This is a genomic window from Neisseria maigaei (assembly GCF_958267405.1).
In the GTDB taxonomy this organism is placed as follows: Bacteria; Pseudomonadota; Gammaproteobacteria; order Burkholderiales; family Neisseriaceae; genus Neisseria; species Neisseria bergeri.
The window spans coordinates 1-53080 of record NZ_CATQFT010000040.1 but is presented as its reverse complement, the minus strand read 5'-3'; the positions used below and the strand labels follow the sequence as shown (position 1 = coordinate 53080).

Below are 53080 nucleotides of genomic sequence, written 5' to 3'. Positions count from 1 at the left end.
GGGGGCTTGGGGACCGGTAGGTGCATTTATCGGAGGAGTCGGAGGCGGAATCGGATATATGATGAACCAGCAACTTAGCGGAAGCAGATTTTCTCCCACAGCATTCACTCTTGCCGTAGGGGCGGGAGCTTTTGGAGGGGCGACAGCAGGTCCGGCAGGGGTTGTATGGGGATTTAACCGATCTTTGGCAACAGGTATGGTTACGGGTGTTGCCCAACGATATGGTAAATAAATATATAAAAACAGCAATCAGCATAACCGCCATATCCATATTTTATCTTCTAACTCAAGAAAGCAGCGGCAAAACTGAAGAACCATCATATTTCTTGATGTTCATGTTTCTCAACTCGCTTTGGTTTGAAGAAAATAAAACAGTTATGGCTGCCGTTACGGCAATGATTGCCGCCCACCTTATATTTGTCACACTATCCGATTAATAAGCAAACAAAAAGGCTGCTTGGAAATTTCAGGCAGCCTTTCAGGAGGACTTTGATGAAACATTATCTCCTCCCTAAGAATTTGTTATGAAAAAACAAATCACCGCAGCCGTGATGATGCTGTCTATGATTGCCCCGCAATGGCAAACGGATTGGACAAAATGAATTAAGGACATTATCTGTTTTTACAGAAATTTTTAAAATGGATGATTTGATTGCAGCTTTTTTGGGCTATTTATCAGGTAAATATAGCGAAGGAAAAATAAGCAGGTTAGAAATATCCCTAACGGCAGGAAGCATTTTCTTTGCAGTATTCTTTATTCATGAACTGATAATTTTTATTGTTGATGGAAATAAGGAAAATCTTTGGAATTTTATTACCGAGATGATAAAAGATTTATTTTTATTTTCATGTTCTGTTTGTTTGTTATTCTACTTCTTATTATTTATTGCAGAAACTATTGGAAAAACAATCAATAAAATTAAATAAGATATTTAAGCCGCTAAAAACCATTTAAGTATTTTATTTTCTATGCGGCATTTATCTTGGATTTGAAATACTGCAATCGGGAGGCTAAGGCTTCCGTCGTAACGTTTACCAATCAAAAGGCTGCTTAAAAATTCCGGGTAGCCTTTCAGGAGGATTTTGATGAAACAAAAAAGGCGGTTTACCGCCTCCCTGCTCCTCGCCGCCGCCCTACCTCTTTATGCGCATTCTTTTCCCTTTGCGGAAGAAAACCCCATAGCCTACGGCAAAGTCAAAATACAGAGTTGGAAAGCGCGGCGGGATTTCAATATTGTAAAGCAGGATTTGGATTTTTCCTGCGGGGCGGCTTCGGTGGCGACGCTTTTGAATAATTTTTACGGGCAAACGCTGACGGAAGAAGAAGTGTTGAAAAAGCTGGATAAGGAGCAGATGCGTGCGTCGTTTGAGGATATGCAGCGCATTATGCCTGATTTGGGTTTTGAAGCGAAAGGCTATGCCCTGTCTTTCGAGCAGCTTGCACAGTTGAAAATCCCCATCATCGTGTATCTGAAATACCGCAAGGATGATCATTTCTCGGTGTTGCGCGGCATAGACGGCAATACGGTTTTGCTTGCCGACCCGTCGCTGAGCCATGTTTCCATGAGTAGGGCGCAGTTTTTAGAGGCTTGGAAAACCCGTGAGGGAAATTTGGCAGGTAAGATTTTGGCGGTTGTGCCGAAAAAAGCGGAGACGATTTCAAATAAATTGTTTTTTACACATCATCCCAAGCGGCAGACGGAATTTGCAGTCAAACAAATCAGGCTAAGGCGTGTAGAGTGAGTCAAAGGCCGTCTGAAAACTGTTTCAGACGGCCTTTTGATTTGTTCCCAACCTCACAAACCCTTAAAAATCAGCTATAATGCCCAACTATTTGATTTTCGCTTATCCCATATTGAAATGGCACAAAAAATTCAATCTGTAAAAGGTATGAACGACCTTTTACCTGTCGAACAAAAAGATTTCAAACTGACGGCTGCGTTTTGGCAGGCGTTTGAAGATACGGTAAACCGCTGGACACGCGCTTACGGCTACCAGCAAATCCGTACGCCGATTGTCGAGCAAACCGGTTTATTTGTCCGCTCCATCGGCGAGGAAACCGATGTGGTCGGCAAGGAAATGTACACCTTCTCCGATTCAAACGATTCTTTGAGTTTGAGCCTGCGTCCTGAAGGTACGGCTTCTTGTCTGCGTGCTGTGGTCGAACACAACCTTTTGTACAACAGCCCGCAAAAGCTGTGGTATATGGGGCCGATGTTCCGCCGCGAGCGTCCGCAAAAAGGCCGTTATCGTCAGTTCCATCAGGTCGGTATCGAGGCTTTGGGTTTTGAAGGGCCGGATATTGATGCGGAAATCATCGCGATGTCTGCCGACTTATGGGAAAAATTGGGTATTCGCGAATACCTGACTTTGGAAATCAACAGCTTGGGCAACCGTGAGGAACGCGCGGCACACCGTGCGGCATTGGTCGAATATCTGACCCGTTATGAAGATAAATTGGATGAAGACAGCAAACGCCGTCTGAAAACCAATCCTTTGCGTGTTTTGGATACGAAAAACCCTGATTTGCAGGAAATCTGCAACGCGGCGCCGCGTCTGGTGGATTACTTGGGCGAGGCTTCGCAAAACCACTATGCACGCTTCAAGGCGATGTTGGACGGTTTGGATATCCAATATATTGAAAATCCGCGCTTGGTTCGCGGTTTGGATTACTACAATCAGACGGTTTTTGAGTGGACGACCGACAAACTCGGCGCGCAGGCGACTGTGTGCGGTGGCGGCCGTTACGATGGTTTGATTGAAGAGCTTGGCGGCAAAACTGCGCCGTCTATCGGCTTTGCAATGGGTATTGAGCGCCTGCTGCTTTTGGTGGGCGAATACGGCTCGCTGGAAGTGAACGCTGCGCCTGATATCTATGCAATGCACCAAGGCGAAGGTGCGGACTTGCAAGTGATGAAATACGCCCAAGCCTTACGCGCTCAAGGTTTCAATGTAATGCAGCATTCCGGCTATCAAAGCCTGAAGGCGCAAATGAAAAAAGCAGACAACAGCGGCGCGCGCTTTGCCCTGATTGTCGCGCAAGACGAACTGGCGAACGGTACGGTTACCCTGAAAGATATGCAGGGCAAACACGGTCAGCAAACCGTTGCCGCCGCCGATTTGACAGACACTTTACAACAATGGAAGAACGCATAAATGGCAGCCCATTTGGAAGAACAACAAGAGTTGGACAACTTTAAATATTTTTGGAAAAAAACCGGCCGTTGGATCTTTGCCTTGCTGATCGTGGCGGCTTTGGGGTATTTAGGTTACACCATTTACCAAGGCCAAAAAGCTTCAAAAGATCAGGAAGCCGCCGCCGTATTGGCGCAAATGGTGGAAAAGGCGCAGCAAAAAACCGACCCTAAAGCCATCAATGCCGATTTGGCTGAATTGCAAAAAAACTATCCTGATTCCATTTCGACAGCCCAAGCCACTTTGATGGTAGCGGCGACCGAGTTTGATGCCGGCCGTTATGATGTAGCGGAAGGACATTTGAATTGGGTGCTGAAAAACCAAAACGCACCGCTGGTTCAAGCTTTGGCGGCGCAGCGTTTGGGCGTTGTCCTGTTGCAGCAGAAAAAATACGATGCCGCCATCAATGCCCTGAATACTCAGGTTGAGGCTGATTTCGAGCCTTTGATGCTGGAAACCAAAGGCGATGTTTACGTTGCTCAAAACAAAACCAAAGAAGCCGTACAAAGTTACGAAGCTGCTTTGAGCAAAATGCCGCAAACCGCAGTAGGCCGCGAATTGCTGCAAATGAAAATCGACAGCTTGAAATAAGTTTGTTTGAAATCAAGGCCGTCTGAAGTTGCAATGACTTTTCAGACGGCCTACACTTATCCTTATCAACCGTGTTTTTAAAACACCTGCTTGTGTTCCGCTCCCGTTTTTAGGCGGCACTTGACACAGAAAGACTCAATCATGAAACCAACCATCGCGCTTGTCGGCCGCCCCAATGTCGGCAAATCTACTTTATTCAACCGTTTGACGCGCACCAAAGACGCGCTCGTACACGACCTGCCCGGCCTGACGCGTGACCGACATTACGGTCATGGCAAAGTCGGCAGCAAACCTTATTTGGTCATCGATACCGGCGGTTTCGAGCCGGTTGTCGATAGCGGCATTTTGCACGAAATGGCAAAACAAACCTTGCAGGCTGTCGATGAAGCCGATGCAGTTGTGTTTTTGGTGGACGGCCGTACCGGTTTGACGCCGCAAGACAAAATCATTGCCGACCGTTTGCGCCAAAGTCCGCGCCCTGTTTATTTGGCCGTGAATAAAGGCGAGGGCGGCAATAGGACCGTGCTTGCTGCCGAGTTCTACGAACTTGCCTTGGGCGACCCTTATGTTATTTCAGGTGCACACGGCGATGGCGTGTATTATCTGATTGAGGATATTTTGGAAACCTTTCCCGAGCCTGAAAAGGAAGAGGAAGAGGCGAAACATCCCGTTTTTGCCGTTATCGGTCGTCCGAACGTCGGTAAATCGACCTTGGTAAACGCCATTCTCGGCGAAGAGCGTGTAATTGCCTTCGATATGGCAGGCACGACGCGCGACAGTATTCACATCGATTTTGAACGTGAAGGCAAACCGTTTACCATCATCGATACCGCAGGTGTGCGCCGTCGCGGCAAAGTGGATGAAGCAGTGGAAAAGTTCTCCGTTATCAAAGCCATGCAGGCGGTTGAGGCGGCAAACGTTGCTGTTTTGGTGTTGGACGCTCAACAAGATATCGCCGACCAAGATGCGACGATTGCAGGTTTTGCTTTGGAAGCAGGCCGTGCCTTGGTGGTAGCGGTCAATAAATGGGACGGCATCAGCGAAGAGCGCCGCGAGCAAGTAAAACGCGATATCAACCGCAAACTGTATTTCCTTGATTTTGCCAAGTTCCACTTTATTTCCGCGTTGAAAGAACGCGGCATAGACGGATTGTTCGACAGCATTCAGGCTGCCTACAACGCGGCGATGATTAAGATGCCGACACCGAAAATCACGCGCGTCCTGCAAAGCGCGATCGAGCGCCAACAACCGCCGCGCGCAGGCTTGGTGCGTCCAAAAATGCGTTATGCCCACCAAGGCGGCATGAATCCGCCGGTGATTGTGGTTCACGGCAATTCGCTGCACGCGATTTCCGACAGCTATACGCGCTATCTGACCCAGACCTTCCGCAAAGCCTTCAACCTGCAAGGCACGCCGTTGCGGATTCAATACAATGTTTCAGAAAACCCGTATGAAAACGCCGACGACAAGCCGAAGAAAAAACCGTTGCGCCGCGTCAGCCTGAGCAACCGCATCGAGAAACGCGAAGGCAGAAAAGAAGAGAAAAACCGTTTCAAGAAAAAAACCAAAGTCAGTGTGAAAAAACAATTCAGCAAATAATTCCCGACATTTCAAACAACAGGAAACATTATGTGGTTCAAGCAGATTAGTTTTTATCCGCTCAACAAAGAAAAGCTGCCTGAGGCGGACGTACTTGCCGACAAACTTGCTGAAGCTGAATTTACCCATTGCCAAGGCTTAGACTGGTTCAGCGAAGGCTTTACCGCGCCGGTTTCTTTTTCGCCCGAACTCGTTTTCCCTGCCGACTTTACCTTGCGCGTCGCTCTGAAAAAAGAGGAAAAAATCCTGCCTGCCGGTGTCATCCGCGACATTTTGGATGAAAAAATCGCCGAAATTCAAGACAACGAGGCGCGTAATGTCGGTCGCAAAGAAAAACAAGAGCTTAAAGAGCAAATTACAGACGACCTGCTACCCCGAGCATTTACCCGCAGCAGCCGTACAGAAGCGGTGTTTAACACTCGCCACGGCTACCTGCTCGTCAATAACGCGGCTTCCGCCAAAGCGGAAAACATCCTGACCAAGCTGCGCGAAGCCTTGGGCGGTTTGGAAGCCTCGCTGCCGAATACCAAGCAATCGCCCTCTTCCTTGATGACCGAGTGGCTGTTGCAAGGGCATTGCGAAGGCGGTTTTGAATTGGACAGCGATTGCGAACTCAAAGGCGTGGGCGATGTTGTTCCCGTCGTCAAAGTGTCCAAACAAGATTTGACCGCCGATGAAGTGGTCCAACACGTCAAAAACGGCAAAACCGTAACCCAGCTCGGCTTGGTGTGGCGCGAACAAATCGCCTTCATCCTCACGCAAGACTTCACGCTCAAGCGCATCCAATACCTCGACATATTGCAGGAAGAAGCCGAAAGCAACGGCGACGATGCCGCCAGCCTTGCCTTCGCCTCGCAAATCCTGATGGCGGAATCCGTCAGCACCATGTTGGAAGAGCTGGTTTCCTATTTGGGCGGCTGGCAAGATTGATCTTTCAGACGGCTTTTATACCGTCAGCCAAAATCCAATGGAATAACCCTTATGCTTAAACATCTCGCATTCCTACTGCCCGCCATTATGTTCGCCCTCCCCACTTCGGCTGCCGTCCTGACTTCCTATCAAGAACCAGGCTGCACCTACGACGGCGATGTCGGCAAAGACGGCAAACCTGCCGGCAAAGGCATATGGCGTTGCCGGGACGGGCGCGGTTATACCGGTTCGTTCAAAAACGGCAAATTCGACGGGCGAGGTGTTTATACCGTTGCCGCAGGCCGCGAAGTATTTCTCGAGCCGTTCAATTCCGACAGTACCAAATTCCGCAATATGGCATTGTCGGGCACATTCAAAAAAGGCCTGGCACACGGCAGGTTCACCGTCTCGCAAAACGGCGAAACCCTCTTCATTATGAAATGCGAAAACGGCATGATTAAAGAAGTGAAACTGCCCAAAAACAAATAACCCCGTCCCGCATTTTCAGACGGCATCCCCGAATGCTTTGTCCGAACATCAAAAGAAACAAGGAAAACATTATGAGCATCAAGTCCGACAAATGGATACGCCGAATGAGCGAAGAATTCGGCATGATCGACCCCTTCGAGCCGAACCAGATCAAAGAAGCCGACGGCAAACGCATCATTTCCTACGGCACGTCCAGCTACGGCTACGACATCCGCTGCGCCAATGAATTTAAAATTTTTACCAACATCAACAGCACCATCGTCGATCCCAAAAACTTCGATCCCAAAAACTTCGTTACCGTCGAAGACGACTGCTGCATCATCCCGCCCAATTCCTTCGCACTGGCGCGCACGGTCGAATATTTCCGCATCCCGCGCAACGTCCTGACCGTATGCTTGGGCAAATCGACCTACGCACGCTGCGGCATTATCGTCAACGTTACCCCGTTCGAACCGGAATGGGAAGGCTACGTTACCCTCGAGTTTTCCAACACCACCCCGCTGCCCGCCAAAATCTACGCAGGCGAAGGCGTGGCGCAAGTCCTGTTTTTCGAGAGCGACGAAGTGTGCGAAACTTCATACAAAGACCGCAACGGCAAATACATGGGACAAACCGGCGTAACCCTGCCCAAAGCCTGAAACACAAAATGCCGTCTGAACCCTTATCTTCGGGTTTCAGACGGCATTTGCTGTTCACCTCAAATCAGAACTGAACCGTCCCATTGACGCTGATGCTGATTTCCTCCACACCAGGTGCAACGGAATCCGCACCCTCCATATTGACGCTTGCCGCCATCGGCATCGCGCGCAGCATTTTTGCCCGCACCGCTCCGCCGCCCACGATATGGCTGCCGATTTGCCCCAAATTCAACTTGACGATTTTATAACCGGACGCACCCAAAACGCCCGCCAGTTTTTCGGCACGCGCCTTGAAACGCAAAACGGCATCCTTGCTGACCTGATCGATGACCTCGTTGCGGCGTTCGCGCGACACATAAAAATCCGTATATTCCAACGCGGCATCTGCCTGAACATCGGCAATAAAACGGTTTAACTCATCAAAATCCCTACCTTCGACCTTAAATTCCGCACGCTCCTCCCAACCTGTTTGAATGCGTCTGCCGTTGGTATATTGATAGCGCGGCATCGCACTTCGGGAAACCAATTCGGTTTTAAAGCTGCCGTTTTTTGATTTTCTGTTAAAACTATTGAATTTTTTAACAAACTCAGCATTGACGGCAGTTTTGTCCCGCCCTTCCGCCGCCACCTGGAAACGCGCGGACATTGTATCCTGAACCGTCTCGATACCCGCCGATTCGGAAAATTCGACAATATTGTAATTCAATGCCTCAGCCGCCGCCGGAAAAGATACCGCCAGCAAGGAAGCCGCCAAAATAGAACGCAACATATCCGTCTCCTTACTTGAAAACCGCCAATCTAGCATATCGGCGCGCCAAATTGCATTAGCGCGGGGCAATTATTTCAAACCGCGTTTTCTCCTGCCGCCAGCAAGGCAAAATAGATTAAAATCACACAATATCCAACCATTCGGATGAACATATGACCCATACCGTCCACCTGCACTTGGAAGAAACCGACAACCCGACGCTGCAACGCCTGTGCGGTTCTTTCGACAGCAACCTCGATTCGCTCGCCAAAGCACTCGGCATCAGCATCAGCCGCCGTTTCGAGCATTTCACTTTCAACGGCGCATTTGCCCATGCCGGAAAACGCGCACTGCTCAAACTTCTAGAAACGGCGCAAACACGCGATTTGGGCGACAACGACATCAGGCTTGCCGCCGTCGAAGCCCAAACCGAAGATGCCGGTCATCAAGAAAAAAACCTTGACCACGCCTATTATTTCCGCACCAAGCGCGGCAGCATAGGCGGCAGAACGCCACGGCAGAACGGCTACATCCGCGCCCTGCTCAACCACGACATCGTATTCGGTCTCGGGCCGGCAGGCACGGGCAAAACCTATCTTGCCGTTGCCGCCGCCGTCGATGCGATGGAAAAACACCAAGTCGAACGCATCATTTTAGTACGCCCCGCCGTTGAAGCCGGCGAGAAACTGGGCTTTCTGCCCGGAGACCTGACCCAAAAAGTCGACCCCTACCTCCGCCCGCTTTATGACGCGCTTTACGACCTGATGGGTTTCGAGCGCGTCAGCAAACTGATTGAAAAAGGCCTGATCGAAATCGCCCCGCTCGCCTATATGCGCGGCAGGACGCTCAACGGCGCATACATCATCCTCGACGAAGCGCAAAATACCACGCCCGAACAAATGAAAATGTTCCTGACCCGCATCGGTTTCGGCGCGAAAGCCGTCATTACCGGCGACACCAGCCAAATCGACCTGCCCAAAAACATCAAATCGGGATTGAAAGACGCGCGTGAGAAACTGCACGGCGTGGAAGGGCTGTATTTCCATACCTTCACCGGCGAAGACGTTGTCCGGCATCCTCTGGTGCAAAAAATCGTCGAAGCCTACGAATCGGCAGAACACGACTGACACTCCAATGCCGTTTGAAACCCGATGCACGGAAAATCGGGCAGAAAAAACGGATACGGAAGCCAAGCTCCGTATCCGTTTCTTTATCCGTCCAACCGATACATCAATCGAATTTTCTGCATCGGATTGCCTCATCTCCGCAAAACATTGCCGAAGTTTCGCGGTTGCACGCCTGACGCACTTTCTGCCGCGCCACGCCTTCATTCCGATCGCTTGCCTCAAACGTCTTTTGAAAAGGCGTAACGCTGCATACATACATGGTGGAATTTGAACCGAAAAGGTCGATTTTGACGGTATTGCCGCCGCTTTCCAATACGGCGACACGGTGTTCCAACTGCGCCAGACGTGCTTCCAAATCGCCGATTCTGTCGGCAAATGCAGGCATGGCGGTACACGCGGTCAAAATGCCCAAAATGTATTTTTTCATCAATTTTCCTTGTTGCTTGAACCCTGCCCACCCGGACATCCTTTTTCCGGGCGGCAGGGGCAGACTTTATTTGCGGAGATAAAGTCCCTTACAAATCAGTGCAATACATGGAACGGTACTTTATGCTTCATCCCATGTGTTGAAACTTCATTGCTCCTTGTCTGTTGACCCTTATTCCCAATCCGTTCCCACAACCTTCGGCTTGGGTTTGCGCCTGCGACGGCGGCGTTTTTTCGCCTGTCCCTCGTTTTTTTCGTGTCGGGCGGCGGCTTCGTTTTTGGTCATCTCCGACCGCTGTTCCGCCGATGCCGTCTGAAACGCCGTCCACCACTCGGCAAGGGCGCGGTCCGCATTGCCGGTTTCGGCGCGCAGGAGCAGGAAATCATAGGCGGCACGGAAACGCGCCTGTGCAAACAGTTTGTGCGGACGTGCGCCTTTGCGGTTCTCAAACTGCGGCTGGAACATCCAAATTTCGCGCATCGTGGCGGAAAAGCGTTGCGGCACGCCCCAACCGCGTTCGACGGTTTCGCGCATCGTATTGATTGCATCGGACAGGGCGGGCGCGGGTTTCAAACCCTGTTGCAGATTGCTTTTCCAATGGCGGTCCAACTCGGGCCACATTAACGCTGCCAACACAAAGCCGACCGAAACCGATTTGTCGGCACGCAGCCGCTCATCGGTATTTTTCAGGGCAAGCACCGTCATTTTTCCGGCGATGCCGTCTGAAACGCGCAAGGCATTGAGCAGCGGATGGATGTCGTCCGGTATGTCAAATCCGTTCAAACGTTTCAGACACTCGCGCGCGTGCCCTGAAAACAGCAGTTTCATGATTTCGTCGAACAGCCTTGCCACAGGTTCGTGCTTCAGACGGCATATCGATTCGTCAATCGGTGCGGCGGTTTCTTCCGACAGTTCAAAGCCCAATTTGCCCGACAGGCGGATGGCGCGCAAAATCCTGACAGGGTCTTCCTGATAGCGTTCGGCGGCATCGCCAATCATAACCAGCCTGCGGGCGGCAACATCGGCAATCCCGTTGTGGAAATCCAAAATCTCTTCTTTTTCAGGATCGTAATACAAGGCATTGCAGGTAAAATCGCGCCGCATCGCATCTTCTTCGATGCTGCCGTAGGTGTTGTCCTTCATGATTCTGCCGCGCGCGTTCTGCTGAACCTTCGCACCGCCGCGAAACGTCGTTACTTCGATAATCTCTGCACCGTTCATCACGTGGACGATTTGAAAACGCCTGCCGATGATGCGGCTGCGGCGGAAGAGTTTGTGCACCTGTTCGGGCGTGGCATCGGTTGCGACATCGAAATCTTTGGGTTCGATGCCGAGCAGCAGGTCCCTGACCGCGCCGCCGACCATATAAGCCTGAAACCCCGCCCCTTTCAGGCGGCGTATGACGTTTTCGGCGGCAAAGCTCAACATTTCGGCACGGATGTTGTGTCTTTCAGCGGGAATGACCGTTTTACTTTCCGCTTTTTTACTGCTCCGACCGGAAGGCAGCATCTTATTCAACCATTTTTTCAGCATAAGTATTCTGACCCGAAGAGCGGCATCTCCACGGGCAACCGTGTTCAGACGGCATCAGGCGGTACGATTCCGCAAGATGCCGAAAACCATAAACAAAAGGCGTAGAAACTACGCCGTCCGAATCACGCCGCCCTCGCGGCGGCAACGCGTCATTATAACAGATTGCCCTTTAAAAAATTCCGCCGGCGGCAATCCGGCCGGCAAAGAAACGTCATCGGCGGACTTTGCCCGACGGACGCGTCCGAATGAATAAGCCCTGACGGCTTCTATTTTTCTCAAAATCGGAAAGGTTTTAACCGATTGGACATTTTCAGCACATTTTTTAGCGCATTTTTATGCGTCGGATTGCACGGACAAGCTGTTTTGCACAGGCTTCAACCGGTTTAAAAACTTCTCCCGTCCGCCTTAAACGCGCGTCAAAATGCCGTCTGAAGCCGTTTTACCCGTTACGCGGAATGATGCGGGCAGGCAGAATCCTACCTTTCCCTTAAGCCGCTTCCCAGTAATCGATATAAAGCTGCAATTCGAGATTGTTGCGCCATTCGTTGGCAACGGGGCGGTAAACCGTGCGGATGTATTCGGGGATGTCTTCGCTGCAACGCCAGAACATCGCTTCAAATTCGCAGCCGTCTTTTTGCAGCCAGACTTTTTTATGTTTGCCTTCCGCGCCCAAAGGCTGCTGGCGGACAACATGAAATTCGTCGGTAAAGCTCGGCGGCGCGAAGCCTTGTCCCCAAACATGGCGGGCGAGGTTTTGCGCCTGTTCCAACGTGATGTCGCAGGCTTTCAGGCTGCCGTCGGTGATGAAGGTTTGCGACAAATCGTCTTCGCACACCATCTCGCGCACGGCTTCTTCAAAGGCCGTCTGAAACGCGGGGATATTGTGTTCGAGTATGCTCAAGCCCGCCGCCATCGCGTGTCCGCCGAATTTCAAAATCAAATCGGGATGGCGTTTGGACACCAAGTCCAAAGCATCGCGCAGGTGCAGATTGGGAATGGAACGCCCCGAACCGCGCACTTCGCCGTTGTCGGCAGGCGCAAACACGATGGTCGGACGATAAAAACGGTCTTTGAGGCGGCTGGCAACGATGCCGACCACGCCTTGATGAAAATCGTCGCGATACGCCACCAAAGTCGTCTGACCTGGAGGCAGGGTTTCAGGAAAAGCATTCAGCGCGTCTTGCAGCATAGACTGCTCGATTTCGCGACGCTCGATATTGAGGTTGTTTAACTGAGCCGCCAGTTCCTGCGCTTCCACATCATCTCGCGCCAACAGACAGGCAATGCCGACCGACATATCGTCCAACCGTCCGGCCGCGTTGATGCGCGGGCCCAACGCAAAGCCCATATCAAACGGCTGAGCCTTGCGCCAGTCGCGCCGCGCCACTTCAAACAAGGCACGGATGCCGGGACGCATTTTGCCCGAACGCATCCGTTTCAAACCTTGCGACACGAGGATGCGGTTGTTGTGGTCGAGGGGGACGACATCGGCAACCGTGCCGAGTGCGACCAAATCCAAAAGGCCGCCCAGATTCGGCTCTTTGATGCCGTCTGAGAAATAATCGCGGCGGCGCAGTTCGGCACGCAACGCCGTCAACACATAAAAAATCACGCCCACGCCCGCCAAGTTTTTGCTTTGGAAACCGCAGCCTTTTTGGTTTGGATTGACGATGATGCAGTCGGGTACGGTCTCGGCAGGCAGATGGTGGTCGGTCACAATCACATCCAAACCCAGAGCCTGCGCCCTCGCCACGCCTGCGATGCTGGCGATACCGTTATCGACCGTAATCAGCAAATCCACGCCCTGCTCTGCTGCGATTTCAGCCAGCTCGGGCGTTAAGCCGTAGCCGTGTTCAAAGCGGTTGGGCACGAGGAAATCCACTTTCGCGCCCATCGCCGCCAAACCGCTCATACCGACGGCACACGCGGTCGCGCCGTCGGCATCGTAGTCGGCGACAATCAGGATTTTTTCCTTGCGCCCAACCGCATCCGCCAAACGGCGGGCGGCGGCTTCGCAGTTTGTCAGCGTTTGATACGGCAAAAGCGCAGCAAGCTTGTCGTCCAATTCGGCAGGACTTTGCACACCGCGCGAGGCACAAAGCCGGGCGATTAAAGGATCGGCACCGGCGGTGAGCAAATGATTAAAAACGTCGGTATTGACGGATCGGGTTTGGATTTTGACGGACATAGCGCGGGGTTTTACAGTGCGGGTGTGCTTGAAATGCCGTCTGAAGGCTTTTCAGACGGCATTGCTGTTCATTTGTCTGAGGAATTCGAGGCTGCAATCAACGCCGCGATAGGCAAGGCAAGCACCGCGCCCGCCGCATCCAATATCAGCAAGGGGGGCGTATATAAAATATTTCCAAACAGCTTGAGTTTGTCGGTATATTTTCCCTCAACCATAAAATAAATCTCGACAGGCACACTTTGCTCAAAATGGTAATCGGCGTTCAGTTTTTGCGGTGTGGCGTAGTATTTGCCTTTGGCGGAGACGCAGCGCGTGTAAATGGTCTGATTGTCGAGTTTGACCGCTTTAAACCCAAGCTGTTTCAGCTTGGCGATGTCGTCAGGCCTGTCGGTATCGTAGCGCAGGCAAAGGCCTCCGGTACTGAAATTCTGGCTGCCGGGCGCTTCGAGTTTGACCGGCAGGGCTTGGTGGCGGGCATAGCTCGGGGTATCCTCAACTATTTGGAAAGGCTTGTCCAACCCGGCCTTCAAAATGCCCGTCAGCTTCGCCGAATCTTCAGGATTGACGACGAACCAGTATTTCCCGCCCATCATCACCAGGCTGCCCTTTTCCAATTGGGCATTGTCTTCGGCAACCACACCGAAGGCGCGGATTTGGTCTTTGTCAACGTGTTTGCGGGTGATTGTTTCGCTGACCGGGTTGTTCATTCCCCACAACATCAACGTACAGCCGTTCAGCATCAAGGTTGCCGCCAAAACGGCGGCGGTCGTTTTACGGAACAACATTTTATCCTCCAATCAGAATGACGGCGGATGCCGTCTGAAAATATGCCTAAATTTCCGCGTCCCCGTTTTCCATCACGGTTTTCAATTCTTGAAACAGGGCGCGGAAATTTTTCGGCGGTTTGTTTTGCTCCTGCTCTTTTTTGGTGTTGCGGACGAGCGTCCGCAGCCTGCCCGCGTCGGCGTTTGGAAAATCCGACATAAACTGCGTCAACGCACCGTCGTCTGCCAGCAGCTCCATCCGCGTCCGCTCCACACGTTGCAAAAAGGCGTTGTGCGCCGCATCGTCGCCGCGCAGCTTGGCAAGAAACGCCTCGATGGGCGCGGGATCGGTGTCGCGCATCAGCCTGCCGATAAATTGCGCCTGCCGCTTGAGCGCGCCGTTGGACGTAATTTTTTTATAGGTAACGACGGCTTCGTACAAATCTTCGTCCAAGCCGATTTTTTTCAGCGTGTCGCTTGAGAGCTTGGTCAGTTCCATACCCAAATCCTGCAAACCGTTCATCTGCTTTTTCATTTGGGTTTTGCTGATCCACTCGTCTTCTTGTTCAAACATCTTGATTCTCGATTTTTTTCCAATAGCGCATTTTAACAGAATGATTCCGCGTTCAGACGGCATTTTGCACCGCCCGCCATGCAAACGGCACGCTTTTGCCCCTGTCGCCCGAAACGGTTAAAATGCCGTAACGCTCCACCAAGAAAGATTTCTATGCTGTTCAACCACACCGCCTCCGAACTGCTCGACCTCTGCCGCCGCACGCTCGACTTGGCAAAAGCGACGGGCGCAACCGCCGCCGAAGCCGATTTCAGCGAATCATTGGGACAAAGCGTCAGCGTGCGGCTGGGCGAAATCGAACAAATCGAGTTTCAGCAGGACAAGTCGCTGGACATTACCGTTTACGTCGACAAACGCAAAGGCCGCGCCAGCACTGCCGACTTCTCCGAAAAAGCCCTGCAAGACACCGTCAAAGCCGCCATCGACATCGCCCGCTACACTGCCGAAGACGATTGCGCAGGTTTGGCAGACGCTTCGCTTATGGCGCAACACGTTGGCGACCTCGACCGTTACCACGAATGGGATTTAAGCACGGAAGCCGCCGTCGAGTTGGCAAAACAATGCGAACAAGCCGCCCTGAACGAGGATGAGCGCGTCGAAAACTCCGAAGGGGCGGCGGTACAAACCGGACATTACCAATACGTTTACGGCAACACCCACGGTTTTGCCGCACACCAGCAAGGCACGCGCCACAGCATTTCATGCAGCGTCGTTGCCGCCGACGAAAACGGCATGCAGCGCGACTACTGGTACGATTCCTCCTGCCGCCATCAAGACATGGATAGCCCGGCGCAAATCGGTCAAACCGCCGCCGAACGTACCTTGCGTCGTCTGAATAGCCGCAGCATTCCGACTGGAAGCTACCCCGTCCTATTCGATGCGACCGTTTCGGGAGGTCTGATAGGACACCTCGTCGGCGCACTGTCCGGCGGCGCGCTCTACCGCCAAAGTAGCTTCCTGATCGACAGCATAGGCAAGCAGGTTCTGCCCGATTTCCTCAGCCTGCGCGAAGAGCCGCATATTCCCCGCGCCTTCGGCAGCACCTATTTTGATTCCGAAGGTGTCGCCACGCGGCCGCGTTTCATCATCCGCGACGGCATTGTCGAAAGCTATTTCCTCAGCAGTTACAGCGCGAGGAAACTCGGTATGCAGACCACGGGCAACGCCGGCGGCGCGCACAACCTTTATTTGAACCATACGCACGAAACGCAATCAGACCTGCTGAAAGAAATGGGCACGGGATTGTTGGTAACCGAGCTCATGGGGCAAGGTGTAAACGCCATTACCGGCGACTACTCGCGCGGTGCGGCGGGTTTTTGGGTGGAAAACGGCATCATTGCCTACCCCGTCCATGAAATCACCGTTGCCGGCCGCCTTCAGGATATGTACCGCAACATCGTCGGCGTGGCGGATGACGCTTTGCGGCGTTCGTCCAACAAAATCGGTTCTATCCTGATTGCGGGGATGACAGTTGCCGGAAGCTGAACGCCCTGCCGATGCCGTCTGAAGACCGAGGCGGCACGTTTTACCCCGTGCCTGTCCGTTTGCCGTTTTATGCCGCACTGCCTTTTGCCGACAACATTGTGTGGGGGACTGTTAGTTTTTGCACAAGGAACAAATAGAGTAAAAAAACGCTGAAATCTTGGAAAGACGTGGATTTCGGCGTTTTTTTGTATCTGGAAAAGTTACACCAGCTTTTTCACGAAACCGCGCCGGAATGCGCGGTTTTCTGTTTAAAGCTGACGAGATTAGGGAATTTTTAAAACTGTTTTAAGAGGTTTTTAAAATGGATTTAATCAATACTCCGGCCATACCACTCAACACGGCCTATGATGGCGATGTCGTCTTGGGCATTGCTCAAATCTATTTCAAACGGTGCGTAACGTGGATTTTCGGGCGTTACAAGCAGTTTGCCCGGTATGCGTTGCACACGTTTGACAAAGAGGTCATTGCCTATACGCAAGACATATAGGCCGTCACGCGGGTCGGTTTCGGCGTGGTTGATGAGGATGTTTATAAAAGGCTTTAACTAGAAACTAAACATGGAACTCGTACAACAGTTCCATGTTTGAAAAAATCTCTTAATATCATACATCTAAAAAACAAAGCATCTGAAGACTATAAGCTAAACATGAAACTTGAATTTAAAGGCGGAGTTTCATGTTTAAGCCTATTTTTTCCGTTTTTTTGTCGATACTGCTGCATATGTTTTTTGCAAATCGTCATCACTTAATTCAGTAAGGCTTTCTACTGAGAAATTTTTTTCGAGGTAACTTTTCAACCAATCTTCAAGCTCAAGTTGTTTTACATTTAATTTGATATAAGCGTATTTCTTTTTTCGCCAGTCGGGATCGTTGTTCTTTGATTTTGCTGTATTACTCAACCTACCCAGCCATTTTCTGAGATAAGTTTCTGCTTTGTCGTAATCACTCAATGCGATTAGTTTGTAACTTGGAACTTTACAGTGAGCATTCAGACTAGCCCAAATTGCACGGATTGATTTTGGCGATCGTTTGGCAATCTCTTCGGCTGCGGCAACTTGTTTAACAAGTTGTTGCAGCTTTGAGGCTTGCTCAAGCGTTATGTGTTCCTTACCGGGTTTTGAATCGACACGGGTTCTGATGACATGATTCTGGGTATTAATTTGATGAACAACAGAACCAGATGAGGCGATAACAGCGTTACTGACGTTGCCGTTAATCTGATTTTCAACGTTTGATTTGCCAATAGCGTCGTCCAGTTTTTTATTAAGGTCGTCTGAAACAGCATTTAAATTTGCCGAATGAATGCCTGTAAAGACAAATTGAATATCCACCCCTAATTGAACAGCAGCAAGTAAAAAGTCCGCAGGAATGTTGACCTGCCCGCTTTCATACAATCTCAAACTTTCTGCACTGCATCCAGTTTGCTCAGCAAAATTCTTTCGAGAGTATCCAAGGCGGCTTCTCTCTTCAACTAAATTCAATGCTAAATCAATGCGTTCCATAAAAACACCGCAAAATAGTGCCAAAAATATTTGGTATACCAAATATTTTTGGCATATCATTCAGGTAACAGTTAAGGCAGGCATTAAAGCCTGTAAGGTAAGTAAGGGATTCTATCATGGAGGCATTATGCGAGCGAACGAAATCTATAAATCCTTAGAAGAAAAAAATATATCGGCAAGAATGTTGGCTTCGGCTTTAGGGGTAACTAACCAATCTGTTTCTGAGGTCATAAGAAATGGGCGAGGAAGCAAAAGAATTGCGGAAGAAATCGCGAAAGTGATTCAAAAAGATTTAGTTGAAGTTTTCCCGCATTACAAAAAAACAGATTGTCGAGACAAAAAGATAGCTGAATTGAAAGAGATGCTCGGAGTGGGTTGAAATGGAATATATGGACCTCAAAAGCCTGCTTGATTTTGGGTTGCCAAATATGCCAAGAACAGTAATAGGGCTGAGAAAAAAGCGCAAAGGGATGGTTGGCAAACGAGAAGGCGTCAAGGTAAGGGTGGTGGTGTTGAATATGCCCTACCTATTGAAATCCGCGCCGCCATCATGAAACGGCAGTCGGACGAGCTGGCGGAGAAGATGCCGAAAATGTTGCCCCAAGTCAGACCGGGTACGGCGATGTCGGCTCAGGCACTGGCTGAAGCGGCTAAGCTGTTGAACGAGAAACAACGGTCGGTGGCGGATGCGCGATGTGCGGTGGTGGCGGCGGTGTTGGGGATTAAATACCAATACGGTTGCTCTGCCAAGGCTGCGGTGGCTCAGTTTTTGGGCTTGCTGGCAGAAGGCAAATTGGACGCGGTTACGCTTGGGAATTTGGAAAAGGCCAATGACCGCAGCCGGTCGGCGAAGGTCGGTGAGCGTACTTTAGACGGCTGGATATCTGCCTACCTTAAGGCGGAAAACGCGACGGAGCGGTTGGTGGCTTTGGCTCCGAAGACGACGAAGGCGGTCAAGCCGATTGAGAGCTACGGGTGGTTGCCGATTTTTATGCAGTTTCACAATATCCCGTCCGCGCCGAAACTGGCACACAGCTACCGCCGTTTTGTGCAGTGGGCTGAAGCGGAAAATATGCCGGTCAATGATGTGCCTAACTTGAGTATGGTGCGGCGCGTTTGGGCCAAGCTGCCGCTGATTATGCAGGAGCGCGGCAGGAAAACGGGGGCAGCTTATAAATCGCTGCTGCCTTATGTGAAACGTGATTGGGGGGCTTTGAAGCCTAACGATGTTTGGATCGGTGACGGCCACAGCTTTAAGGCGAAGGTGGCACATCCGGTACACGGCAGGCCGTTTAAGCCGGAAGTTACGGTGATTATCGACGGATGTACGCGGTTTGTGGTCGGGTTTTCGGTGTCGCTGGCTGAAAGTTGTGTGGCGGTATCGGACGCGCTGCGTATCGGGGTCAAGCACTATGGTTTGCCGATCATTTATTACTCGGATAACGGCGGCGGCCAAACCGGCAAGACGATAGACCATGAAATCACGGGTATTACGTCCCGACTGGGTATCCGGCATGAAACGGGTATCGCGGGCAACCCGCAAGGGCGCGGCATCATTGAGCGATGGTGGAAAGACAATCTGATTGAGATGGCGCGGCAGTATGAGACGTTTGCGGGCGCGGGGATGGACAGCAGTACGAAGAACCTGATGTACCGCAAGATGGAAAGTGCGTTTAACGCTTTGGAAAAAGGCAAGGATTTGACGGAGGAACAACAGAAATATTTGAAAAAACTGCCGAGCTGGTCGCGTTTTATCGCGGATGTGGTCAAGTGTATCGACGAATACAACAACCGCCCGCACGGCGAGCTGCCCCGACATCCGGACGGCGGGCATTATTCGCCGAAAGAATATCGGGAAATAAGGCTGGAACAGGACGGGATTGCGCCGGATATGTTGTCGGCGCAAGAGCTGGCGACGATGTTTATGCCGCAAGAGGTGCGAAAAGTACAGCGCGGTTGGCTGGATTTGTTCAACAACTCTTATTTCTCAACTGAGCTGGCGGAGTATCACAAAGACGAGGTACGGGTCAGCTACGATTTGAGCGATGCGTCGGCGGTCAATGTGTTTGATATGGACGGCAAGTTTATCACTAAGGCGCAGGCCGACGGCAATACCCGCGAGGCTTTCCCGACGGCGCGTATCGACCAACTGGCGGAAAAGCGCCGAAAAGGCAAAATCAAGCGGGCGGAAAATGCGATCAAGCTTGCAAACGCGGAAGTCAATCCGGCTTTGGAACAGGCTGCGGTTTGGGACGAGCTGGGAAATTTGGGCGGAAACGTCATCAAGGCGGAGTATGCGGTATTGCCGAAAACGGGCACGGACGATTTTGTGCTATTTGAGGCGGATAGATAAAGGAAAACATGATGGACAAACAGAAAAATGCAGCGTTTTCGACCGAGCTTGTTGAAAAATTGAAACTCAAGCGAGCTCTTGGGCGGATTCAACGATTTCAAGCAAAGATTCAAGGTGTTCCCGCTGAACGGAATCAGGCTCAAACGTTTTTGCCTGCGCCTGAAGAAAGCGGCGGACCTGCTCAATCGAAGTCGGCTCTTGACGGGTAATCCGCTGGAGCAGCCAGGAAAGTACGAAAGAATCGGCAAGCGACCTGTCTTCCAAGTCTTGAACGGCGACTTCCAGCATGATCAGGCGTTTTTCTAAATTGGGTAACTCTTTCATTTCAGACGGCCTTTAAAGGTTGTTTAAAACTCAAGGATATTAAAAATGAAACAAATCAATCAAGCATTGCAACAAAAACTGGCTGAATTTAAAGAAAAATCGGGTATGAACCAAACCCAACTGGCACGCGGTATCGATACTTCGCCGGCATCCATCAGTATGTATCTGAACGGTACTTATGCGGAAAAAGGCGGCAATTATGAAACCATCGAGCCGAAAATCGAGGCGTTTTTGGAGATGCAGGAAAGTAAGGCGCGACGCGAAGAGTTGGTGTTGGGGTTTGTATCGACCAAGACGACACGCCGAATCGCGGAAGTGATGCGCGATGCGCATGAGGCTGGCGAGATTGCCGTCATTTACGGTCAGGCAGGCTTGGGCAAGACGCAGGCGGTCAAAAACTACTGCGAGAAAAACCCTGCGGCCATCCTGATTGAGGCCAATCCGAGCTTTACGGCACTTGTGCTGATGCGCAAGCTGGCAGCAGCGGCGAAGGTATCGGCGATGGGCAGCCTGAATGATTTGTTTGAATCGGTATCTGACCGCCTGCGTGATTCGGGTCGTCTGATTGTAGTTGATGAGGCGGAAAACCTGCCATTACGCGCCCTTGAGATTATCCGCCGACTGCACGATGACACAGGCTGCGGGTTGGTGTTGAGCGGTATGCCCCGACTGGTGGCGAATCTGCGCGGTAAGCATGGCGAGCTGGTACAGCTTTACAGCCGCGTGTCTGTTGCGCTGAATTTGGGCGAATCTTTGCCGGACGAGGAACTCTTTGAGATTGCGAAAGCGGCTTTGCCTGATGCGGACGAAGAAACGCTCTTGGAACTGGTTAAACATAGCAACGGCAATACGCGCCGGATGAGCAAATTGATGCGCGGCGCGGTACGCACGGCGAACAAGAACGGTATCAAGATACAGGCCGGTATCGTTAAGAAATACAGCTCCCTGATTATCCGATAGGCCGTCTGAAACGGTAAGTCTCTGACAGGGCTATATATTTTTTACTCTATGATTTTAATAAATTATTATTTTCTAAAGGAAAACAAAAAATGCAAGTTTTGAAGAAAGTTGATTGGAAGATGTTTGTGGCACGCTCTTTTTGGCGGTGTGTGCCGGTTGGTTTGACGGTGGGCGTGTGGTGTTTTGTGGCGGGAATGGCGTTGCATTCCTGCGCGAAAGAACCCGAACCGGTTGCGAAAGAGCCGACGAAGGTTGAGGCGATGGAAAGACAGGCGGATTTGGAGGTCAAGGTATGGGAAGAGCAATACGAGTCAATGAGCGTCGAGGAAAAAATGAAAGGGATTGTTTATGAGCGATAAGCCAATTTTATTGAGCCCTGCGGCGAAAAAAGAGGCTTTGGCACGGGCGGTACAGGAAATCCGTGCGAAATATGGCGATAAGGCGATTGTGAAAGGATGTGTGAAATGAGTTTCGGACGACGTAATACGGATTGGCAGGCTTGGGGACAACACCGCAGGCGTGCGACGGCGCGAATGGCGCAAAAAAGCCGAGAGCGTGAAATCGAGGAATATCAGGCGCGTTTTAAACGGCCTGCCGAGAAGAAGGAGGAGAAAAAATGATTTGGTTTGTTGTCGGATTGGCGGTGTTGGTGCTGCTGGGGATTTGGCTTGAAATGCTGGCCCGAATCGTCGTGTTGCACATGATAGGCGAAGGCCATGACGGGTATGACGACAATTAAAACGGTAAGCCGTTGATGTTGCTCTATATTTTTTTGCCTTATTGAAAATATAAGGTACTGATTTAAAAGGATTTAAGAAATGAATGCAAAAGAAATTGCAGAATGGCTCGAAGACCGTGGCGAGCTGATGATTATGAAAAAGGACGGCGAAGGCTTTGTCATCGCTGCGCGGTCGCCGGACGGGATGTGGAAGACTGCCGAGGCGGATACTTTGGCACGGGCGATAACTTTATGGGAGGAAGTGTGATGAAGGGAGAAAAACAATCCAAGCGCGAACGCGAACAAGGCTTGAGTAAGCCGAAATGTTAAACCCAACCTGAAAGGAAAAGAAAATGGCTAAAACCCGAATCAAACAACCCGCCATCGAAGCGGCACAAGACAAAGCGGAAGTTACCGCATTTATCCGCCAAATCGGCGACTTGCAGCGCGAAGTCAAACGCCTGGAAACCGAAGCCGGAGACAAAAAAGCGGTCATCGAAGAGGAATATGCCGCCAAAGCCGCGCCGATGTGTGCCGAAATCATGAGCCTGACCGAACGTGTGGCCGCCTACTGCGAGGCACATAAGGACGAGCTGACGGAAAACGGTAAAACCAAAACCGTGGACTTTACCACCGGCCTGATTAAATGGCGCATCCGTCCGCCATCCGTCAAGGTAACGGGCGTGGCCGCCGTCCTGGCGTGGCTCTCCGAGAAATCCGCCTTTGCCGAGTTTGTCCGCACTAAAAAGGAAATCGACAAAGACGCCATCCTGAATCAAAAAGAGCGTTTTTCAGACGGCCAAGTGCCGGGGATTAAGATTGTGAGCGGCGTGGAGGATTTTGTAATTGAGCCGAGCGAACAGGAGTTGAAGTGATGGAAGGCTGGGATTTTTAAGAATTGATTAAAGGCCGTCTGAAATGGGGTTTAAAACCTGTTTCAGACGGCCTTTTTTCATGCCCTACATTCAGGCTGCCTTCTCTTCCTGCTCGTACACGGCGTTGTAGTTTCAACACACAGGACGACACATAAAGCGTCGCCCTATGTGTTGCCCTGATTTGGAAGGGGTTACCCCCTCCCAAATAAAGTCTGATCCTACCACCCTAAAGGGCGGGGCTTCAACCAAAAAGGAAATATGGTGAACACCGGCAGATTCAGGGCTTTGAGGCTGTCTTGGTCGAAAGTCAGAGTATAGGTGGTATTCATGGCTTAATCCTCCAATCCCAAAGACTGTTGACCGTGTGCCGTTGCCAAGGCGTGGCGGTTGCGGTATTTCGGGTCGGGGCGGTATTCGGTCAGACCCAAATCGGCGAGGTGTTTGAGGCGGTAGCGCACGTTGGACGGGGCAATGCCCAAGAGCTTGGCGGCTTCCACCTGATTCAAGCCCATTTCGATGTAGCGCAAGAGATGCGCCAAATCGGGGCGGGCGGAAAGGTAGGCGGCTTTGAGCCTGTCCGATGCAGGCGCGCGGCGACGGGCAGCTTCGGCTTCCAAGGCGTTGAAGGCGGCGATGTATTTTTCCTTCCACTGCGCGGCAGCTGAGCCGGTAAAGCCCATACACAGGAACACGAAACCGTCGCGGGTGATTTCGTACATCGGGCGTTTCTCGCCTTTTGCGTCGGTGTAATAAACCAATCCAAAATTGGATTCGTTAAATTCTTTCGAGCATTCAAGGTGTTTGATGTCGCGCAGGATGTGGGCGTGCTTCTTGCCGAAGTTGCGTGAAATGTCCAACGAGGTGGTAATCAGACGATTGCCGGATTGACGTACTAAAGATTGTGCATTCATGGTAGAATGTCCTTTCATTTATGAGAGTAGATGACACGAGAAGAAGTGTTGGTAGCACTGTCTTCTCACTGTTCCCCCGAAGCTCCAACTTCGGGGGAATTTCATTACTGCCTAAGCAGTGTTTGCATATTAATATGTGTACACATAATTAGTCAAGCTGATTTTTGAACTCTTCGCGTATTTTTTCTTTAACCCATTGTGAAAAATCAAGATTATTGGCAATTTCCAAAATATCCCTTTCTGTTTCGCGGTTAAAAGAAACTTTTTTAATAACGCGCTTGGCTTCCGCCCTTTTACGGTATTCAGCCAGCTTTTCATCAACCATAGGCAAACTCCTTGATTTTTTAAACCGTATTTTGTAAGATTGGGACTGGGGACGGCGGCGACCGCCCCCAGCTGGTCAGTCTTTAGTAGGCATTAGCACTTGCCAACATGAAAACTGCGACCAAGATGAGAATTTGAATAGTGCGTTTATTCATCTTCTTTCTCCCAGTTGAGCCCCGCTTCGGTGGGGCTTTTCCCGTATCGGGCTTCACTGCCCCGATGAATTGAATTATATATGTGTACACATAATTAGTCAAGCATTCCCAAATAGAATCAAAGAAAAATGCCGTCTGAAACGTTTTCAGACGGCATTTTTTCATGTCTGTCCGTTTCGCAAAAAAACATCGACTTAATAATATATATTGTATTTTATTGGTATAATATGCGCTAATTTATGCTATATGTTGTATTGGAGAAATAATGCGCCGTGCGTTGATTGCGAAAATTAAGATTGCTCAAAAGGAGCTGGGCTTGGACGACGGTACCTATCGCGCGGTGTTGGAGCGTGTGACGGGCAAGCGTTCGTGTACCGAGTGCAGCATCCCTGAGCTGGAGCGCGTGGTCGAGGATTTGCGCCGGCATGGGTTTACGCCGAAGAAAACGGCAGGCCGTCGCCCGAACCGCCGCTCTTCCGCCGATCCGATGATGCGCAAAATCGAGGCCCTGCTGCTGGATAACGGCTGGACTTGGAATTATGCGCATGGTACGGCGAAAAAGATGTTTAAGGTTGACCGTGTGGAATGGTTGTCTGACGGCAATATGCACAAGCTGGTGGCGGCGTTGCAGATTGCTGCGAACCGCCGTAAGAAAGGGGCTATGTGATGTATGAGACGGCAGATTTTGGCGCGGTCAAGCATCTGCTTCCTGATAGTGTACAGGCGTTGATTACGGTCATCGGGTTTAATGAAACGCTGGAGTTGGTGCGCCTGATGGGCGGTACGACTTATCCTTTGCGGCAGGGTTATACGAAAAACAGTCAATCCCGTGTTGCGTATTTGGAGGAGATTATCGGCAGTGAGGCGGCCGGTCGGCTGGTGGAAGCGATGGCTCCGTGCAATCTGTTTATACCCCGTTGCGAGACGGCCTTGTATGAACTGCGAAACCGTAAAATCCGCAGTCAGTTTGACCGGCAGACGGCAGGCGGAACCCCTGCTTATGAGGCCGTTAACGATTTGGCCTTGGCACACCGCCTAAGCGACCGCCATGTGTGGCGGATCCTGAAACAGGCGGATAAGGAAGCGGAGCAGGAGAATTTGTTTTAGAATGGGATGCCATGCAGATGTATGGCATTTTATTTTGGAGAAAAATATGAAAACGTTTTATTTTGTGCTGCTGGCGTTGGGTTTGGCAGCGTGTGGGCAAGTATCAGAGGAAGTCAAACCGACAGCCCCAGCACAGCAAGAAACTCAGCCTGACCCGAAAGTGAAAATCGTGGAGCGCCTGAAAAACGAAGAATACTTTATAGGGGAGAATAATTTAGACAAAATCCGCCGGCACGGCGAACTGAAAAGCCATGCGGAAAAATTGGTGGCATTGCTTGCTCAAGCTGAAAAGGAGAGCCGCGGCATGGTATTAAACGGTAGCAATTTGGCGGAGGTCAAGACATTTAACGAGGCTTTTATCGCTGTCGCCAAGTCAGCCGATGAAACTTTCGGTGGGCCATTTTTGGAAGATAAGGCTGGATTGTATCAGTGTACCAATGCCGCCAATGCCGCATATGACTACTTTACCGCCAGACAAAACCAAAACGCTATGGTTGCCAATTATAAACAAAACTACGACAACGCTATGGCCGCTTGTAAAGAGCAAATTAAACATCCTCCTGAAGCTGAGGCAACTGTCTATGCCCGTAAAGGTATTAATCTGCCTATAAATGATTGTTTAGCCGTGTTGACCGGAGATGAACCATTTGACACATTTACTTGTCCGATGAAAATCAAATAAGGTTGAATCATGCCAAGGCCGTCTGAACAACAGACGGCCTTTTTGTTGCCTACTGACACTGTTTCGACCGCTGCAAAAGCCATGCCGTTTGAAAATGTAAGCCTCTGAAAGTGCATTTTAATCTGATTTTGAGTGAGGCTTTAATGAGCAAAATTATTTGTCTGACTGCCGGCCACAGCAACACCGACCCGGGCGCGGTCAACGGAAGCGACCGTGAGGCGGACTTGGCGCAGGATATGCGCAACATTGTGGCTTCAATCCTGCGTAACGATTACGGCCTGACCGTACGCACCGACGGCGAAGGCAAAGGCAATATGCCCTTGCGCGATGCGGTCAAGCTGATTCGCGGCTCGGATGTGGCGATTGAGTTTCACACCAACGCTGCCGTCAGCAAAGCGGCGACAGGCATCGAAGCCTTGAGTACCGTTAAAAACAAACGCTGGTGTCAGGTGTTGAGCAAAGCCGTTGCCAAGAAAACCGGCTGGAAACTGCGCGGCGAAGACGGCTTTAAACCCGACAATGCCGGCCAGCATTCGCGCCTGGCTTATGCGCAGGCCGGCGGCATTGTGTTTGAGCCGTTTTTCATCAGCAACGACACTGATTTGGCTTTGTTTAAGACTACTAAATGGGGCATCTGCCGCGCGATTGCGGACGCGATTGCGATGGAATTGGGAGCGGCGAAGGTATGAAAAAGTCTTTGATTGCTTTGGCTCTGTCTGTCTTGAAACCGCAGATGCCTGAATTTGAGATTAAGCCTGCCGGTATCGGCTGTTTGAAACAACATCCGTCTATGCGCCCGGGTAAGTCGGGCGTGGCGGCAGCCAAACGTGCGGCGCGTAAACGCAAGAATCGTCGTTAATCATGGGACAGGTTGAGTTTTACGAAAAGATGATTGAGCTGTGGTCGGCCAAAAGCCGTGAGGCAAGCGAACAGGCAGACTTGGCGGCGTTTGAATTTGCGGAGGGCGAACTGGCCAATTATCGGGAAATGCTGAAACGGTACCTGCAAACCAAAAGTGTGGAATAGCAATGCGTATTTTGGATATTTTTAAAAACCCGGCGACAGGCAATGTGTCGCACTCGAAACTGTGGGCAAACGTTGCCTGCGCGGCTGGGACGTTTAAGTTTGTGATGTTGCCCGATCCGTCGGCGGAAATTTGGGCGGTGTATTTGGGCATTGTCGGCGGCTATGCGGTGGCGCGCTCGTTTGTCAGCGTCAAACGTCAGGAGGTCGAGAATGAATCTCGTGAAACTGCTGGCGAATAACTGGCAACCAATTGCCATCATCGCACTTATCGGCACGGGTTTGGGGGTGTCGCACCATCAAGGCTATAAGTCGGCGTTTGCGAAGCAGCAGGCGGTCATTGAGAAAATGAAGCGCGACAAGGCGCAAGCCATGCTGTTGTCGGCTCAAAACTATGCGCGCGAATTGGAACTGGTACGCGCGGAAGCGAAAAAATATGAAGTCAAGGCGCACGCTGTCGGCATGGCTTTGGCGAAAAAACAGGCGGAAGTCAGCCGTCTGAAAACGGAAAATAAAAAGGAAATCGAAAATGTCCTTACTCAAGACCGTAAAAATGCAAGCGGTAATTGTATTGACGGCTTTGGCTCTCACGGCCTGCAGCTCTACAACCGCGCCCTCGGCTACGGAAATTAAGGTTGTCGAAAAGGCGGTCATGCCGACGCCACCTGCTGCGTTGATGGTCGCTCCGGTACGCCCGAGTCCGCCGAAGGACGGCAAGACGGCAACGCTGCTCGAACACGCCGCTGAGTTTGGCGGCTATGTTTCGGAGCTGGAAAACCAAAATCAGGCGTGGCGCGATTGGGTCAACAGTCAAGCGGCAGTTGACGGTTTGGAGGACGCACGATGACGACTTATCGTGATTTGGTGCAACGCACGGTCGCCTGCCGCCATGCGGACTTGGAGTTAGGCTTAAGCCGCGCACGCGAACAAGAGCCGTTTGTCATCCATGTTTCCGACCTGTTGGATAAGGCCGGTATCGATTACGCGGTACGCATGGATAAGGATTTTCAGACGACCTTTTGTGTGGAATTTTCTGCGACCGCCCCTGCTGATGTGATTGGTATTTTACGGAAATATTACTCAGTCTTTTTTGACGGCCAAAAGGTTGAGGCGGCGAGCCGAAATCCCGAAGGCTATGCGGTACGTATCGTATTCGGCGACGTGCCGGTTTAAAGGGGTTTTAAATGGACTTTGAATTTGGTTTTAGAACCCTTTGGCCGATTGCGACGGCGGCATTTTGGTTTTGGGTCAACGGCATTTCAGGCCGTCTGAAAGAGGCGGACAAGCGTATCGACGACCTTAAAGAGGAGCTGCACGCGGTCAAGCTCTCTTATCACACCAAGCAAGATGCCAAGGCAGACCGCGACAATATCGCGGCATCTTTGGGACGCATCGAAAACAAGTTGGAAAAAGTAAACGAAAAACTGGACAGGAAAGCAGACAAATCATGAGCGACCCGATTTTGGAAGCCTTGGCGCGTATTGAAAACAAAACTGATCAAACTCTGAAAAATCAGAAGGAAATGCAGGCGGAAATTGCACAAATCCGCGAAGACACGAAACGCACGGCCATTACATTCGGCGCACTGGGCGGCGGCGTGATTACGGTCGGCTGGGAATTGCTTAAAGCGAAAATGGGACTGTAATTATGGCTCACCCGCAAGAAATCCGTGAAAAGTTACGCCGGCTCTATGTGAGCGGCGAGCAAACTTTGGAAACGGCGGCCTTGATGTGCGAAATCCCGCAGGCCACTGCGCGTGCGTGGAAACGTGCGGATAAGGAAAAAGGCGACGACTGGGATAAGATGCGCGCCGCCTACACTTTGGCCGGCGGCGGTATCGAGGACTTGAGCCGTGCGATGCTGGCCGGTTTTATGGTGCAGTACAACAGCACGATGACGATGCTGCAGGATTCGAGTACCGAAGATTTGCCGCCATCGGACCGTGCGAAGCTGTTGGCCAGCCTGGCCGATGCGTTTACCAAAACCGTATCGGCCAATGCCCGTGTGATGCCGGAAACGTCAAAACTGGCGACGGCTTTGGAATTGATTGAGTTCTTGATGGCGTTTGTGCAAGAAAAACACCCCAAACATTTGCCTGCCTTTGTGGAGGTATTGGAGCCGTTTGGGGCGGAAGTGGAGAAGAAGTTTGGTTAGTTGGGTGAAACTAAGGCTTGCGTTGTTTGCGTTTACCTTTTTCTGATTGTTTGATTTCTTCTGATTGTTCGACTTCCTTAGGCTTATTTTCATGAGATGCAAATAAATCTTCAATCAATTCTTGCAACTCTAAATCGGATATGCCTACCAGTTCATTTTCAAAAGTTTTTCTTAGTTCCTGAATAATTTCTGGAATGCTTAGACCCAAGGCTTGGAGCCTAAGGGCTTCTTTTTTAATTGGTTCGGATAATTCAAACATACATTGCACCCTTATGAAAAATAAAGAATTTCTCAAATCTCTTGCCACCCTTGCCGCCAGCCTGCGCCAAGTCATCGAAGCGGAAGTGGACGGCTTCGATGCGTCGCCCAAGGCTATTGCTGCACGCCGTGCCAAGGTGTTTGACCCGGTAGGCGGTTACGAATATTTCGTCAATACCTACTTCCCCCATTATATCCGCTCGCCTGAAAAATCCGAACTGCATGCGTTTTTATTCAGCCGACTGCCGGAGATTATCCGCTCCCCCAAAGGGGAAAATGAGGCGGTGGGCGCGCCGCGCGGCGAGGGTAAATCGACGCAGGTTACCCAGTTGTTTACGCTGTGGTGTATCGTGACCGGCCAAAAACATTATGCCGTTATTGTGATGGACAGCATAGACCAGGCATACCCGATGCTCGAAGCCATCAAGGCGGAATTGGAATTTAATCCGCGCCTGAAAACCGACTTCCCGGAAGTATGCGGGCAAGGCCGTGTATGGCAGGCCGGTACGATTGTGACGGCCAATGACGTTAAAGTCCAAGTGGCCGGTAGCGGTAAAAAGCTGCGCGGTTTGCGTCACGGCCCATACCGTCCTGACTTAACTGTTTTGGACGATATCGAGAATGACGAGCAAGTCCGCAACCCGGAACAGCGCGACAAGCTCAATGCGTGGCTGACTAAAACGGTATTGCCACTCGGAGGTGTCGGCCAGAAATACGATGTAATCTATATTGGCACGATTTTGCATTACGACAGCGTACTTAACCGCACTTTGAATAACCCGTTTTGGCACGGTATTAAGTTTAAGGCGATGAAACGCTGGCCTGACCGCATGGATTTGTGGGACCGCTGGGAGGAGCTTTTCCGAAACGACGGCGAGACGGTGGCCGAGGCGTTTTATCAGGCAAACAAAGACGAGATGGAGCGCGGCGCGGTCACTTCTTGGGCGGCGCGTGGCGTACTCGCGCTGATGAAAATCCGTGCGCGTGACGGTCATGCGACGTTCGATTCGGAATACCAAAACGACCCTGTTGCCGGTGAAGCCGCACCGTTTGCGAACAGCCTGAATTTTTGGGTCAACCGTGATTCTGATTGGATTTTCTATGGCGCGTGCGACCCGAGTTTGGGCAAGGCCGGAAACAGTCGTGACCCGTCTGCGTTGTGTATCGGCGGGTACAACCGCCGCACGGGTGTGTTGGATGTGGTAGAGGCTCTGATTAAGAAACGCCTGCCGGACAAGATTATTTCCGACATTATCGAACTGCAACGCCGGTACCGCTGTGTGTTGTGGGGAATCGAGACGGTACAGTTTCAGGAGTTTTTGAAGACTGAGCTGGTTAAACGCGGTGCGGCTGCCGGTATCCCGATTCCGGCACGCGGTATCAAGCCTAGTGCAGACAAACTGCTCCGTATCGAGAGCCTGCAACCGTATATGCAAAACGGTCAAATCCGTTTGCACGCCAGTCAAAGCACGCTGATTGATCAATTCCGTCATTTCCCGATGGCAGACCATGACGACGGCCCTGATGCCGTGCATATGCTGTGGGGGTTGGTTCAAAGCAGCGCGACTGTCGGCGGCTATATTGCTGTGCCTAGAGAGCACGGCTTGTCCGGACGGATGGGGAGCGGCGCATGGTAAAACTGACACGGGGTACAGCCTGCTAAGGAGCGGTACGGCTGAAAATGGGGCAAGTTTAACTTGCCCTTTTTTACGTCATGAAAAATCTACTCCGTGCGTTGTTTAGTAAAGCCGCACCTAAAACGCCCGATAAACAATCCCAAACGGCGGATATCGTTAAAAACCGCACTACCCACGAGCATCCGAGCAAAGGTCTGACTCCGCAGTCGCTCCATCGGATTTTGGAGGATGCCGAAAACGGTGATATTCAGGCGCAGTCAGAACTCTTTGTCGATATTGAGGAGAAGGACGGCCATATCTTTTCGGAGATGAGTAAGCGCAAACGCGCGGTGATCGGCTTGGATTGGAATATTGTTCCGCCTCCGAACAGTAGCGAATCGGAACGAAAGTTGGCCGAAGAGGTTGACGGCTGGCTCAATCAGATGACCGATTTCGAGGATATGATGTTTGACCTTTTGGACGCTGTCGGACACGGCTTCTCCTGCGTGGAAATCGAATGGGAAAATCTTGGGTCGTTATGGTTGCCCAAGGCATTCCATCATCGTCCGCAGGCTTGGTTTAAGGTCAATGCAATGGATGAGGTGTTGTTGCGCAAAGACGGCAACCCTGATGGCGAAAAACTGTGGGATTTAGGCTGGATTGTCCATAAGCACCGCAGCCGTTCGGGTATTTTGGCAAGAAGCGGTTTGATGCGCACGCTGGTGTGGCCTTATTTGTTCAAGAATTACTCGGTGCGTGATTTGGCCGAGTTTTTGGAGATTTACGGCCTGCCTACCCGAATCGGCAAATATGCCTCCGGTGCAGACGACAAAGATAAGCTCACCCTTTTGAATGCGGTGCGCGAAATCGGCCATAACGCGGCGGGCATTATCCCTGAAACCATGCAGATTGAATTGCTCAACGCGGCCAATGGCAGCGCGGACCCGTTTCAGGCAATGATTGATTGGGCGGATAAAACGTCTTCAAAAGCGATTTTAGGCGGCACGCTGACCAGCCAGGCAGACGGTAAGACTGCTACCAATGCGCTGGGGCAAATCCATAATGAGGTGCGCCATGATTTGCTGGTGTCCGATGCCAAACAACTGGCCGGCACATTGACGCGCCAATTGATCCTGCCATTGTTGCAGCTCAATAAAGGCAACGTCGATGTTTCACGTCTGCCGCGTTTTGTGTTCGATACGCAATTGCCTGAAGATTTGACGGTGTACTCCGACTCTTTGCCTAAATTGGTGGAAATCGGCATGAAGATTCCGTTGTCGTGGGCGCAGGAAAAATTGGCCATTCCTTTGGCTTCCGAAGACGAGCCGGTATTGGCTTTTCAAACCGACGTTAAAACAGATTTAAAAAACGCTTCTCTAAGCTACCGCCGTGTGGCTTTGAGTAAAACTGGCGAGATTGTCGGCGCGGCGCAGGCGGATTTAGATCATGCGGACTTGAGCAAGGTAGCCTTGCCGGAAATGATTGAGCCGTTTTTACGCGGCTTAGGCCAGGCTTTGGCCGAAGGCGACAGTTATGAGGATGTGCAGGAGCGCCTGCTGCACGTTTATCCCGAGCTGACTGCCGGGCAATTTCAGACGGCCTTGGCGCGTGTGGTTTTTGTGTCGGACTTATGGGGACGGATGAATGGCTGATTTGAGCTACGCATTCGGCCTCGAGCCTGAACAGGCCGTCAAGTATTTTGAGGGGCTGGGCTTTAATGTGCCGTCAGACTGGAAAATAACGTGGAACGAAGCGCAGGCTAAGGCACGGGCGATTGCGGGCATTCACAAGCAGGATATTGCCGCACAAATCCACGGTGCTTTGTACGAAAGCCTGAAAAACGGTACGTCATTTGAGAAATTCCGTGATGATTTGGCAGGCCGTCTGAAACAGCATGATTGGCAGCTGCTGAAAGATGGCGACATCGTGCATATAAACACCGGCGAAGTGGACGGCAAAGGCATTACTGTACACCGCCTGGAAACTATTTTCCGTACGCAAATGCAGTCGGCCTATATGGCCGGGCATTGGCAGGCTCTTGAAGACGGTCGGGACTCTGCGCCCTGGCTGCAGTATTCGGCCATTCTTGACAGCCGTACCCGGCAGAGCCACGCTGCGGCGCATGGTGCGGTGTATCACATCGACGACCCGTTTTGGGATTACTTCTACCCGCCCAACGGCTTCAACTGCCGCTGTACCGTACGGGCGTTTTCAGACCGTGACTTGAAGCGGCGCAATCTGCTGCCGCAAAAGGCACAACTGGAAGATACGGAAGTGGTGGTCAACCGCAAGGGCGATACCCGTCCGGCAAAGGCGGTGAAGCTGGCCGACGGCAGCCGCTTTTATACTGATGCAGGTTTTCAGAACAATGTGGGTAAAAGCCATTTGGCCAACTTGGGGCAGTTGCAGATGCAGCGTGCGGTGGAACTGCCGCCGAAGCTGGCAAGCGTGGCGGTTGGTGCCGCTTTAAAAGACCCGCCGGTAATGCGCGCAACCGTTGAAGCTATGGCTAATATGGTACGCAAAGCACAGGCAGACGGTTTCCAGACAGGGCAGTTTCTTCATGTAGGTGTGTTGTCGTTGGCAGTATTGGAAACATTGGAGGCCAAAGGTTTTACACCGTCTGCCTTAATTTCGGTAAATGATGACAGGCTGTGGCATTCTTGGCGCGATAAGAAAGTGCGACAGTTGCCGATAGATTTTTGGGAACGTTTACCTGAGCATTTGAATGCGCCGGATGAAATCAGGTTGTCACGTTCGAATGATCCGTCTCAAAAAGATGCGCTATTATTTATTTATGATTTGCCAAACAACAAAAGCAAGCTGGTTATTACAATGGATTATAAAGCGGCGGCACGAAATCCGTTTACTGGTAAAAAAGAGAAATTCTTAACCAATATGGTAAATACCGGCGCTGTTGTTGATGACCCAAACCGGATAATCAGTTTGAATGCGATCGAACTGTTATGGAAAAAGCCGTAAAGCGTTTTGCCTGATTCGAACAGGATCACACGGGGGCTTGCGCCACCGCTCCCTTTCCATTTGGTAACCCGCGCTTTACGGCTTTGTTAAAGACAATAAAACTCTTTGCCTGATTCGAACAGGATAATACGCGACACGGTAACGCGGCCGTAACCTTTCCAGTAGGAAACCCGAGTTTTATGGCTTTAAGGATAAGCGAGGCGGTGGCGGGACTCGAACCCGCATCATGACGGCGCATCCGCGTCGGCCACCTTTCGCCTCAGCCTTTCGGCATTACACTAGGTTTCAACACACAGGACGACACATAAGCGTCATCCTATGTGTTTCCCTGATTTGGAAGGGGTTACGCCCCTCCCAAACAAAGTCTGATTCTACCACCCTGAAGGGCGGGGTTTCAACCGAAAAGGAAATACGATGATTGAAATCGAAATCAACACAGACTCACTGCAAAACAGCTTAAACGCCATTGCGCAACGTACAAGCAATACCCGGCCGTTGATGACGAAGCTTGCCCGCATCATGCACAATGCCGTGCTGGACAATTTCGAATCAGGCGGCCGACCCGCGTGGGCTCCGCGCAAGTATCCGTCCGCGCGTGAGGGATCAGGGCTGTTGCAGGGCAAGGGGCGTTTGCGCGATTCGATTATGCAGGACAGTACGGCCACGGAAGCGGTGGTCGGTACCAATGTGGAATATGCGGCCATTCATCACTTCGGCGGACAAACTGCACCGCATACGATATTGCCGAAAAAAGGCAAAGCCTTAAAATTCGGCGGACGGCTTGCCAAACGCGTCAATCACCCCGGCAGTAAGATTCCCGCACGTCCGTTTATGGTTCTCCAACCTGACGACGAACAGGCTTTAGTTGATGCGGTAAATGATTATTTGGATGCCGCTCTCGGCAATTAAAACAAAAGCCGTCTGAAATTGCACACAGACGGCTTTTATATATCTTTCCCTTATCTACCCTTTCCCGAAACGTTTAAATCAATCTGTGAGGGGCTTAAAAGGCTTCTGAAACGGTTTTAAACATATTCTCTTTCCCGTTCCCCGCTATTTCTCATTTTTATCCCTTACTGACAGTGATTCAGCCTCTTGTGCCGGCTTGACGGCGCATCATTCGGCAATGGATACAAAAACCTTTCTTGCCGCCTTATCTGCCGCCAAAGTCGGAAATACGGACGGCCTTATCAAAATCGTACCCAAAGGTCAATTTGCACCGGTAGACGGACGCACCGATACAGGCGTGGCGCACTGGACGATGACTGCCGATTTGGCACGGCAAATCATTGCCGCCTTTGATGCCGGACAAACAGACCTTGTTGTGGACTACGAACACGCCACATTGAAAGCCGCAGAAACCGGACAGCAAAATCCTGCCGCCGGTTGGATCAGCAAATATGTGTGGGATGACGATCGCGGTCTGATGGGCGAAGTGAAATGGACACAACGCGCAAAAGACATGATAGACAGCGGCGAATACCGCTATTTGTCGCCGGTTCTCGAATACGACACATTGGGCAATGTGCGCGGGCTGCACAGTGTGGCGTTGACCAATTCGCCTGCGCTGGACGGCATGGCTCTGGCTGCATTGAGCCGCCAAAACTCTATCAACCCAAAACAGGAAACCAGTATGAACAAGGAAGCTTTAATCAAGCTCTTGGGCTTGGCGGCAGATGCCGACGATAAAGCCATTGAAGCGGCTTTGGCCGAAGCACAAGAAAAGCTGGGCGGTAAAACGCTGGCCGAAGCACTGGCCGAACACAAAGACGAACCGCAAGGCGGTAAAGGCGATGCCGACAAGCCCGAAGACAATCCGCAAGGCGGTAATGCCGACAACGGCGAAGTTGCCGAACTGAAAGCCCAAGTAGCTGCGTTGAGCAAGAAAGTGATTGCAATGGAAGTGGGCGGCACTTCAGACGGCCTGATCCGTGCCGCTCTTTCAGACGGCCGCCTGCTGCCGCATCAAGAAGCATCTGCACGCCAATTGGCTGCTAAAGACCCGGAGGCATTTAAGAATCTGATGGAAGGCAGTTTGAAGTTGGCCGCGTTGAGTAAAACGCAAACCGGCGGCAAAGGCACCCAAGGCGGTGAGTCTGCGTTGACTCCGGAAGAAATCGAAGTAGCCAGGCAATTGGGTATTTCGGCCGCAGATTATCAAAAAGCCAAATAAGGCTTTAAACAAGGATTAAACCATGATTATCACTCCAGATACCCTGAAGGCGCTGTTTACCGGCTTTAAGAAAAACTTCCAAGACGGCTTGCAAATGGCGGACAGCCAATACAAGGAAATCGCCACCGTCATCCCGTCTTCAACGGCTTCCAATACTTACGGTTGGCTCGGCCAATGGCCTGCCTTCCGCGAATGGGTGGGCGACCGCGTATTCCAAGATATGAAGGCACACGGCTATGCCATCACTAACAAGCATTTTGAAAGTTCGGTCAAAGTCAACCGCAACGACATCGAAGACGACAATGTCGGCATTTACGCACCGATGATGACCGAAATGGGCCGTGCTTCCGCCGTTCATCCTGACGAATTGGTATTTGCTCTGCTGAAAAACGCGCATGCTACGTTGTGTTATGACGGTCAGAACTTCTTCGACAACGACCACCCGGTATATGAAAAAGTCGATGGCACCGGTCAATCCACCACTGTATCCAATATTTTTGCCGGTACCGAAGCCGCTTGGTATTTGCTGGATACATCACGCGCCCTGAAACCTCTGATTTATCAGGAACGCAAACCTAAGCAGTTCACTGCCATGACCGCCGCTACCGACGAAGGCGTATTTATGCGCAACGAATACCGCTACGGTGTGGACGGCCGTTGCAACGTTGGTTTGGGCTTCTGGCAAATGGCGGCCAAGTCGCAAGAAAAACTGGATGCTGCCGGTTTTGAAAAGGCTTACAACGCAATGGTCAGCCTGAAAGGCGACGGCGGCCGACCGCTGGGTATCCGCCCCAATGTGCTGCTGGTTCCTCCGTCTTTGGAAAACGCCGCCAAAGAATTGGTGGAAGGCGACCGCCTGGCGAATGGTGCGTACAACCCGAACAAAGGCAAATGCAAGGTAATCGTATCTCCTTGGTTGCTGTAACCCTTTAGATAGGCGGGCTCTGCCCGCCGAAAGGATAAGAAATGGCAAAAGTAAAAAACGAAGATGAAAAAACCGAGCAAGCGGTTGGCGCAACTGTGGATGTAAACCCCGAAGACGTTAAGTTGCAGGCGTTTCTTGAGGCTGAAGTCGAAAAATTGAACGCCGAGCTTGAAGCTGCACGTATGCGTATCGCCGAATTGGAAGCTCAATTGGGACAGGCCTCAAGCCCTGCCGTTGAAGCGGCAGAAGCACAAGAACGCTATCAGGCAGGCGGTGAAGCGGCGGCAGATGCCGAAGTGGTTGCCATCAAATCCAAACATGGCCATGCGTTTTGGCGCAGCGGGTATCACGTTCAACCGCATTTTACCTTTGTGAAACGTGCCGATTTCGAGCCCGAAGCGTGGGAGCGCCTGCTGGCCGAACCGATGGCTGTTGTTTGTGAAGCCTTGCCTGTGGAGCAGGATTAATGGCTTACGCAACGGTTGCCGATTTGGTGGCGCGTTATACCGAGCCGACGATTGCAGGTCTGACTGACCTGACGCGCTTGGGAAGCGTGAATGCCGAAATTGCGCAACAAGGTTTGGATGATGCCTCCGCCGAAATCGACGGTTATCTGGCATCGCGCTATGAATTGCCGTTGCCTGCCCCTGTGCGCCTGTTGAGCCTTTATTGCTGCGACATTGCCGTTTACCGTTTGGCAACGGGCAAGCGCCAACTGACGGAGGATATGGTGCACCGATATGAGGCGGCGATTGCGTATCTTAAATTGGTGGCATCAGGCAAGGCTGGTTTGGGTGTGGCTGAAAATGCCGACCCTAAGCCGACCGTGCAAGGTGATGCGGTGATGTTTGCCGCCAAGGAAAAGGTGTTCGGCCGTGATAGCGTCTATTGAACAAGCCATCAAACAGCGTCTTTCAGACGGCCTTGGCCAAATGGTCAGCGGTGTGCATACCTACGGTGGTGAATTTGACGGCGAAGGCTTGGCTCAAGTGGTTAACCAGTTCCCCGCCGTTTGGGTCATGTTTGCCGGCATTACCGATAGCGAGCCCCATGATACGCGCCGTACACGCTACCAAGTCACTGGTCACTTTACTGTCTTGGTCGGCGACCGTGCCAGCGGCAGCGAGGCGGACAGCCGCTTCGGCGGTTTACACCGGAACGATGTCGGCACTTACCGGCTGATGCAGGCCGTGCGCCTGTTGCTGATTAATCAGACTATGGGTTTGTGTATAGGCCGTCTGAAACCCGGCAAAGCAAAAAGCCTGTTTTCAAAACAAATGGAGTTGGACGCAATCAGCGTATTCGCGCTGGATTTTGAAACGCATTGGTTTGAAGACGCACTGCAAGACGGCGATTGGCCGCGGCCTGCGGTTTCAGACGACCAACAGGCGCAAGTATATGCCGACGTATCCGCCTACCGAGGCCGTACCGACCCGGAACATCCCGACTTTAAAGGTGCAAACCTTGAGCTGCGTATCCCGCCCAAAAACCCAAACCAACCCGCCGATATGGCGGCCACCGTTAAAACCGAGGTAAAACATGACTGAAACCATTAAAGTTCGTGCCGCCACAGGTCTGCAAGTACCTATGGCAAGCAAACCACATGAATATATTACCGACCAAGAAACGGTCGAAGTGCCGAATGCCGCGTATTACCTGCGCTGTATTCACTACGGCGACTTGGTTATTGTTGAGGACAAACCGAAAGGCAACAAATCATGACTTCCGCAAACGTCAGTTTCGACAAAATTAAGACCAGTACGCGTAAGCCCGGCGTTTACGTCGAATGGAACACCAAGCTTGCCGTGCGCAACCTGCCTACCAACAAGCAACGCGTACTGCTGATTGCGCAACACAGCAATCCCAAGGCGGGCAAGCTGACTGCGCTGGAAAATATCTATTCTGCGGCCGATGTCGCCGCCGCGTATGGTGCCGGCTCGCAGGCGCATTTGATGGCATTGGCCGCTATCAAGGCTTACGCATATGCGGATTTGAGCCTGATTACCGTTGCCGACAATGAAGCAGGCGTTGCGGCCACCGGCAGTATCACGATTACAGGCACTGCCGATACGCAAGGCGTTTTACGCGTCAACATCGGCAATGCCGATACGCTGACCGTCGGTGTCGCCGCCAATGCAACCGCCGCAACCGTAGCCGCTGCCGTCAAAGCCGCCATTGATGCCGAAACATCATTGCCGGTAACGGCGACAGCCTCTGAAGGTTTGGTAACGCTGACGGCTAAAAATAAAGGCACGCACGGCAACCATATCCGTATCCGTACCGGCAATACCGCCGAAGGGATTACCGTTGCAGTCAAAGCGATGAGCGGCGGCGATGCCGATGCCGATATCGGCCCCGCATTAAATGCCGTGATCGCCGAAGGTCATAATTTGATTGCGGTAGGCTGTACCGATGAGGCGAACCTCTTGAAGTTGCGCACACATTTGGAAACTGTCGGTGCGCCTGAAGAAAAACGCTGGGCATTGGGTATTTATGGCCAAACCGGTGCATTGGCGCAAACAACGACACAGGCAGGCCGTCTGAACAGCGGTTATCTGTATTCGGCCTGGTATCGCAAAACACCCAGCCTGCCATGTGAGCTGGCAGCCGCGTTTGCAGCCGTCGTGGCCAGTGAGGAAGATCCGGCTCGTCCGCTCAATACCCTGAAACTCAACGGCATCGGTGTGTGCGACAGCGCAGACAAGACTATGCGTACCGAACAGGAAAACGCACTCTACAACGGCGTTACCCCGATTGAAACCAGTCCAGACGGCACATCCGCCCAAATCGTCCGCGCTATTTCGACTTATACCAAAACTGCCAACGGCACGGCAGACGAAAGCCTGCTTGATATGACTACCGTGCGCACATTGATTTATGTATCAGGCGCGTGTGCAGACCGTATCGCGTTGCGTTTTCCGCGCGACAAGATGACCGAGCGCACCATTGCCCGTGTCCGCTCTGAGTTGATTGACGTGTTAATGAAATGCGAAGAGTTGGAAATCGTCGAAGACGTTGAAAACAATTTGGCCAACCTGATTGTGGAACGCGATGCACAAAACACCGGCATGCTCAACTGCCGTGTGCCGTCCGATGTGGTTAACGGCCTGCACCAAGTAGGCATGGTTATCGACCTGTATCTGTAAAAAGGAAAGAACATGAGTACGGAATATGTAGGCAGTGTAACGCTGTATGTCGGTGCGACCGAGGTGGAGGTCACCAAGATTGATGTGAAAAACATCACAGGCAAAAAAGAAGTGAAAACCATGAACCGCACACGCCGCGTCAAAGGCTTTACGCGCGGTGTCGGCCAGTATGATATTTCTTTTACCGCCGTCGTGCCGACAGACGGTACGGTTATCGATTGGGATAAAATCGAAGACGCAAAAATCTCGCTGGTTCCTGATATCAATGGTGCGCGCCCAACCTCCTATCTTGGTTTTTGCGCGAAGGAAGCCGGTGAAAGCTATACGGTGGACAATGAATTGGTCATTGATGTGACCGGCTTTGCAACCCGTAAAGTGATTGAGTAAGCCATCCGAAACTGACACCTGTTAAAGACGGTTTAAATAGCCTTTAAACGATAATTGGATTTTTATCCGATTAACCGTTTAGAGGCTTTTATGTCTGAAATCTCAAAAGAAGAATTAACCGATATTGCCAAACTGATTATCGGAACTTACTTCAAGCCGTTATCAGCTTATGAGAAAAAAGAGTTGATGGATTGTCTTCAGCATGAATATCAAACTTTGATTGTTCCGCCATTGGAGATAGAACCGACGACAGCATTATTCACGGGGGGATGTTTTTGAAATTAAAGGTCGTCTGAAAACGTTTCAGACGGCATTTTGTTGTAATACATCTTGATTAAAATGGTTTTTAGTATTACCATAATCGTGTTTTAAAACCTATTTAAAGGAAGATTATGGACTCGATTAAAAAGGCTCAAGAAAAATACGCACTCAAGCGAGTAGTAAAAACAGTATCGTTCAATTCTGAAAAAGAACTTGATTTAATTAAATTTTCTGAAAATTTAGATTTTTCAAACTGGGTAAAATCGAAAATTAGAGGAGATATGGAATCGGAAAAATTCAAAAAGAAAGCAAAAAAGAATATTGACAAATAGAATTACCATAATTTAAAATTTCCATATCTTGTGCAACACAAGATATGGAAATCCCCGATAAGTGACAGCTTATCGGGGATAGTGGAAAAGCAACGTTAGAGCGTTCTTTTCCTTGTCATCTCAACCTTGAAATGAAAGATTATTTTACCATGAATACCACACTTATCCCAACCGTTTCCGGCTCTCTGGACGGACAAACCCAAGCATTAGTCAATGCTCGAGATTTACATCAATTTTTAGAAAGCAAACAGCATTTTGCCGACTGGATTAAAAACCGTATTAATGAGTATGGTTTTACTCAAGATGTTGATTTTCTCGGTGTTCATACGGTTATGAGTACCGAAGCGGGTTTCTTCGGACAACGTGGAAAAACCGTTACCGACTACCATCTTTCCCTCGATATGGCCAAAGAACTCTGCATGGTCGAGCGCAACGACAAAGGCCGCCAAGCCCGCCGTTACTTTATCGAAATGGAGAAACAGGCCAAGTCGGTTCCTGATGCCGTGCTGTGGCGGATTGACGCGCTGGAAGATGCCTATTTCCAAGCAGCGCCCGACATGCTCAGCCTGCTGCGCTACCGCAACATGGGCTTGAACCTGACCGAAATCGGCAAGCTGCTGGATTTAAACCCCGGCGCAGTATCCTACCGCCTGAAAAAGCTGAACGATTTGGGTTTTGTGCAGTATCAGCCCAATCCGCAAATCGGCCGCAGCGCGCAACAGTCTTTGGGATTGGAGGGTTAAGCGATGAATTATATAATGAGTGAAGATGGCTACGAAACGCTTTGCCGCGCCTATACCGCTTTAGATACACTGCATATGCTGATGTATGAAACCGAAAGCAGCAATGCCAGCTTTGATACGGAAAATATCGCCGCGCTACTGTCGTTTCCCATTTCAGGCTTGAAAGAAGTCATGGATGATGTGCGGTTTGCACACAAGGCAGAATAGGATTGTTTAAAAGCCGTCTGAAACTGACACCTGTTAAAGACGGTTTAAATAGCCTTTAAACGATAATTGGATTTTTATCCGATTAACCGTTTAGAGGCTTTTATTATGTCTTCAATTTCCAAAGAACTCGAACATGCTGCAAAAGAGTATGGGCTGGTTGTTTCTTCCGACCTGAAAACCGTTTCAGGCCGTCTGAAGTACGGTATCTCTGTTGACGGCGCTGTCCATCGTGATTTTTCCATGCATCTGCTGACTGTCCGCGAAGATATGGCTATTGACCCAACGCTGGAGGGTCAGGCGCGTATGTTGGCAGCCTATTCAGCCTCTCTCGACCATATCGGTACGATTCAACCTGATGCCTTAACGCTCGACTTCTTGGCCGATGAGTTGGTCGCCACTGATTTCGACGCGCTTTATTTCGCCCAAGAGCTGCTGGCAAAAAAGCGTCTGTCCGTTCAGCCCGTGCCGACCGCTACCGATACGCAGTCTTAAAGCTGGGAAGTTACGGTATCTCTGCCGACGATATCGGCAAGATGACCCAGCCGGAGCTTGAGGGATGGCTTAAACAGGCTGATTTGATTGACCGTGGCCGTGCCGCTCCCGTGGTGCTGCCCTGGTTTGCGCCGTCTGCCAAAACTTCAACCCTATCTGCATCCGGCGGACACACTCAAACCTTTATCAGCAAACGGAAGAAAAAATGAGCCGTAATACAGTCGAATTAGTTGCCAAGTTCCGAGATGACGCAAGTGTCGGCCTGCGCCGCTTGGCGACCGAGGTCAACCGTACGATGCAGATTCAAAGCCGTGCGGCATCATCTTCCGGCAGGCAACAACAACTGATGCATGCCGCTGCCGCCCGTTTGGGCATCCGCACGGAGCGTGAAATCCGCCGTGAAATCCAACGTACTCAAGCGGCCTACAATGCAATGGTCAAAAGCGGCCGTGCTTCGCACAATGAGCTGGCGCGGGCCGCCCAACAGACGCGCAGCCGTATTCGGGAATTAAATGCCGAAATGAACAGCGGCAGCCGTTTCAACCGCATGGTTCAAGGCGGTAAAAGTTTGGCGCGCGGCGCGGCTTCGGTTGCCGCCGGTGCGGCGGCAGGGGCTTATGTGTTGGCCCAGCCGGTCAGCCGGACAATGGACTATGACACGGAGCTCCGTCACGCGACCAATACCATGTATGCAGGCAAAAGTATTGAGGAAAAACGCGCAGGCATGGAGGAAATTAATAAAACGGTAAACGATGCCGCTTATTTGGGCGGAACATCTAAGCAAGCAGCCTTGCAGGCGATGAATACCATGGTGGCCAGCGGTTCGTTGAGTGGTGCTGCCGTGAAGCAGATGTTGCCAACCGTAATGAAAACAGCAGCCGCAGCAGGGGCAGATGCCGATGATATTGCCAATATTGTGACCAAAGCGAAGCAGGCAGGGTTTAAAGAAGCCGATATTCCTGCATTGCTCGACCGAGCCATGCAATCGGGCGCGGATGGCGGTTTTGAACTGAAAGACATGGCGCGATGGCTGCCGCAACAGTTGGCGGCGATGAAGTCCGCAGGTATGGGCGCGACACTGGATAATTTCAGCAGTTTGTTAAATGCCAACCAATTGGCGTTTATGACTGCAGGCAGTACAGACGAAGCCGGTAACAACCTGGTCAACCTGCTGGCGAAAATCAGCAGTCAGGACATCGTTACTAAGGCAAAGAAAATCGACATTAACGGACAAGAAGGTTTTGATTTCACCGCCAGCATGAATAAGAGGCAGGCCGCCGGTATGAACTCGCTGGACGCTTTGGTCGATATCGTGAGTGAAATCGTGAGCAAGGATGAAAAGAGTGCGGCATTAATGAAACAAATGGCCGCCGCTCAAGGCGATGAAGCCAAGTTGGCTTTACTGGAAAACCAGAAAGCTTTGGTTGACGGTACGGCTGTCGGACAATTGGTTTCAGACCGCCAAGCCTTGATGGCGTTGCTCTCGCTAATCAACAACAAAAAAGAAGCCGCACGGCTGCAGCAGGGACAGGCCAATGCCGCCGGTGCGGTAGACAATAATTATCAATTTGTAGCCGAAGGCTCCGGGTTCAAAAAAGAACAGCTCAAAACGGCATATAGCGAAGCCGAATATGGTGCATTCTCAAGCTTTACCGACATGGTGGCCGATAAGCTTAAAGGTATTGCCGACTGGGCCAGAGGTCATCAGGAGGCCGCGCAGACAGCGGTGGCGGCGGGTCAAGGGGCTGCGGCGGTATCCGCAACTGCGGGGACAAGCTCAATGGTAAGCGGCGGATGGCGGTTCTTCCAAGGCGGTCAAGGTGTTGCCGGTGCCGGTCGTTTTCTGCCTTCTGCAGGCTCAATGGGTGCCTTTGCTTTAGGTGCTGCTCCGTTGGCCGCTATGGGTGGCGTAACACATTTGGCGGGTCAACGGGATAAATATGACGACTGGAGTAAACCGTTGGTGGCCTTCGCCGACCGCTTGCAGTCGTTTTTGCCTGATTTTATGTCGTCTGCCAAAAACGAATACATGAGAAAACGGGAGGAATTGGGTGGGAATAACTCTCCGCTCGACAGCCCTGTTCTCAAAGAAAGTATGGCGCAGCTTAACCAATCTGCACAAACCAACCAACAGGCAAGCCGGCAGTATGTTACGGCGGCGGCGGAAAATCAGGCGGTAACGGCGCAAATGACCGGTGCGGCGGCACAGATGACGGCAGCCGCCGCGCAAATGCAGGCGGCGGCAGGCAAGCCGATTCCGATTACCGTTACCGTGCAAAACGGCAATATTATGGCCTATATCAATCAGGCGGCGGCGCGTGCGGCGGCAAAAAATTAAGGAAGCGCAATGAGTTGGAAAGATACTTTACTAGATGCCAGTTTTAAAGGTGTCGGCTTTGATGTAATCGATGATGCGTTGCGTGGCACGCACGCCTTAGCCGAACACGAATATCCTTTTGTTCAGGGGGCGGACATTGAAGATACAGGTGTGTCGGCAATGGATATGAGCCTGACGGCGGTATTGTGGGGTGACGATTACGAAAGCAGGCTGCAAAGCCTGTTAGGTGTTTTGCGGGAGACTGGTGCGGGCGAATTGATCCACCCGATTTACGGCAGCGTGCCCGATTGCGTGGTGGCTGATTTTGAAGCTGCTCATAATGAAGAAAATCCCGATTACTGTACGGTGCGGATGACCTTTAAGCAAAGTGTCAAAGCCGCGCCGTTCTTTGACCGTGAGTTACCGTCTGCTCTGGCCGACGAAGTGGATTTCCTTGCCGACTTGGCCGTTTGGCAGGGCTTCGAGGTGTTTCAGACGGCATTGGGCAGGATTCAGAAAACGCAAAGCCGCTGGAACGCATTTCACGCCGCAGTATTGACGACCGTCGGCGTTATGTATGGTCAGGTCAACGGCGTGTTTACCGGCTCAATGAATCTTCTGAACAGCCCGCGTGTATTGGCGGCGGAGCTGAAATCAGTATTCGGTGTGTTGGCAAATATGCACGTCGTCGGTAAAAGTGGGCTGGATGGCTGGCGCGATATGGTTGGCGGGGTATCAAAAGCCGCCGCTACACCGTGGCAGGTAAGTCGCGGGGCAGAAGGCAGCGTTTCGGCAATAGATTTAATTCAGCGTGCAAAGGTTGAAGATGTCGCTGCGTTCACAGCGTTTACCGCAACCGTCGGAGCGTGTGCTTTGGCGGAACAGGCAGCAGATATTTTGGCAACACAAATTGATGATCCGACTTTAACGCCCGTGGAAATCTCACGCCTATTATCCGATACCCATGCTGCTTTGCAACGCACGCTGGCCGCAAACCGTATTTTGGCGATGATGTCGGCGGATGAGGCAAAGGCCGAGAAGATGGCTTATTCCCTGCTGCGGCTGTATCAGACACCGGCAGACAGCGCCGATGATGTGTACCAACGTATCGAAGCGGCCGGTCTGTTGCCGCAAACACCATATCTTGAAACTGCCGCCGAACTGACTGAAAGTTTGCGTGATACGGCACACAAGCTGCAAAAACAGGCTTTTGCCGTTTTGAATACGCGCCCTCCCTTGGTGCGGAAAATGGTAGGACGCGATGCCGGCCTGCATCTGTTGGCGTTTGAATGGTATGGCGATTACAGCCGTTTTGGCGAGTTGTTGCGTCTGAATCCGCAAATCCGTCATCCGAACTTTATTGAGAAAGGAGAGGTGTTGAATGCCTACGCCGAATAATACCGTTACCCTGCTGATTAACGGCAAAACCCACGGGCAGTGGACGAATTACGACATTGTGTCCGACCTGTTGACTCCTGCCGATGATTTTAGTGTCACGCTGGGCCGTCCGGTAGATGCAGTTCCGACTGCAGTGAAAGAAGGCGATAAAGTAGAAGTCCGTGTCGGTGGGGATACGGTATTAAGCGGCCGTATCGACCGTGTGCACACTACGACGGAGAAAGGCAATAAAACGCTGACCATTCAGGGCCGTGATGATGCCGGTATCCTGTTGGACTGTTCTGCGCCGCTGTTTAATGCGCAGGACATGGATTTAAACCAAATTATTGAAAAAATCGTTAAGCCTTTGGGTTTGTCCAAAATCCGTATCGATGCAGCCAAAACCAATAAAACCCATAAAGTTCAAATCGAGCCCGGAAGCCGTGCATGGGATGCCTTGACGCAATATGCCGAAGCCAACGGCGTATGGCCTTGGATGGAGCCTGACGGCACCTTGGTTGTCGGCGGTCCCGACTACACCGCCGCACCTGTTGCCGGGCTGATCTTGCGGGTCAGTGGCGACAATAACAATATCAAGCGTCTGGAAGTAAACCGCGATATGGCGGCACGGTACAGCGAAGTTACCGTGTTGGCGCAAAGCCACAGCGGCAAACACAACATCAAAGCCACCGCCAAAGACGAATCCGTCAAACTGCACCGCCCCCTAATCGTTACCGAGCCGGACATCGACAGTCAGGCTCAAGCGGAACGTAAAGCAAAGAAACGCTTGGCGGACAGCCGCTTGGAAGGCTTGACCATCACGGCAGTGGTACAGGGGCACCGAACCGATGACGGTACGTTGTGGCAACCGGGTCAGAGAATCAACGTATTGAGCGAACCGGACGGCATCGACTCAGTGTATTTCCTTATGGCGCGTACCTTTGTCGGAGGCAGAGGCCAAGGCACGGAAACTGTATTAACGCTTAAAGAAGACGGCGCGTGGGTATTGGATGCCGACCCGCCGAAGAAATCGGGCAAAACCAAAATGCCGTCTGAAAGCCGCAAAGCCAACGGTCAAGCACCGGTCAAGCCGAAGAAACGCCGTCAAGCTAAAAAGCCAAAACAGGAATTGCAGGTTATTTAAATGGATATTAAAACCATAGATAAGCGTATCAAACAGGCGTTTAACACTGTCCGGCAGGGCTTTCGCGGAAAGGTTGCCCGCGTCAAAGCAGCGGGCGGTGTGCAGAAAATCCAAGTCGAAGGCTTGGACGGCGAAACCGTGCAAGACTTGGAGCATGCCGAAAACTTCGGTTTTACCAGCAATCCGCCCGCAGGCAGCGATTGCGTCGTCGTACCCTTGGGCGGCAAAACCAGCCACGGTATTATCGTTACCACGACAAACGGCGCGTACCGCATTACCGGTTTGTCTGATGGCGAAACGGCGGTTTATAACGCTGACGGTGCCAAGATGGTGTTAAAAAAGGGGCGCGTCATTGAGATCGACTGCGAAACGCTGAATATCAAAGCACCTGGCGGCGTAAATATTACTTCGGAAAAAGTTGAATGTTCTGCGGTATTAACCGCGCAAGGGCAAATCAACGGCAACGGTGGTATGGCCGTGCAAGGCGGCAGCGGTACGATATTTACCGGTAACGTGGATATGGTCGGCGATTTGAATACTACCGGCGCATTAACCAACAACGGTAAAGATGTCGGCAGTAATCACAAACATACTGAGACCAACGGTTCGGAAACCGGTGAAGTCATTTAAACTGCTTTTAAAGGTCGTCTAAGAATCCTTATTGGGTTTTTAGGCGGCTTTCTATATTTGTCTGACATCAATTCACTCAAAGAAGGGGCGTTTATATCCGAAAATTCTGGTATGGACGCTTTACTTAATCTCGCCACCGGCGACTACTTATTAAACCAATCCGCGCAAGGGATCGAAAACGAAGTCTATGTGCGGCTGGTTACCCCGCTGGGCAGCTACTGGGCCGAACCTGCATTAGGCAGCCGCCTGCACGAATTGCGCCGCATGAAAGACCTGCCGCGCATGGCGGTGCTGGCCAAGCAGTATGCCGAGCAGGCTTTGCAGCCGATTTTGGATACCCGCCGTGCCCGCCGCATCAATGTGGCCGCCTCTTTGGCACGGCGCGGCTGGCTGCGGCTGGATATTGCGGCGGTGGATGCAAGCGGCCGGAGTTTGAATTTAATCCACGAGGTGCGGCTGGCATGAAAACCAAAAACTTTGAGCAACTGCGCAGCGACTACCTGCGCGATTTGAGCAACCAACAGCCTGCCGCCCACACCCATCCCGGCAGCGACAATTACGCCCGTGCCACCGCTTTGGCCGCACTGGCCGAGGGGCAATACCGGCATCAAGAGTGGATTTTGCGGCAGATATTTGCCGATACGGCGGACACCGCCTATTTGGAGCGCCATTGCGCCATGTATCGCATTTGGCGCAAAGCGGCTGCCGCAGCGGCGGGCAGCATCCGCATCAGCGGCGCGCCCAATACCGTTCTGCCTGCCGGGCTGGTGGCCCAAGTGGGCGACATTACCTATCAAACCGGTGCACCGAGTCAAACCGACGGCAGCGGTCAGGTATTGATTGCCTGCCACTGCCTGAGCGCCGGTGCCGCCGGCAATCAGCCGGACAACACCCCGGCCAAACTGCAAAGCCCGCCTGCCGGCATTGAGGCAGATGCCGTGCTCACCGGTATGGTGGGCGGCACCGATATCGAGAGCGATGCCGCGCTGTTGGACAGGCTGCTGTCGCGTCTGCGCCAGCCGCCCGCCGGCGGCAACGCCTACGACTATTACCGCTGGGCAATGGACGTGCCAGGGGTGGAGGCGGCATTTGTGTATCCGCTGCGGCGTGGTTTGGGCACGGTGGATGTGGCCATCCTTACCGCTTCCGGTTTACCCTCTCCCGATGTGGTGCGCGCCGTACAACAGTATATCGACGAACGCCGCCCGGTTACCGCCAAAAACGTGCAGGTGATGGTGCCGCAGCGCGTGCCGCTCAATGTATCGGTGCGCGTATCGCCGGCCGACGGCTATACCCTGCCTGCGGTCAAGGAGGCTGCCGAGCGCGCCTTGTCAGCCTATTTCGCGACCATCAAGCCGGGCGACACCGTCTATAAAAGCCATATCGAGGCACTGATTAGCGATACCCCGGGCGTGTTCGACCGCGTTTTGGTCAGCCCATCTGCCAACCAAAACGCCACCATCACCCCGCACATCCAATGGCTCGCCTTGGGCACGTTTGAGATGACCCTGTTATGACTTACGCTGATTTACTCCCACTCTACTATCCGCCCGTCAGCTACGACGTACGTGCCACCCGGCAGGCCGCCGAGCGGCAGGCGGAAGCCGCCATATTCGACGGCGTGCAAACGCAGTCGGCACAGGTGCTGGCTGCCGCCTACGCCCCCACTGCCGGCGGCGACATCGCACGATGGGAGTGCCTGCTCGGCATCAATCCGCCGCAGCCCGACAACTACGCCCGCCGTGTAGCCGATGTGTTGGTCAAACTCAATGAGACCGGCGGCCTAAGCATCCCGTATTTCATCCGGCTGGCTGCTGCAGTCGGCTACACCATCACCATCAGCGAGCCGCAGCCCTTCCGCGCCGGTGTAAACCGCGCCGGCGACCGTCTCGCCCGCGAAGACATTATGTGGGTGTGGTGGGTGGACGTGGCCGCCCAATCGCAAACCGTGTGGCGCTTTCGGGCAGGCAGCGGTACGGCGGGCAGCCGCTTGAGCCAATACAGCGATGCCGTGATCGAGAGCCTGTTCAACCGCCTCAAGCCCGCCCACACCGCCATCCGATTTACCTACCGCTAAAGGACGATTTATGCACCCCATCGAAACCCCCGATAAGACCTTCCACGAGGGCGACGGCGTGTCCGAATTGGGCACCATCCTGCCCGCGTGGTGGCTCAACCAAGTGCAATCCGAGCTGCTGGCCGTGCTGACTGCGGCCGGTATCCAGCCGGATAAGTCGCAGCCTAATCAATTACTGGCAGCACTGAATAAGCTGGCTGTAGTTACCACCGGCAACCAAGAAATCGGCGGACAAAAAACCTTTGCCGCCGCAACCCGATTCCAAAGCGGCATCCACCTGTCCGCCAACCCGACGCACTGGAACGGCGGCTACAAAGCCTACATCGGCGCGGATAACGACAACGCCCACATCGTCTTCGGCGACGACACCCTGCGCCTGCACGGCGCAAACAACCGCATTTCCTACAACAACCACGACATCTTCCACAAAGCCAACAAACCGCGTTTCAACGAAGACATCGAAGGCAAACCGAACACCCTGTCCGGATACGGCATCGGCAATTTCAAAGTAGAAACCTTCCGGGGCGATTTGAACACCCTCAAAACCGACGGCGTCTATTCCCTGCCGACGGCGGTCGGCAGCTCAAACCTGCCCGTTGAAAACACCGCCTGCCATATCCAAGTCATCGCCGGCACGCAACCCGGCTGGTGCCGCCAGTTGGGTTATCCCGCCTACACGTCCGACGTGTACGAACGCCATCAGACAAGCAGCGCGAACGACGACTGGAGCGCGTGGAAAAAACTCAATTCGGACGGCATCCCCGTCGGCGCGATCGTGTCCTTTCCCAAAGCCGTACAAAACCCCGCAGGCTATTTGAAGGCGGACGGCACGACCTTCGAACAAAACACCTTCCCCGATTTGTACCGCGCCCTGGGCAACAGCAACCGCCTGCCCGATTTGAGCCGCACCGACATCGGCATCACCGCGTGGTTTCCGTCCGACCGAATCCCGACCGGCTGGCTGGCGTTTGACGACATCGCCGCACGCGTAACCGAATCGGCTTATCCCGAACTTTACCGCCTGCTGCTTGCCAAATACGGAAGCATTGCCAACGTCCCCAAAGCCGCCGACCGCTTTATCCGCAACGCAGGCAACGGCTTGGCGGTCGGACAGGTGCAGGAAGACGCAATCCGCAACATTACCGGCAAAATCGACAGCGGCAACCGAAGCACCGAGCAACTCTTCGACACCGCCGTCCCCGAGGGCGCGTTCGGCATCGACACCGCCCGCAAAAACTGGACATACGACGCAGGCGACGGCGGCAACGACCGCCCGTCCGCCCTTACATTCGACGCATCCCGCGTCGTCCCCACCGCCGACGAAAACCGCCCCAAAGCCCTGGTTTTGAAACTGTGCATCAAAGCCGCCGACACCTTGGGCGAAGCCGTGTTCTGGATAAAGTCCCACGGCGAAACCGTCAATGCGGGCGAGTTGGACGCGTCGAGGCTGGCGCAGGGTTTGCAGGAAAAAGCCGACCGCAACCACACCCACACCCCCGCCCAAATCCCGGGGCTGGACGAAAAAATCAGCACCGCCGTTGCCGCGCAATTCACACGCCAAACCATCGGCGGCGTGGATATTGTCAGATTCCCCGACGGCACAATGATACAGACCGGCAGCTACAGGTTTACAAGAGGCGGCGGCCCCATAGAAAACGAAGTCGTCTTCCCCATCGCCTTTGCCGACGGCAACGTCCGCTGCTTCGTATCCGAACGCCATTCGGGGCGAGCCAACGGCGAAAGGCAATACAACTGGCTGTTTATCCGCGCCAAAAACCACGCCGCCGCCATTATCACCAACTGGTACGAAGGCAGTTGCGACTGGATGGCCATCGGCAAAGCCGCCTCGCCCCCCCCCCCGCGATAAACCCCGGAATACCTGAAATCGACGAAGAAACACGAAGAGAGATTGAAAGGACGTTGGCGGACATAAGGACGCGCGGCAGGCTGTAGGATGGGCGCAGGGAGGGCGCGCGGCAGGCGCAGCTTGGACACAGGTTGGATTGTAGGAATCCCGCCAATCCGCCAACCCCGCCGCCGACAGCGATGCCGTCTGAAACCCCGCCGCCGCCATTCCCGCCTCCTTCCGTCATTCCCGCGAAAGCGGGAATCCAGTAACCGAAAAACCACAGGAATCTATCGGAAAGAACCGAAACCGCCCCCGTCATTCCCGCGCAGGCGGGAATCCAGACCTGCAACGTTAAGGCGGTTTATCGGAAACGGCTGAAACCGAACGGACTGGATTCCCGCCTGCGCGGGAATGACGAACAAAAGGGCAGGAACAACGAAAGGCGGGAACAACCGCGCAAAAAGCCGCCGACCCCTTCAGAGTGCGAAGCCTGCCCGCAGGGGGAGGCGTAACCGACCCGCCGCCAATCCGCAACAACAACCCGAAAGGAAACCCGATGACCATTTACTACAAAGACCGCGCCTTTTACGACGCGGACACCCCCGACCAAGCCCCCGAAGGCGCGCGTCCCGTAAGCCCCGAACAACATGCCGAGCTGCTGGCCGCCCTCAATTCCGGCTGCGTCGTGTCCGACGATTTGACCGTTTCCCCGCCGCGCCCGTCGGAATACCACAAATGGGATGGAAGCGACTGGGTGCTGACACCTGCCGCTAAAAAGAAAATGCTGCAACAGGCGAAGTCTGAAAAACT

At 52.1% G+C, this 53080-nt stretch carries 70 protein-coding genes and 3 pseudogenes (1 of these 73 cut by a window edge); 61 read left to right on the top strand and 12 right to left on the bottom strand.

What is annotated here, in order from left to right:
- From Q3O06_RS07590 to dcd, 10 genes are all read left to right on the top strand, one after another.
- On the top strand, nt 1-232 hold the 3' portion of the coding sequence (locus Q3O06_RS07590) for a hypothetical protein (protein ID WP_002223883.1). The gene continues 164 nt to the left of window position 1, outside the view; only the last 232 of its 396 coding nucleotides appear in the window; its start codon lies off the left edge, out of view; its stop codon occupies nt 230-232.
- Nucleotides 222-437, top strand: a complete 216-nt coding sequence (locus tag Q3O06_RS07585; protein WP_003707391.1) for a hypothetical protein — start codon at nt 222-224, stop codon at nt 435-437. Before Q3O06_RS07590 ends, Q3O06_RS07585 begins: the two co-directional genes overlap by 11 nt.
- Nucleotides 438-639: 202 nt before the next feature.
- Nucleotides 640-927: a hypothetical protein gene (locus Q3O06_RS07580; protein ID WP_003678105.1), complete on the top strand. Its 288-nt coding sequence runs from the start codon at nt 640-642 to the stop codon at nt 925-927.
- A 159-nt stretch (nt 928-1086) separates the two neighbouring features.
- On the top strand, nt 1087-1743 hold the full coding sequence (locus Q3O06_RS07575; RefSeq protein ID WP_301818304.1) for a C39 family peptidase: 657 nt from the start codon (nt 1087-1089) through the stop codon (nt 1741-1743).
- A 117-nt stretch (nt 1744-1860) separates the two neighbouring features.
- Entirely contained in the window at nt 1861-3156 is a 1296-nt protein-coding gene (gene hisS, locus Q3O06_RS07570; protein ID WP_301818303.1) for a histidine--tRNA ligase, read from the top strand.
- The gene (locus Q3O06_RS07565) at nt 3157-3786 is read left to right on the top strand and encodes a YfgM family protein (RefSeq protein WP_070695350.1); all 630 of its coding nucleotides are present in this window, start codon (nt 3157-3159) and stop codon (nt 3784-3786) included. It abuts the gene before it with no gap.
- A 141-nt stretch (nt 3787-3927) separates the two neighbouring features.
- A complete protein-coding gene (gene der, locus Q3O06_RS07560) occupies nt 3928-5385 on the top strand; it encodes a ribosome biogenesis GTPase Der (RefSeq protein WP_301818302.1) in 1458 nt (485 codons plus the stop codon).
- Between the two features lie 30 nt (nt 5386-5415).
- On the top strand, nt 5416-6315 hold the full coding sequence (locus tag Q3O06_RS07555) for a recombination-associated protein RdgC (RefSeq protein ID WP_301818301.1): 900 nt from the start codon (nt 5416-5418) through the stop codon (nt 6313-6315).
- Between the two features lie 51 nt (nt 6316-6366).
- Nucleotides 6367-6783, top strand: coding sequence for an MORN repeat-containing protein (locus Q3O06_RS07550; RefSeq protein WP_301818300.1), 417 nt, complete (start codon nt 6367-6369; stop codon nt 6781-6783).
- 71 nt (nt 6784-6854) lie between these two features.
- On the top strand, nt 6855-7421 hold the full coding sequence (gene dcd / locus Q3O06_RS07545; protein WP_002222688.1) for a dCTP deaminase: 567 nt from the start codon (nt 6855-6857) through the stop codon (nt 7419-7421).
- A gap of 64 nt (nt 7422-7485) precedes the next feature.
- On the opposite strand, the gene Q3O06_RS07540 is transcribed toward dcd, so the two are convergent.
- Nucleotides 7486-8190, bottom strand: coding sequence for an SIMPL domain-containing protein (locus tag Q3O06_RS07540; RefSeq protein ID WP_301818299.1), 705 nt, complete (start codon nt 8188-8190; stop codon nt 7486-7488).
- 152 nt (nt 8191-8342) lie between these two features.
- Between Q3O06_RS07540 and Q3O06_RS07535 the strand changes: the two genes are divergently transcribed.
- Nucleotides 8343-9296, top strand: a complete 954-nt coding sequence (locus Q3O06_RS07535; RefSeq protein ID WP_301818298.1) for a PhoH family protein — start codon at nt 8343-8345, stop codon at nt 9294-9296.
- Between the two features lie 103 nt (nt 9297-9399).
- Here the strand turns inward: Q3O06_RS07535 and Q3O06_RS07530 are convergent, their stop codons facing one another.
- The 5 genes from Q3O06_RS07530 to yjgA form a co-directional block, all read right to left on the bottom strand.
- Complete coding sequence (locus Q3O06_RS07530) at nt 9400-9723, bottom strand: hypothetical protein (RefSeq protein ID WP_301818297.1); 324 nt, start codon at nt 9721-9723, stop codon at nt 9400-9402.
- Between the two features lie 171 nt (nt 9724-9894).
- On the bottom strand, nt 9895-11256 hold the full coding sequence (locus Q3O06_RS07525; RefSeq protein ID WP_301818296.1) for a polynucleotide adenylyltransferase PcnB: 1362 nt from the start codon (nt 11254-11256) through the stop codon (nt 9895-9897).
- Between the two features lie 487 nt (nt 11257-11743).
- Complete coding sequence (gene recJ / locus Q3O06_RS07520; RefSeq protein ID WP_301818295.1) at nt 11744-13444, bottom strand: single-stranded-DNA-specific exonuclease RecJ; 1701 nt, start codon at nt 13442-13444, stop codon at nt 11744-11746.
- A 68-nt stretch (nt 13445-13512) separates the two neighbouring features.
- Entirely contained in the window at nt 13513-14229 is a 717-nt protein-coding gene (locus tag Q3O06_RS07515; protein ID WP_115177713.1) for a YidX family protein, read from the bottom strand.
- A 46-nt stretch (nt 14230-14275) separates the two neighbouring features.
- On the bottom strand, nt 14276-14782 hold the full coding sequence (gene yjgA, locus Q3O06_RS07510) for a ribosome biogenesis factor YjgA (protein ID WP_003712804.1): 507 nt from the start codon (nt 14780-14782) through the stop codon (nt 14276-14278).
- A gap of 153 nt (nt 14783-14935) precedes the next feature.
- On the opposite strand from yjgA, the gene pmbA reads away from it, so the two are divergent.
- Both pmbA and Q3O06_RS07500 read left to right on the top strand, forming a co-directional pair.
- The gene (gene pmbA, locus Q3O06_RS07505; protein ID WP_301818294.1) at nt 14936-16267 is read left to right on the top strand and encodes a metalloprotease PmbA; all 1332 of its coding nucleotides are present in this window, start codon (nt 14936-14938) and stop codon (nt 16265-16267) included.
- 11 nt (nt 16268-16278) lie between these two features.
- Nucleotides 16279-16404 carry a hypothetical protein gene (locus Q3O06_RS07500; RefSeq protein WP_301818293.1) on the top strand — a complete coding sequence of 42 codons (126 nt, stop codon included), beginning with the start codon at nt 16279-16281 and terminating at the stop codon, nt 16402-16404.
- A gap of 170 nt (nt 16405-16574) precedes the next feature.
- Here the strand turns inward: Q3O06_RS07500 and Q3O06_RS07495 are convergent.
- Both Q3O06_RS07495 and Q3O06_RS07490 read right to left on the bottom strand, forming a co-directional pair.
- A pseudogene (locus tag Q3O06_RS07495) lies at nt 16575-16796 on the bottom strand (S24 family peptidase); the annotation flags it as partial.
- Nucleotides 16797-16952: 156 nt separating this feature from the next.
- The gene (locus tag Q3O06_RS07490) at nt 16953-17768 is read right to left on the bottom strand and encodes a transcriptional regulator (protein ID WP_301818291.1); all 816 of its coding nucleotides are present in this window, start codon (nt 17766-17768) and stop codon (nt 16953-16955) included.
- Between Q3O06_RS07490 and Q3O06_RS07485 the strand changes: the two genes are divergently transcribed.
- Together Q3O06_RS07485 and Q3O06_RS07480 are read left to right on the top strand one after the other, a co-directional pair.
- Entirely contained in the window at nt 17758-18147 is a 390-nt protein-coding gene (locus Q3O06_RS07485; protein ID WP_301818290.1) for a helix-turn-helix domain-containing protein, read from the top strand. The two genes, Q3O06_RS07490 and Q3O06_RS07485, sit on opposite strands and share 11 nt — an antisense overlap.
- A gap of 1 nt (nt 18148) precedes the next feature.
- Nucleotides 18149-20121 (top strand): annotated as a pseudogene (locus tag Q3O06_RS07480) (transposase).
- A gap of 66 nt (nt 20122-20187) precedes the next feature.
- Here Q3O06_RS07480 and Q3O06_RS07475 read toward each other — a convergent pair.
- The gene (locus Q3O06_RS07475; protein ID WP_301818289.1) at nt 20188-20445 is read right to left on the bottom strand and encodes a GntR family transcriptional regulator; all 258 of its coding nucleotides are present in this window, start codon (nt 20443-20445) and stop codon (nt 20188-20190) included.
- A 45-nt stretch (nt 20446-20490) separates the two neighbouring features.
- Between Q3O06_RS07475 and Q3O06_RS07470 the strand changes: the two genes are divergently transcribed.
- From Q3O06_RS07470 to Q3O06_RS07445, 6 genes are all read left to right on the top strand, one after another.
- A complete protein-coding gene (locus Q3O06_RS07470) occupies nt 20491-21405 on the top strand; it encodes an AAA family ATPase (protein WP_301818288.1) in 915 nt (304 codons plus the stop codon).
- 89 nt (nt 21406-21494) lie between these two features.
- Nucleotides 21495-21764, top strand: a complete 270-nt coding sequence (locus Q3O06_RS07465) for a hypothetical protein (protein WP_301818287.1) — start codon at nt 21495-21497, stop codon at nt 21762-21764.
- A gap of 105 nt (nt 21765-21869) precedes the next feature.
- The gene (locus Q3O06_RS07460; protein ID WP_004520477.1) at nt 21870-22025 is read left to right on the top strand and encodes a hypothetical protein; all 156 of its coding nucleotides are present in this window, start codon (nt 21870-21872) and stop codon (nt 22023-22025) included.
- A complete protein-coding gene (locus tag Q3O06_RS07455) occupies nt 22022-22144 on the top strand; it encodes a hypothetical protein (RefSeq protein WP_256388733.1) in 123 nt (40 codons plus the stop codon). The genes Q3O06_RS07460 and Q3O06_RS07455 overlap by 4 nt, the downstream gene beginning before the upstream one ends.
- Before the next feature lie 79 nt (nt 22145-22223).
- A complete protein-coding gene (locus Q3O06_RS07450; RefSeq protein WP_301818286.1) occupies nt 22224-22391 on the top strand; it encodes a hypothetical protein in 168 nt (55 codons plus the stop codon).
- A gap of 85 nt (nt 22392-22476) precedes the next feature.
- Nucleotides 22477-22998, top strand: a complete 522-nt coding sequence (locus tag Q3O06_RS07445) for a host-nuclease inhibitor Gam family protein (protein ID WP_301818285.1) — start codon at nt 22477-22479, stop codon at nt 22996-22998.
- Between the two features lie 332 nt (nt 22999-23330).
- On the opposite strand, the gene Q3O06_RS07440 is transcribed toward Q3O06_RS07445, so the two are convergent.
- Both Q3O06_RS07440 and Q3O06_RS07435 read right to left on the bottom strand, forming a co-directional pair.
- Nucleotides 23331-23909, bottom strand: coding sequence for a Rha family transcriptional regulator (locus tag Q3O06_RS07440; protein WP_301818284.1), 579 nt, complete (start codon nt 23907-23909; stop codon nt 23331-23333).
- Nucleotides 23910-24057: 148 nt separating this feature from the next.
- The gene (locus tag Q3O06_RS07435) at nt 24058-24234 is read right to left on the bottom strand and encodes a hypothetical protein (RefSeq protein ID WP_301818283.1); all 177 of its coding nucleotides are present in this window, start codon (nt 24232-24234) and stop codon (nt 24058-24060) included.
- A 419-nt stretch (nt 24235-24653) separates the two neighbouring features.
- On the opposite strand from Q3O06_RS07435, the gene Q3O06_RS07430 reads away from it, so the two are divergent.
- From Q3O06_RS07430 to Q3O06_RS07370, 13 genes are all read left to right on the top strand, one after another.
- Nucleotides 24654-25055 carry a gp16 family protein gene (locus Q3O06_RS07430; protein ID WP_301818282.1) on the top strand — a complete coding sequence of 134 codons (402 nt, stop codon included), beginning with the start codon at nt 24654-24656 and terminating at the stop codon, nt 25053-25055.
- The gene (locus Q3O06_RS07425; protein WP_002233845.1) at nt 25055-25495 is read left to right on the top strand and encodes a Mor transcription activator family protein; all 441 of its coding nucleotides are present in this window, start codon (nt 25055-25057) and stop codon (nt 25493-25495) included. Before Q3O06_RS07430 ends, Q3O06_RS07425 begins: the two co-directional genes overlap by 1 nt.
- 1 nt (nt 25496) lies before the next feature.
- Nucleotides 25497-26177, top strand: a complete 681-nt coding sequence (locus Q3O06_RS07420) for a hypothetical protein (protein ID WP_118819737.1) — start codon at nt 25497-25499, stop codon at nt 26175-26177.
- A gap of 143 nt (nt 26178-26320) precedes the next feature.
- Nucleotides 26321-26866: an N-acetylmuramoyl-L-alanine amidase gene (locus tag Q3O06_RS07415; RefSeq protein WP_025457336.1), complete on the top strand. Its 546-nt coding sequence runs from the start codon at nt 26321-26323 to the stop codon at nt 26864-26866.
- Nucleotides 26863-27036, top strand: coding sequence for a hypothetical protein (locus Q3O06_RS07410; protein WP_301818280.1), 174 nt, complete (start codon nt 26863-26865; stop codon nt 27034-27036). The genes Q3O06_RS07415 and Q3O06_RS07410 overlap by 4 nt, the downstream gene beginning before the upstream one ends.
- Before the next feature lie 2 nt (nt 27037-27038).
- Nucleotides 27039-27203: a hypothetical protein gene (locus Q3O06_RS07405; RefSeq protein WP_301818279.1), complete on the top strand. Its 165-nt coding sequence runs from the start codon at nt 27039-27041 to the stop codon at nt 27201-27203.
- 2 nt (nt 27204-27205) lie between these two features.
- Complete coding sequence (locus Q3O06_RS07400) at nt 27206-27442, top strand: hypothetical protein (RefSeq protein ID WP_002219316.1); 237 nt, start codon at nt 27206-27208, stop codon at nt 27440-27442.
- Entirely contained in the window at nt 27414-27833 is a 420-nt protein-coding gene (locus Q3O06_RS07395) for a hypothetical protein (RefSeq protein ID WP_301818278.1), read from the top strand. The genes Q3O06_RS07400 and Q3O06_RS07395 overlap by 29 nt, the downstream gene beginning before the upstream one ends.
- Entirely contained in the window at nt 27730-28047 is a 318-nt protein-coding gene (locus Q3O06_RS11105) for a hypothetical protein (RefSeq protein ID WP_308446893.1), read from the top strand. The genes Q3O06_RS07395 and Q3O06_RS11105 overlap by 104 nt, the downstream gene beginning before the upstream one ends.
- Nucleotides 28044-28373, top strand: a complete 330-nt coding sequence (locus Q3O06_RS07385) for a hypothetical protein (protein WP_301818276.1) — start codon at nt 28044-28046, stop codon at nt 28371-28373. The genes Q3O06_RS11105 and Q3O06_RS07385 overlap by 4 nt, the downstream gene beginning before the upstream one ends.
- A gap of 11 nt (nt 28374-28384) precedes the next feature.
- The gene (locus Q3O06_RS07380; RefSeq protein ID WP_002222591.1) at nt 28385-28651 is read left to right on the top strand and encodes a hypothetical protein; all 267 of its coding nucleotides are present in this window, start codon (nt 28385-28387) and stop codon (nt 28649-28651) included.
- On the top strand, nt 28648-28845 hold the full coding sequence (locus Q3O06_RS07375; RefSeq protein WP_301818275.1) for a hypothetical protein: 198 nt from the start codon (nt 28648-28650) through the stop codon (nt 28843-28845). Before Q3O06_RS07380 ends, Q3O06_RS07375 begins: the two co-directional genes overlap by 4 nt.
- 2 nt (nt 28846-28847) lie before the next feature.
- The gene (locus Q3O06_RS07370; RefSeq protein ID WP_004520456.1) at nt 28848-29354 is read left to right on the top strand and encodes a DUF1804 family protein; all 507 of its coding nucleotides are present in this window, start codon (nt 28848-28850) and stop codon (nt 29352-29354) included.
- Nucleotides 29355-29364: 10 nt separating this feature from the next.
- On the opposite strand, the gene Q3O06_RS07365 is transcribed toward Q3O06_RS07370, so the two are convergent.
- Nucleotides 29365-29613: a hypothetical protein gene (locus Q3O06_RS07365; protein ID WP_301818274.1), complete on the bottom strand. Its 249-nt coding sequence runs from the start codon at nt 29611-29613 to the stop codon at nt 29365-29367.
- A 13-nt stretch (nt 29614-29626) separates the two neighbouring features.
- Here Q3O06_RS07365 and terL point away from each other — a divergent pair, with 13 nt between their 5' ends.
- From terL to Q3O06_RS07230, 27 genes and pseudogenes are all read left to right on the top strand, one after another.
- Entirely contained in the window at nt 29627-31249 is a 1623-nt protein-coding gene (terL, locus tag Q3O06_RS07360; RefSeq protein ID WP_301818273.1) for a phage terminase large subunit, read from the top strand.
- A gap of 77 nt (nt 31250-31326) precedes the next feature.
- On the top strand, nt 31327-32880 hold the full coding sequence (locus Q3O06_RS07355) for a DUF935 domain-containing protein (protein ID WP_301818272.1): 1554 nt from the start codon (nt 31327-31329) through the stop codon (nt 32878-32880).
- The gene (locus tag Q3O06_RS07350; protein ID WP_301818271.1) at nt 32873-34210 is read left to right on the top strand and encodes a phage head morphogenesis protein; all 1338 of its coding nucleotides are present in this window, start codon (nt 32873-32875) and stop codon (nt 34208-34210) included. The genes Q3O06_RS07355 and Q3O06_RS07350 overlap by 8 nt, the downstream gene beginning before the upstream one ends.
- Nucleotides 34211-34624: 414 nt before the next feature.
- Nucleotides 34625-35119, top strand: coding sequence for a phage virion morphogenesis protein (locus Q3O06_RS07345; protein ID WP_301818270.1), 495 nt, complete (start codon nt 34625-34627; stop codon nt 35117-35119).
- A gap of 217 nt (nt 35120-35336) precedes the next feature.
- Nucleotides 35337-36383, top strand: coding sequence for a phage protease (locus tag Q3O06_RS07340; RefSeq protein WP_301818269.1), 1047 nt, complete (start codon nt 35337-35339; stop codon nt 36381-36383).
- A 22-nt stretch (nt 36384-36405) separates the two neighbouring features.
- Nucleotides 36406-37308: a Mu-like prophage major head subunit gpT family protein gene (locus tag Q3O06_RS07335; protein ID WP_118882923.1), complete on the top strand. Its 903-nt coding sequence runs from the start codon at nt 36406-36408 to the stop codon at nt 37306-37308.
- Nucleotides 37309-37349: 41 nt separating this feature from the next.
- Nucleotides 37350-37775: a hypothetical protein gene (locus Q3O06_RS07330; RefSeq protein ID WP_301818268.1), complete on the top strand. Its 426-nt coding sequence runs from the start codon at nt 37350-37352 to the stop codon at nt 37773-37775.
- Nucleotides 37775-38200, top strand: coding sequence for a gp436 family protein (locus tag Q3O06_RS07325; protein WP_004520447.1), 426 nt, complete (start codon nt 37775-37777; stop codon nt 38198-38200). The genes Q3O06_RS07330 and Q3O06_RS07325 overlap by 1 nt, the downstream gene beginning before the upstream one ends.
- Nucleotides 38184-38855, top strand: coding sequence for a phage protein Gp37 (locus Q3O06_RS07320; RefSeq protein WP_301818267.1), 672 nt, complete (start codon nt 38184-38186; stop codon nt 38853-38855). Before Q3O06_RS07325 ends, Q3O06_RS07320 begins: the two co-directional genes overlap by 17 nt.
- Entirely contained in the window at nt 38848-39030 is a 183-nt protein-coding gene (locus Q3O06_RS07315) for a DUF2635 domain-containing protein (protein ID WP_301818266.1), read from the top strand. Before Q3O06_RS07320 ends, Q3O06_RS07315 begins: the two co-directional genes overlap by 8 nt.
- Nucleotides 39027-40454, top strand: a complete 1428-nt coding sequence (locus Q3O06_RS07310; RefSeq protein WP_107737797.1) for a phage tail sheath subtilisin-like domain-containing protein — start codon at nt 39027-39029, stop codon at nt 40452-40454. Before Q3O06_RS07315 ends, Q3O06_RS07310 begins: the two co-directional genes overlap by 4 nt.
- A gap of 12 nt (nt 40455-40466) precedes the next feature.
- Entirely contained in the window at nt 40467-40841 is a 375-nt protein-coding gene (locus Q3O06_RS07305; protein ID WP_004520443.1) for a hypothetical protein, read from the top strand.
- Between the two features lie 54 nt (nt 40842-40895).
- Nucleotides 40896-41120 carry a hypothetical protein gene (locus Q3O06_RS07300; RefSeq protein ID WP_301818265.1) on the top strand — a complete coding sequence of 75 codons (225 nt, stop codon included), beginning with the start codon at nt 40896-40898 and terminating at the stop codon, nt 41118-41120.
- 113 nt (nt 41121-41233) lie between these two features.
- The gene (locus tag Q3O06_RS07295; protein WP_002213622.1) at nt 41234-41434 is read left to right on the top strand and encodes a hypothetical protein; all 201 of its coding nucleotides are present in this window, start codon (nt 41234-41236) and stop codon (nt 41432-41434) included.
- 149 nt (nt 41435-41583) lie between these two features.
- Nucleotides 41584-42177, top strand: a complete 594-nt coding sequence (locus Q3O06_RS07290) for an antA/AntB antirepressor family protein (RefSeq protein ID WP_301818264.1) — start codon at nt 41584-41586, stop codon at nt 42175-42177.
- 15 nt (nt 42178-42192) lie between these two features.
- Nucleotides 42193-42384 (top strand): hypothetical protein, encoded by a 192-nt coding sequence (locus tag Q3O06_RS07285; RefSeq protein ID WP_301818263.1) that lies wholly within the window; start codon nt 42193-42195, stop codon nt 42382-42384.
- 105 nt (nt 42385-42489) lie between these two features.
- Complete coding sequence (locus Q3O06_RS07280) at nt 42490-42876, top strand: hypothetical protein (RefSeq protein ID WP_025457321.1); 387 nt, start codon at nt 42490-42492, stop codon at nt 42874-42876.
- Between the two features lie 41 nt (nt 42877-42917).
- Nucleotides 42918-43085: a hypothetical protein gene (locus Q3O06_RS07275; protein ID WP_301818262.1), complete on the top strand. Its 168-nt coding sequence runs from the start codon at nt 42918-42920 to the stop codon at nt 43083-43085.
- Nucleotides 43082-45214 (top strand): phage tail tape measure protein, encoded by a 2133-nt coding sequence (locus Q3O06_RS07270; RefSeq protein WP_301818261.1) that lies wholly within the window; start codon nt 43082-43084, stop codon nt 45212-45214. The genes Q3O06_RS07275 and Q3O06_RS07270 overlap by 4 nt, the downstream gene beginning before the upstream one ends.
- Nucleotides 45215-45223: 9 nt before the next feature.
- Nucleotides 45224-46591 (top strand): DNA circularization protein, encoded by a 1368-nt coding sequence (locus tag Q3O06_RS07265; protein WP_301818260.1) that lies wholly within the window; start codon nt 45224-45226, stop codon nt 46589-46591.
- Nucleotides 46575-47714 (top strand): phage baseplate assembly protein, encoded by a 1140-nt coding sequence (locus Q3O06_RS07260; protein ID WP_301818259.1) that lies wholly within the window; start codon nt 46575-46577, stop codon nt 47712-47714. Before Q3O06_RS07265 ends, Q3O06_RS07260 begins: the two co-directional genes overlap by 17 nt.
- Nucleotides 47715-48344 (top strand): phage baseplate assembly protein V, encoded by a 630-nt coding sequence (locus Q3O06_RS07255; protein ID WP_301818258.1) that lies wholly within the window; start codon nt 47715-47717, stop codon nt 48342-48344.
- Nucleotides 48345-48455: 111 nt separating this feature from the next.
- Nucleotides 48456-48809 (top strand): phage GP46 family protein, encoded by a 354-nt coding sequence (locus Q3O06_RS07250; protein WP_301818257.1) that lies wholly within the window; start codon nt 48456-48458, stop codon nt 48807-48809.
- Nucleotides 48806-49861, top strand: coding sequence for a baseplate J/gp47 family protein (locus tag Q3O06_RS07245; RefSeq protein WP_301818256.1), 1056 nt, complete (start codon nt 48806-48808; stop codon nt 49859-49861). Before Q3O06_RS07250 ends, Q3O06_RS07245 begins: the two co-directional genes overlap by 4 nt.
- Complete coding sequence (locus Q3O06_RS07240) at nt 49858-50421, top strand: YmfQ family protein (protein WP_301818255.1); 564 nt, start codon at nt 49858-49860, stop codon at nt 50419-50421. Before Q3O06_RS07245 ends, Q3O06_RS07240 begins: the two co-directional genes overlap by 4 nt.
- 10 nt (nt 50422-50431) lie before the next feature.
- Entirely contained in the window at nt 50432-52288 is a 1857-nt protein-coding gene (locus Q3O06_RS07235; protein ID WP_373323506.1) for a pyocin knob domain-containing protein, read from the top strand.
- Between the two features lie 538 nt (nt 52289-52826).
- Nucleotides 52827-53080: pseudogene (locus tag Q3O06_RS07230) on the top strand (phage tail protein); the annotation flags it as partial.

Bases quoted from the DNA above. Each gene is read 5' to 3' on its own strand.
- Q3O06_RS07585 (WP_003707391.1), top strand. From the start codon at position 222: ATGGTAAATAAATATATAAAAACAGCAATCAGCATAACCGCCATATCC.
- Q3O06_RS07580 (WP_003678105.1), top strand. From the start codon at position 640: ATGGATGATTTGATTGCAGCTTTTTTGGGCTATTTATCAGGTAAATAT.
- Q3O06_RS07575 (WP_301818304.1), top strand. From the start codon at position 1,087: ATGAAACAAAAAAGGCGGTTTACCGCCTCCCTGCTCCTCGCCGCCGCC.
- hisS (WP_301818303.1), top strand. From the start codon at position 1,861: ATGGCACAAAAAATTCAATCTGTAAAAGGTATGAACGACCTTTTACCT.
- Q3O06_RS07565 (WP_070695350.1), top strand. From the start codon at position 3,157: ATGGCAGCCCATTTGGAAGAACAACAAGAGTTGGACAACTTTAAATAT.
- der (WP_301818302.1), top strand. From the start codon at position 3,928: ATGAAACCAACCATCGCGCTTGTCGGCCGCCCCAATGTCGGCAAATCT.
- Q3O06_RS07555 (WP_301818301.1), top strand. From the start codon at position 5,416: ATGTGGTTCAAGCAGATTAGTTTTTATCCGCTCAACAAAGAAAAGCTG.
- Q3O06_RS07550 (WP_301818300.1), top strand. From the start codon at position 6,367: ATGCTTAAACATCTCGCATTCCTACTGCCCGCCATTATGTTCGCCCTC.
- dcd (WP_002222688.1), top strand. From the start codon at position 6,855: ATGAGCATCAAGTCCGACAAATGGATACGCCGAATGAGCGAAGAATTC.
- Q3O06_RS07540 (WP_301818299.1), bottom strand. From the start codon at position 8,190: ATGTTGCGTTCTATTTTGGCGGCTTCCTTGCTGGCGGTATCTTTTCCG.
- Q3O06_RS07535 (WP_301818298.1), top strand. From the start codon at position 8,343: ATGACCCATACCGTCCACCTGCACTTGGAAGAAACCGACAACCCGACG.
- Q3O06_RS07530 (WP_301818297.1), bottom strand. From the start codon at position 9,723: ATGAAAAAATACATTTTGGGCATTTTGACCGCGTGTACCGCCATGCCT.
- Q3O06_RS07525 (WP_301818296.1), bottom strand. From the start codon at position 11,256: ATGCTGAAAAAATGGTTGAATAAGATGCTGCCTTCCGGTCGGAGCAGT.
- recJ (WP_301818295.1), bottom strand. From the start codon at position 13,444: ATGTCCGTCAAAATCCAAACCCGATCCGTCAATACCGACGTTTTTAAT.
- Q3O06_RS07515 (WP_115177713.1), bottom strand. From the start codon at position 14,229: ATGTTGTTCCGTAAAACGACCGCCGCCGTTTTGGCGGCAACCTTGATG.
- yjgA (WP_003712804.1), bottom strand. From the start codon at position 14,782: ATGTTTGAACAAGAAGACGAGTGGATCAGCAAAACCCAAATGAAAAAG.
- pmbA (WP_301818294.1), top strand. From the start codon at position 14,936: ATGCTGTTCAACCACACCGCCTCCGAACTGCTCGACCTCTGCCGCCGC.
- Q3O06_RS07500 (WP_301818293.1), top strand. From the start codon at position 16,279: ATGCCGTCTGAAGACCGAGGCGGCACGTTTTACCCCGTGCCTGTCCGT.
- Q3O06_RS07485 (WP_301818290.1), top strand. From the start codon at position 17,758: ATGCGTTCCATAAAAACACCGCAAAATAGTGCCAAAAATATTTGGTAT.
- Q3O06_RS07490 (WP_301818291.1), bottom strand. From the start codon at position 17,768: ATGGAACGCATTGATTTAGCATTGAATTTAGTTGAAGAGAGAAGCCGC.
- Q3O06_RS07475 (WP_301818289.1), bottom strand. From the start codon at position 20,445: ATGAAAGAGTTACCCAATTTAGAAAAACGCCTGATCATGCTGGAAGTC.
- Q3O06_RS07470 (WP_301818288.1), top strand. From the start codon at position 20,491: ATGAAACAAATCAATCAAGCATTGCAACAAAAACTGGCTGAATTTAAA.
- Q3O06_RS07465 (WP_301818287.1), top strand. From the start codon at position 21,495: ATGCAAGTTTTGAAGAAAGTTGATTGGAAGATGTTTGTGGCACGCTCT.
- Q3O06_RS07460 (WP_004520477.1), top strand. From the start codon at position 21,870: ATGAGTTTCGGACGACGTAATACGGATTGGCAGGCTTGGGGACAACAC.
- Q3O06_RS07455 (WP_256388733.1), top strand. From the start codon at position 22,022: ATGATTTGGTTTGTTGTCGGATTGGCGGTGTTGGTGCTGCTGGGGATT.
- Q3O06_RS07450 (WP_301818286.1), top strand. From the start codon at position 22,224: ATGAATGCAAAAGAAATTGCAGAATGGCTCGAAGACCGTGGCGAGCTG.
- Q3O06_RS07445 (WP_301818285.1), top strand. From the start codon at position 22,477: ATGGCTAAAACCCGAATCAAACAACCCGCCATCGAAGCGGCACAAGAC.
- Q3O06_RS07440 (WP_301818284.1), bottom strand. From the start codon at position 23,909: ATGAATGCACAATCTTTAGTACGTCAATCCGGCAATCGTCTGATTACC.
- Q3O06_RS07435 (WP_301818283.1), bottom strand. From the start codon at position 24,234: ATGGTTGATGAAAAGCTGGCTGAATACCGTAAAAGGGCGGAAGCCAAG.
- Q3O06_RS07430 (WP_301818282.1), top strand. From the start codon at position 24,654: ATGCGCCGTGCGTTGATTGCGAAAATTAAGATTGCTCAAAAGGAGCTG.
- Q3O06_RS07425 (WP_002233845.1), top strand. From the start codon at position 25,055: ATGTATGAGACGGCAGATTTTGGCGCGGTCAAGCATCTGCTTCCTGAT.
- Q3O06_RS07420 (WP_118819737.1), top strand. From the start codon at position 25,497: ATGGGATGCCATGCAGATGTATGGCATTTTATTTTGGAGAAAAATATG.
- Q3O06_RS07415 (WP_025457336.1), top strand. From the start codon at position 26,321: ATGAGCAAAATTATTTGTCTGACTGCCGGCCACAGCAACACCGACCCG.
- Q3O06_RS07410 (WP_301818280.1), top strand. From the start codon at position 26,863: ATGAAAAAGTCTTTGATTGCTTTGGCTCTGTCTGTCTTGAAACCGCAG.
- Q3O06_RS07405 (WP_301818279.1), top strand. From the start codon at position 27,039: ATGGGACAGGTTGAGTTTTACGAAAAGATGATTGAGCTGTGGTCGGCC.
- Q3O06_RS07400 (WP_002219316.1), top strand. From the start codon at position 27,206: ATGCGTATTTTGGATATTTTTAAAAACCCGGCGACAGGCAATGTGTCG.
- Q3O06_RS07395 (WP_301818278.1), top strand. From the start codon at position 27,414: ATGAATCTCGTGAAACTGCTGGCGAATAACTGGCAACCAATTGCCATC.
- Q3O06_RS11105 (WP_308446893.1), top strand. From the start codon at position 27,730: ATGTCCTTACTCAAGACCGTAAAAATGCAAGCGGTAATTGTATTGACG.
- Q3O06_RS07385 (WP_301818276.1), top strand. From the start codon at position 28,044: ATGACGACTTATCGTGATTTGGTGCAACGCACGGTCGCCTGCCGCCAT.
- Q3O06_RS07380 (WP_002222591.1), top strand. From the start codon at position 28,385: ATGGACTTTGAATTTGGTTTTAGAACCCTTTGGCCGATTGCGACGGCG.
- Q3O06_RS07375 (WP_301818275.1), top strand. From the start codon at position 28,648: ATGAGCGACCCGATTTTGGAAGCCTTGGCGCGTATTGAAAACAAAACT.
- Q3O06_RS07370 (WP_004520456.1), top strand. From the start codon at position 28,848: ATGGCTCACCCGCAAGAAATCCGTGAAAAGTTACGCCGGCTCTATGTG.
- Q3O06_RS07365 (WP_301818274.1), bottom strand. From the start codon at position 29,613: ATGTTTGAATTATCCGAACCAATTAAAAAAGAAGCCCTTAGGCTCCAA.
- terL (WP_301818273.1), top strand. From the start codon at position 29,627: ATGAAAAATAAAGAATTTCTCAAATCTCTTGCCACCCTTGCCGCCAGC.
- Q3O06_RS07355 (WP_301818272.1), top strand. From the start codon at position 31,327: ATGAAAAATCTACTCCGTGCGTTGTTTAGTAAAGCCGCACCTAAAACG.
- Q3O06_RS07350 (WP_301818271.1), top strand. From the start codon at position 32,873: ATGGCTGATTTGAGCTACGCATTCGGCCTCGAGCCTGAACAGGCCGTC.
- Q3O06_RS07345 (WP_301818270.1), top strand. From the start codon at position 34,625: ATGATTGAAATCGAAATCAACACAGACTCACTGCAAAACAGCTTAAAC.
- Q3O06_RS07340 (WP_301818269.1), top strand. From the start codon at position 35,337: ATGGATACAAAAACCTTTCTTGCCGCCTTATCTGCCGCCAAAGTCGGA.
- Q3O06_RS07335 (WP_118882923.1), top strand. From the start codon at position 36,406: ATGATTATCACTCCAGATACCCTGAAGGCGCTGTTTACCGGCTTTAAG.
- Q3O06_RS07330 (WP_301818268.1), top strand. From the start codon at position 37,350: ATGGCAAAAGTAAAAAACGAAGATGAAAAAACCGAGCAAGCGGTTGGC.
- Q3O06_RS07325 (WP_004520447.1), top strand. From the start codon at position 37,775: ATGGCTTACGCAACGGTTGCCGATTTGGTGGCGCGTTATACCGAGCCG.
- Q3O06_RS07315 (WP_301818266.1), top strand. From the start codon at position 38,848: ATGACTGAAACCATTAAAGTTCGTGCCGCCACAGGTCTGCAAGTACCT.
- Q3O06_RS07310 (WP_107737797.1), top strand. From the start codon at position 39,027: ATGACTTCCGCAAACGTCAGTTTCGACAAAATTAAGACCAGTACGCGT.
- Q3O06_RS07305 (WP_004520443.1), top strand. From the start codon at position 40,467: ATGAGTACGGAATATGTAGGCAGTGTAACGCTGTATGTCGGTGCGACC.
- Q3O06_RS07295 (WP_002213622.1), top strand. From the start codon at position 41,234: ATGGACTCGATTAAAAAGGCTCAAGAAAAATACGCACTCAAGCGAGTA.
- Q3O06_RS07290 (WP_301818264.1), top strand. From the start codon at position 41,584: ATGAATACCACACTTATCCCAACCGTTTCCGGCTCTCTGGACGGACAA.
- Q3O06_RS07285 (WP_301818263.1), top strand. From the start codon at position 42,193: ATGAGTGAAGATGGCTACGAAACGCTTTGCCGCGCCTATACCGCTTTA.
- Q3O06_RS07280 (WP_025457321.1), top strand. From the start codon at position 42,490: ATGTCTTCAATTTCCAAAGAACTCGAACATGCTGCAAAAGAGTATGGG.
- Q3O06_RS07275 (WP_301818262.1), top strand. From the start codon at position 42,918: ATGACCCAGCCGGAGCTTGAGGGATGGCTTAAACAGGCTGATTTGATT.
- Q3O06_RS07270 (WP_301818261.1), top strand. From the start codon at position 43,082: ATGAGCCGTAATACAGTCGAATTAGTTGCCAAGTTCCGAGATGACGCA.
- Q3O06_RS07265 (WP_301818260.1), top strand. From the start codon at position 45,224: ATGAGTTGGAAAGATACTTTACTAGATGCCAGTTTTAAAGGTGTCGGC.
- Q3O06_RS07260 (WP_301818259.1), top strand. From the start codon at position 46,575: ATGCCTACGCCGAATAATACCGTTACCCTGCTGATTAACGGCAAAACC.
- Q3O06_RS07255 (WP_301818258.1), top strand. From the start codon at position 47,715: ATGGATATTAAAACCATAGATAAGCGTATCAAACAGGCGTTTAACACT.
- Q3O06_RS07250 (WP_301818257.1), top strand. From the start codon at position 48,456: ATGGACGCTTTACTTAATCTCGCCACCGGCGACTACTTATTAAACCAA.
- Q3O06_RS07245 (WP_301818256.1), top strand. From the start codon at position 48,806: ATGAAAACCAAAAACTTTGAGCAACTGCGCAGCGACTACCTGCGCGAT.
- Q3O06_RS07240 (WP_301818255.1), top strand. From the start codon at position 49,858: ATGACTTACGCTGATTTACTCCCACTCTACTATCCGCCCGTCAGCTAC.
- Q3O06_RS07235 (WP_373323506.1), top strand. From the start codon at position 50,432: ATGCACCCCATCGAAACCCCCGATAAGACCTTCCACGAGGGCGACGGC.